Annotated in this window: 53 protein-coding genes and 3 pseudogenes (1 of these 56 running past the window's edge); 31 read left to right on the top strand and 25 right to left on the bottom strand. The window is 60.1% G+C overall.

The genetic code is table 11. From position 1 onward, the window contains the following. Positions 1-752 carry the 5' portion of an MFS transporter gene (locus AC5ZGW_RS30250; RefSeq protein ID WP_245474868.1) on the bottom strand. 754 nt of this gene lie to the left of the window's left edge, so only the first 752 of its 1506 coding nucleotides appear in the window; it begins with the start codon at positions 750-752; the stop codon falls past the left edge of the window. Between the two features lie 333 nt (positions 753-1085). On the opposite strand from AC5ZGW_RS30250, the gene AC5ZGW_RS30245 reads away from it, so the two are divergent. From AC5ZGW_RS30245 to AC5ZGW_RS30235, 3 genes are all read left to right on the top strand, one after another. Next, the gene (locus AC5ZGW_RS30245; RefSeq protein WP_245474867.1) at positions 1086-1805 is read left to right on the top strand and encodes a cytochrome P460 family protein; all 720 of its coding nucleotides are present in this window, start codon (positions 1086-1088) and stop codon (positions 1803-1805) included. Between the two features lie 17 nt (positions 1806-1822). After that, positions 1823-2740 carry an NADP-dependent oxidoreductase gene (locus AC5ZGW_RS30240; protein WP_130227771.1) on the top strand — a complete coding sequence of 306 codons (918 nt, stop codon included), beginning with the start codon at positions 1823-1825 and terminating at the stop codon, positions 2738-2740. Positions 2741-4263: 1523 nt separating this feature from the next. Continuing rightward, the gene (locus tag AC5ZGW_RS30235; protein WP_130227769.1) at positions 4264-5508 is read left to right on the top strand and encodes a tyrosine-type recombinase/integrase; all 1245 of its coding nucleotides are present in this window, start codon (positions 4264-4266) and stop codon (positions 5506-5508) included. A gap of 91 nt (positions 5509-5599) precedes the next feature. Here the strand turns inward: AC5ZGW_RS30235 and AC5ZGW_RS30230 are convergent, their stop codons facing one another. Next, the gene (locus AC5ZGW_RS30230) at positions 5600-5956 is read right to left on the bottom strand and encodes a hypothetical protein (protein WP_130227768.1); all 357 of its coding nucleotides are present in this window, start codon (positions 5954-5956) and stop codon (positions 5600-5602) included. 370 nt (positions 5957-6326) lie between these two features. Between AC5ZGW_RS30230 and AC5ZGW_RS30225 the strand changes: the two genes are divergently transcribed. From AC5ZGW_RS30225 to AC5ZGW_RS30165, 13 genes and pseudogenes are all read left to right on the top strand, one after another. Continuing rightward, the gene (locus AC5ZGW_RS30225; protein ID WP_130227767.1) at positions 6327-6674 is read left to right on the top strand and encodes a hypothetical protein; all 348 of its coding nucleotides are present in this window, start codon (positions 6327-6329) and stop codon (positions 6672-6674) included. Between the two features lie 574 nt (positions 6675-7248). Further along, on the top strand, positions 7249-8925 hold the full coding sequence (locus AC5ZGW_RS30220) for a SulP family inorganic anion transporter (protein ID WP_245474866.1): 1677 nt from the start codon (positions 7249-7251) through the stop codon (positions 8923-8925). 217 nt (positions 8926-9142) lie between these two features. Further along, complete coding sequence (locus AC5ZGW_RS30215; protein WP_130227765.1) at positions 9143-9379, top strand: hypothetical protein; 237 nt, start codon at positions 9143-9145, stop codon at positions 9377-9379. Beyond that, positions 9370-9564: pseudogene (locus AC5ZGW_RS30210) on the top strand (SOS response-associated peptidase); the annotation flags it as partial. The gene AC5ZGW_RS30215 and the pseudogene AC5ZGW_RS30210, both read left to right, overlap by 10 nt. A gap of 685 nt (positions 9565-10249) precedes the next feature. Next, positions 10250-10378, top strand: coding sequence for a hypothetical protein (locus AC5ZGW_RS30205; RefSeq protein ID WP_283813287.1), 129 nt, complete (start codon positions 10250-10252; stop codon positions 10376-10378). Positions 10379-10413: 35 nt separating this feature from the next. Beyond that, positions 10414-10851 carry a SpoIIAA family protein gene (locus tag AC5ZGW_RS30200; RefSeq protein ID WP_130227763.1) on the top strand — a complete coding sequence of 146 codons (438 nt, stop codon included), beginning with the start codon at positions 10414-10416 and terminating at the stop codon, positions 10849-10851. A gap of 1231 nt (positions 10852-12082) precedes the next feature. Continuing rightward, positions 12083-12286, top strand: coding sequence for a PRC-barrel domain-containing protein (locus tag AC5ZGW_RS30195; RefSeq protein WP_130227778.1), 204 nt, complete (start codon positions 12083-12085; stop codon positions 12284-12286). A gap of 213 nt (positions 12287-12499) precedes the next feature. Then, positions 12500-12985: a hypothetical protein gene (locus tag AC5ZGW_RS30190; RefSeq protein ID WP_130227761.1), complete on the top strand. Its 486-nt coding sequence runs from the start codon at positions 12500-12502 to the stop codon at positions 12983-12985. Positions 12986-14171: 1186 nt separating this feature from the next. Next, positions 14172-14390, top strand: coding sequence for a hypothetical protein (locus tag AC5ZGW_RS30185; RefSeq protein ID WP_165435362.1), 219 nt, complete (start codon positions 14172-14174; stop codon positions 14388-14390). A 150-nt stretch (positions 14391-14540) separates the two neighbouring features. Beyond that, on the top strand, positions 14541-14729 hold the full coding sequence (locus AC5ZGW_RS30180; RefSeq protein ID WP_165435361.1) for a hypothetical protein: 189 nt from the start codon (positions 14541-14543) through the stop codon (positions 14727-14729). Positions 14730-14809: 80 nt separating this feature from the next. Beyond that, entirely contained in the window at positions 14810-15112 is a 303-nt protein-coding gene (locus AC5ZGW_RS30175; protein ID WP_496114002.1) for a hypothetical protein, read from the top strand. 127 nt (positions 15113-15239) lie between these two features. Continuing rightward, positions 15240-16193 (top strand): hypothetical protein, encoded by a 954-nt coding sequence (locus tag AC5ZGW_RS30170; RefSeq protein ID WP_130227759.1) that lies wholly within the window; start codon positions 15240-15242, stop codon positions 16191-16193. Further along, positions 16190-16426 carry a hypothetical protein gene (locus tag AC5ZGW_RS30165; RefSeq protein WP_028169047.1) on the top strand — a complete coding sequence of 79 codons (237 nt, stop codon included), beginning with the start codon at positions 16190-16192 and terminating at the stop codon, positions 16424-16426. The genes AC5ZGW_RS30170 and AC5ZGW_RS30165 overlap by 4 nt, the downstream gene beginning before the upstream one ends. A gap of 144 nt (positions 16427-16570) precedes the next feature. Here the strand turns inward: AC5ZGW_RS30165 and AC5ZGW_RS30160 are convergent, their stop codons facing one another. From AC5ZGW_RS30160 to AC5ZGW_RS30120, 9 genes and pseudogenes are all read right to left on the bottom strand, one after another. After that, positions 16571-16819: a type II toxin-antitoxin system HicB family antitoxin gene (locus AC5ZGW_RS30160; protein ID WP_130227758.1), complete on the bottom strand. Its 249-nt coding sequence runs from the start codon at positions 16817-16819 to the stop codon at positions 16571-16573. Beyond that, complete coding sequence (locus AC5ZGW_RS30155) at positions 16816-17079, bottom strand: type II toxin-antitoxin system HicA family toxin (protein WP_130227757.1); 264 nt, start codon at positions 17077-17079, stop codon at positions 16816-16818. The genes AC5ZGW_RS30160 and AC5ZGW_RS30155 overlap by 4 nt, the downstream gene beginning before the upstream one ends. A gap of 702 nt (positions 17080-17781) precedes the next feature. Continuing rightward, the gene (locus tag AC5ZGW_RS30150) at positions 17782-17976 is read right to left on the bottom strand and encodes a hypothetical protein (protein WP_245474865.1); all 195 of its coding nucleotides are present in this window, start codon (positions 17974-17976) and stop codon (positions 17782-17784) included. A 39-nt stretch (positions 17977-18015) separates the two neighbouring features. Beyond that, the gene (locus AC5ZGW_RS30145; RefSeq protein WP_130227755.1) at positions 18016-18273 is read right to left on the bottom strand and encodes a hypothetical protein; all 258 of its coding nucleotides are present in this window, start codon (positions 18271-18273) and stop codon (positions 18016-18018) included. Positions 18274-18710: 437 nt separating this feature from the next. Further along, positions 18711-18917 (bottom strand): hypothetical protein, encoded by a 207-nt coding sequence (locus tag AC5ZGW_RS30140; protein WP_130227754.1) that lies wholly within the window; start codon positions 18915-18917, stop codon positions 18711-18713. A 393-nt stretch (positions 18918-19310) separates the two neighbouring features. Beyond that, positions 19311-19664: a hypothetical protein gene (locus AC5ZGW_RS30135; RefSeq protein WP_165435360.1), complete on the bottom strand. Its 354-nt coding sequence runs from the start codon at positions 19662-19664 to the stop codon at positions 19311-19313. A 236-nt stretch (positions 19665-19900) separates the two neighbouring features. Beyond that, entirely contained in the window at positions 19901-20662 is a 762-nt protein-coding gene (locus AC5ZGW_RS30130) for an autotransporter outer membrane beta-barrel domain-containing protein (protein ID WP_130227753.1), read from the bottom strand. A gap of 645 nt (positions 20663-21307) precedes the next feature. Then, positions 21308-21583 (bottom strand): annotated as a pseudogene (locus tag AC5ZGW_RS30125) (hypothetical protein); the annotation flags it as partial. Positions 21584-22698: 1115 nt separating this feature from the next. After that, positions 22699-23211 carry a phasin family protein gene (locus tag AC5ZGW_RS30120; protein WP_165435359.1) on the bottom strand — a complete coding sequence of 171 codons (513 nt, stop codon included), beginning with the start codon at positions 23209-23211 and terminating at the stop codon, positions 22699-22701. A gap of 382 nt (positions 23212-23593) precedes the next feature. Here AC5ZGW_RS30120 and AC5ZGW_RS30115 point away from each other — a divergent pair, with 382 nt between their 5' ends. Continuing rightward, a complete protein-coding gene (locus AC5ZGW_RS30115; RefSeq protein WP_130227751.1) occupies positions 23594-24379 on the top strand; it encodes a bestrophin-like domain in 786 nt (261 codons plus the stop codon). 65 nt (positions 24380-24444) lie between these two features. Here AC5ZGW_RS30115 and AC5ZGW_RS30110 read toward each other — a convergent pair whose 3' ends face one another. Next, positions 24445-24675, bottom strand: coding sequence for a hypothetical protein (locus AC5ZGW_RS30110; RefSeq protein ID WP_130227750.1), 231 nt, complete (start codon positions 24673-24675; stop codon positions 24445-24447). A 693-nt stretch (positions 24676-25368) separates the two neighbouring features. Here AC5ZGW_RS30110 and AC5ZGW_RS30105 point away from each other — a divergent pair. After that, positions 25369-25545, top strand: coding sequence for a hypothetical protein (locus AC5ZGW_RS30105; RefSeq protein ID WP_165435358.1), 177 nt, complete (start codon positions 25369-25371; stop codon positions 25543-25545). 95 nt (positions 25546-25640) lie between these two features. After that, entirely contained in the window at positions 25641-25820 is a 180-nt protein-coding gene (locus AC5ZGW_RS30100; protein WP_130227749.1) for a helix-turn-helix domain-containing protein, read from the top strand. Positions 25821-26209: 389 nt separating this feature from the next. Here AC5ZGW_RS30100 and AC5ZGW_RS30095 read toward each other — a convergent pair whose 3' ends face one another. Then, a complete protein-coding gene (locus AC5ZGW_RS30095; RefSeq protein ID WP_474418536.1) occupies positions 26210-26662 on the bottom strand; it encodes a phage terminase small subunit P27 family in 453 nt (150 codons plus the stop codon). 390 nt (positions 26663-27052) lie between these two features. Here AC5ZGW_RS30095 and AC5ZGW_RS30090 point away from each other — a divergent pair, with 390 nt between their 5' ends. Next, entirely contained in the window at positions 27053-28024 is a 972-nt protein-coding gene (locus AC5ZGW_RS30090) for a pentapeptide repeat-containing protein (RefSeq protein WP_496114001.1), read from the top strand. A 422-nt stretch (positions 28025-28446) separates the two neighbouring features. On the opposite strand, the gene AC5ZGW_RS30085 is transcribed toward AC5ZGW_RS30090, so the two are convergent. Continuing rightward, the gene (locus AC5ZGW_RS30085; protein WP_130228086.1) at positions 28447-28728 is read right to left on the bottom strand and encodes a hypothetical protein; all 282 of its coding nucleotides are present in this window, start codon (positions 28726-28728) and stop codon (positions 28447-28449) included. 274 nt (positions 28729-29002) lie between these two features. On the opposite strand from AC5ZGW_RS30085, the gene AC5ZGW_RS30080 reads away from it, so the two are divergent. The 3 genes from AC5ZGW_RS30080 (at position 29003) to AC5ZGW_RS30070 (ending at position 32685) form a co-directional block, all read left to right on the top strand. After that, the gene (locus AC5ZGW_RS30080; RefSeq protein WP_130228087.1) at positions 29003-29422 is read left to right on the top strand and encodes a CopG family transcriptional regulator; all 420 of its coding nucleotides are present in this window, start codon (positions 29003-29005) and stop codon (positions 29420-29422) included. A 5-nt stretch (positions 29423-29427) separates the two neighbouring features. Further along, on the top strand, positions 29428-30618 hold the full coding sequence (locus AC5ZGW_RS30075) for an extracellular catalytic domain type 1 short-chain-length polyhydroxyalkanoate depolymerase (protein WP_130228088.1): 1191 nt from the start codon (positions 29428-29430) through the stop codon (positions 30616-30618). Positions 30619-30897: 279 nt separating this feature from the next. After that, complete coding sequence (locus AC5ZGW_RS30070; RefSeq protein WP_165435394.1) at positions 30898-32685, top strand: adenylate/guanylate cyclase domain-containing protein; 1788 nt, start codon at positions 30898-30900, stop codon at positions 32683-32685. A gap of 284 nt (positions 32686-32969) precedes the next feature. On the opposite strand, the gene AC5ZGW_RS30065 is transcribed toward AC5ZGW_RS30070, so the two are convergent. From AC5ZGW_RS30065 to AC5ZGW_RS30040, 6 genes and pseudogenes are all read right to left on the bottom strand, one after another. Next, complete coding sequence (locus AC5ZGW_RS30065) at positions 32970-33248, bottom strand: hypothetical protein (RefSeq protein ID WP_130228090.1); 279 nt, start codon at positions 33246-33248, stop codon at positions 32970-32972. 909 nt (positions 33249-34157) lie between these two features. Then, positions 34158-34337 carry a hypothetical protein gene (locus tag AC5ZGW_RS30060; protein WP_130228091.1) on the bottom strand — a complete coding sequence of 60 codons (180 nt, stop codon included), beginning with the start codon at positions 34335-34337 and terminating at the stop codon, positions 34158-34160. Positions 34338-34773: 436 nt separating this feature from the next. Beyond that, positions 34774-37419 (bottom strand): DUF5906 domain-containing protein, encoded by a 2646-nt coding sequence (locus AC5ZGW_RS30055; protein WP_130228092.1) that lies wholly within the window; start codon positions 37417-37419, stop codon positions 34774-34776. Positions 37420-37521: 102 nt separating this feature from the next. Continuing rightward, positions 37522-37794, bottom strand: a complete 273-nt coding sequence (locus tag AC5ZGW_RS30050) for a hypothetical protein (RefSeq protein WP_130228093.1) — start codon at positions 37792-37794, stop codon at positions 37522-37524. A gap of 249 nt (positions 37795-38043) precedes the next feature. Beyond that, positions 38044-38328: a helix-turn-helix transcriptional regulator gene (locus tag AC5ZGW_RS30045; protein WP_130228094.1), complete on the bottom strand. Its 285-nt coding sequence runs from the start codon at positions 38326-38328 to the stop codon at positions 38044-38046. Positions 38329-38663: 335 nt separating this feature from the next. Then, positions 38664-39407 (bottom strand): annotated as a pseudogene (locus tag AC5ZGW_RS30040) (IS5 family transposase). A 207-nt stretch (positions 39408-39614) separates the two neighbouring features. Between AC5ZGW_RS30040 and AC5ZGW_RS30035 the strand changes: the two are divergent. Both AC5ZGW_RS30035 and AC5ZGW_RS30030 read left to right on the top strand, forming a co-directional pair. Next, positions 39615-40034 carry a cupin domain-containing protein gene (locus AC5ZGW_RS30035; RefSeq protein WP_130228095.1) on the top strand — a complete coding sequence of 140 codons (420 nt, stop codon included), beginning with the start codon at positions 39615-39617 and terminating at the stop codon, positions 40032-40034. 288 nt (positions 40035-40322) lie between these two features. Further along, on the top strand, positions 40323-40604 hold the full coding sequence (locus tag AC5ZGW_RS30030; RefSeq protein WP_130228096.1) for an L-histidine N(alpha)-methyltransferase: 282 nt from the start codon (positions 40323-40325) through the stop codon (positions 40602-40604). Between the two features lie 266 nt (positions 40605-40870). Here the strand turns inward: AC5ZGW_RS30030 and AC5ZGW_RS30025 are convergent, their stop codons facing one another. The 4 genes from AC5ZGW_RS30025 to AC5ZGW_RS30010 form a co-directional block, all read right to left on the bottom strand. Continuing rightward, on the bottom strand, positions 40871-41416 hold the full coding sequence (locus AC5ZGW_RS30025; RefSeq protein ID WP_130228097.1) for a carboxymuconolactone decarboxylase family protein: 546 nt from the start codon (positions 41414-41416) through the stop codon (positions 40871-40873). A 34-nt stretch (positions 41417-41450) separates the two neighbouring features. Continuing rightward, on the bottom strand, positions 41451-42086 hold the full coding sequence (locus AC5ZGW_RS30020; protein WP_130228106.1) for a nitroreductase family protein: 636 nt from the start codon (positions 42084-42086) through the stop codon (positions 41451-41453). A gap of 180 nt (positions 42087-42266) precedes the next feature. Further along, complete coding sequence (locus AC5ZGW_RS30015; protein ID WP_130228098.1) at positions 42267-43184, bottom strand: NADP-dependent oxidoreductase; 918 nt, start codon at positions 43182-43184, stop codon at positions 42267-42269. Positions 43185-43740: 556 nt separating this feature from the next. Beyond that, a complete protein-coding gene (locus AC5ZGW_RS30010) occupies positions 43741-44232 on the bottom strand; it encodes an OsmC family protein (RefSeq protein WP_130228099.1) in 492 nt (163 codons plus the stop codon). Between the two features lie 774 nt (positions 44233-45006). Here AC5ZGW_RS30010 and AC5ZGW_RS30005 point away from each other — a divergent pair. From AC5ZGW_RS30005 to AC5ZGW_RS29995, 3 genes are all read left to right on the top strand, one after another. After that, positions 45007-46212, top strand: a complete 1206-nt coding sequence (locus AC5ZGW_RS30005; RefSeq protein WP_165435395.1) for an efflux RND transporter periplasmic adaptor subunit — start codon at positions 45007-45009, stop codon at positions 46210-46212. Further along, the gene (locus AC5ZGW_RS30000) at positions 46209-49382 is read left to right on the top strand and encodes an efflux RND transporter permease subunit (protein ID WP_130228101.1); all 3174 of its coding nucleotides are present in this window, start codon (positions 46209-46211) and stop codon (positions 49380-49382) included. Before AC5ZGW_RS30005 ends, AC5ZGW_RS30000 begins: the two co-directional genes overlap by 4 nt. Positions 49383-49779: 397 nt before the next feature. Further along, positions 49780-55665 (top strand): AAA family ATPase, encoded by a 5886-nt coding sequence (locus AC5ZGW_RS29995; protein ID WP_130228102.1) that lies wholly within the window; start codon positions 49780-49782, stop codon positions 55663-55665. Here the strand turns inward: AC5ZGW_RS29995 and AC5ZGW_RS29990 are convergent. Beyond that, positions 55660-56052, bottom strand: coding sequence for a response regulator transcription factor (locus AC5ZGW_RS29990; protein ID WP_130228103.1), 393 nt, complete (start codon positions 56050-56052; stop codon positions 55660-55662). The genes AC5ZGW_RS29995 and AC5ZGW_RS29990 overlap by 6 nt on opposite strands. 234 nt (positions 56053-56286) lie before the next feature. Between AC5ZGW_RS29990 and AC5ZGW_RS29985 the strand changes: the two genes are divergently transcribed. From AC5ZGW_RS29985 to AC5ZGW_RS29975, 3 genes are all read left to right on the top strand, one after another. After that, a complete protein-coding gene (locus tag AC5ZGW_RS29985) occupies positions 56287-56922 on the top strand; it encodes a response regulator transcription factor (RefSeq protein ID WP_130228104.1) in 636 nt (211 codons plus the stop codon). Between the two features lie 281 nt (positions 56923-57203). Next, positions 57204-57566, top strand: coding sequence for a winged helix-turn-helix domain-containing protein (locus tag AC5ZGW_RS29980; RefSeq protein WP_130228105.1), 363 nt, complete (start codon positions 57204-57206; stop codon positions 57564-57566). A 13-nt stretch (positions 57567-57579) separates the two neighbouring features. Continuing rightward, positions 57580-57671, top strand: a 92-nt coding sequence (locus AC5ZGW_RS29975; RefSeq protein ID WP_496114004.1) for a LysR family transcriptional regulator, incomplete at its 3' end; no start/stop codon positions are given.

Below are 57671 nucleotides of genomic sequence, written 5' to 3'. Positions count from 1 at the left end.
GCCCAGGCAAGCGCGCCGAGCGCCGAAGCGAGGATCGCGGCACCGATCACGTCGAACGGGCGCTGGATGCGGCCATCTTTGGGCGCGAAGACCAGCAGTACTCCCACTGCTACGAGCGCGAGCGGCGGGTTGATCCAGAACACGGATGGCCAGCCAAAGGTCTCGGTCAGCCAGCCGCCCAGGACAGGACCTCCGGCGGTGGTGAGAGCCGATGCCGCGGCCCATATGCCGATCGCCCGGTTCCGCTCCGCGCGCCGGTAGGTGGCGCCGATCAGGGCGAGGCTGGCGGGGGTAACAATCGCCGCGGCCGCTCCCTGCGCGCCGCGGGCAGCGATCAGCCAGGCCGGCGAAGGCGCCAGCGCGCAAGCCGCGGATGCCAGACCAAACAGGACGCAACCGGACGCGAGCATGCGCGCCTTGCCATAAACGTCCGCGAGCGCGCCGCCGATCAATGTCAGCGAGGCGAGCGCCAGCATATACCCGTTGAGAATCCATTGAACGGAGGCGAGGTCCGCTCCGAGGTCAGCGCGCAATCTCGGTAACGCAACGGGCAGCGCTGTCGCATCGATGAATGCCATCGAGGACGCGATCACACAGGCCGTGAGCACCATGCGCCGGCCCCAAGGTGCCGTTTCCTGCCCGGGCTCTCGCGGGCAGGGTTCTGCATCGATAACGCCGCGGCCGCACTGCTCTATAAACGGCTGCGCCTCGTGGTGACAAGCTCGCCAACTCTGGTTTGCAGGAGTGGTCATTCGCGGTCTCGTATTGCGTTGTAGGTGCTTCTGACAGCGTGGCGGTCGCCACCCGGCGAGGGAAATCGCCTCTCGCCATAGAATCGATAGACGATAGTTATTGCCTCGCCGCGCGGCGTGAGGCCGCCGCGGTCTGCGCAACTTGCCTTGATTTATGAATGGCAGAGAGGACCGTCGCAGCAGCATTCTCGGCTGCTATGGAAACTATACATGCCGGCTATTGGAAAATTTCGTCCCGCGCTGCGATCAATGGTTAGCACTGTCGCAGATTTCATCGAGTAACGCGCGGGACAATCTCGGACGGAGATTACTCAATTGCGTGGGAGAAAAAGTATGGTCGGGGAGAAAAAAGGTAGGCGCCTTACCCTACTGATCGCCGGAGCGGTTTCCAGCGCAGTTGGCAGGACAGCTGTATTCGCGCAATCCGAATCCAATAACATCGGCGCACCGACGAGGAAGCGCTGTCTCCCCGAATATACCGCATCCGGCGACTTGATACTGCCGGAGAATTTCAATGAGTGGGTGTTCGTCGGCTCACCTGTCACTCCGAACGCGCTCAACGGCGGGAAGGCCAATTTTCCTGAATTTCACAACGTTTATATCAAACCGGGTTCATACGAGATCTACAAGAAGACAGGTGAGTTTCCGGAGGGAACGATCTTCTTCAAGGAGCTACAGCTGACGCTCCCAGCCGAGAACCCGGATGGCTCCCGCACCGAGGCCTCCCGGCGAGGCTTCTTCCCCGGAAAGCTAAACGGCGCGGACGTTTCCGTCAGGATAGCAAGCGCTACGACGACACTGGAGGCTGGGGTTACTATAACATCGATCACCACGAGCCGAAGGCTCCGACAGCCTAGCTGCGGCCGAAGTCCGAATGCGCGTTCTGCCACATGGCTAGCGCTAAGAAAGACGACGTCTGGACCCAATTCTATCCGTTGCTGGACAAATGAAATCGTCAACGAACGCTACCGGTTCGCCAACACAGGGTGCCGCTGGCATGAGATGTCGAACGGGCTCTCATCGCTGGAACATATCCAGCAAAGAGACAAGTAACCGAGGAGACAATTCATATGAAGGCGATCATCGTAACGGACCGGGCCGCGGGAACGGCGGGAATGAAGCTGGGGGAGCAGTCCGAGCCGCAGGCAGCGATCAACGACGTCGTTGTTCAGGTTCATGCGTCGGGATTCACCTGGGATGAGCTGACGTGGCCTTCGACCTGGACCGATCGCTTCGGCCGTGACCGGGCGCCGGTGATTCCCGGGCAAGAGCTGGCCGGAGTGGTCACCGCCCTTGGCTATGGCACGAGGGGACTGTCGGTCGGGCAGCGGGTGTTCGGAGTCACGGACTCGTATCGCGGCGGCACGCTGGCCGAGTATGTGGCCGTCGAGGCACGCAACCTCGCGCCGCTGCCGGGCGATGTCGAGTTCGCGGTGGGCGCGAGCGTGGCTATGCCGGGCCTGACCGCGTGGCAGGGACTGTTCGTGCACGGCCGCCTTCAGGCAGGGCAGAGCATCCTCGTGCACGGCGCGGCCGGCGCGGTCGGTTCGATGGTCACCCAGCTCGCACGTGAGGCCGGCGCCTACGTGATCGGCACCGGACGCGCCGCCCACCGTCAGACCGCGCTCGACTTCGGCGCGCAGGAGTTCGTCGCTCTCGAGAACGACGCCCTAGAAGACGTCGGCACAGTAGATCTGGTTTTCGATATGTTCGGCGGCGACATCGCGAAGCGGTCCGCAGGCCTGATTGGAGCCGGAGGAACGCTGGTGACCATCGCCGGCCCGACCGAGGCACGGCCTGCCGACGGCCTGACGATCGACTTTGTTCTCGTGTCCGATCGCGCCCAACTGGGTGAGATCGTCCAGCGGGTGCGGGACGGACGACTGCGGACGAACATCGGCAACATCGCGACCCTCGATGATGCTGTCGCCGCTTTCAATCCGAGCAAGCGGACGAGCGGGAAAACGATCATCCGCGTTCGTCCGTGAGGACTCGGGGACGGCGAGCGGTTCTGCGCTCCTCGTGGATCATCGTCGCCTTTTGGATCGTAGCGTAGCAACACAAGGAGACTGGTTGGATGCAAAATTACGTCTTGGGGCATTCGAGCCGGGAACGGCACCGCGGAAAGTGTCTCGACAGGTGGAGGCGGTCGGCCGGGCCGCCTTCGTCACGGGCGCGTCGTCCGGATCGACCGCAGCGCTGTCGCGATCACTACGGCCCGCGAGCGCGCGCGCCGCTGGTCACGCCAATATCGAATTCGAAATGACCGGCTCCGGAAACTGCGATCTGGCTATCGGTCGCTATGTCTTGGTCCACCAGAGCGACCCTGTCGCACTGATCCGCAGCGGCCACTCACGTCCAGCGAGGCGGCGCAGTTGCCTTCCACGAGGTATTCCTCCTCGGAACATGGTGGTCCTTTCCCCTGGTCCCGCTATGGGAGGATACCTCCGATCTCATCAATACGACGTTTCGCTCAGTCGTTACGTGCCCTGATGCCGGAGCGCGGATGGTGGAGCATTTCTACAATGCGGGGGGGAGTTGCCTCGCCTGTTTTCGGAGACTCCGGTGGACGGCGGCCCCGACTCGTCTCTTACGCATGGGCCGCGGAAACTCTTCCGTTCGCTGTTGCCAAGAGCCGAGGAAATCGGCCTTGTGGCACGCGGCGAGATCGATATCGACAGGCTTGAGGACCACCTGCGCCAAGCGGTGACGGCGGTCCATGCTCAGATCGGCTTTGCCCATCAACATTGCGGCTGGGCGCGAGTCCTATGACACTTTTTGAGAAGAGTACACGGGGAGGACCGACGAAGTTCATATGTCCTCCCCCAACGGAGGCGAATCGTCCTCGGTGCCTGACAAGGGGTGGCCCGGTAGAGCCTCTAAGCAAGGGGCGCGTGTCATGTGCGATGATAGCGTGGCTTACGTAGCCGTGAGCCGGAGATCCGGTCGGTTTCGCTGAGGTAAGGGGGGATTGAAGTTCATCCTCAATCTTGAAGGGATTCCCAGACAAGTTCTCAGCTGAAAACAACTTCGTCAGCCGATCCATGATAGGTGATAAACCCGTTCAGTGCTGTATCGGCAATCAGCCCCGTCGCGGCCTTTCCCGCCGACAAGAAAGCCCGTGCGGTCGGTATCTGATCCGCCATCGCGGTTGTCGCCAGTGGCGTCGCGCCCGCGATCGCCGGCGCGATCCTCGATGACAAGTCCTGGCGGATGATCTTTCTGATGCTCCCGCCTGCTATCGCCAGCGCGCTGGCCGTCGGCGCCCTTAGGATACCCAACGACAGCCCGACTAGGTCGTGGACTCAATTGAGCGAAGCTAAATATTTTTCAGTCTCGCGATGAGATCACGCGAGACTGCTTGAAACAAGATGAAACAGGTAAGTGCCTGACGGTACAGGCTAACTTCCGTTTCGTGCCTCGTTTCTGCCGTCTCTCTTGGTCTCACTGCGAAGCACAGTATTTCGCACTTTTGTTAGCAGAGCTAACAGCAACCCGAGAGACGACATCCATGAGAACGAAGCTCACCGACGCGGCCATCCGGTCGTTCGCGCCGCGCGAGGCCCCTTACCCGGTCGGCGATTCCACCTGTCCCGGCCTCTGCATCAGGATCACGCCGAAGGGGGTAAAGACCTTCGCCTTCGCGTACCGCAACAAAACCACCCGCAAGGTCGAGTGGCTGACCCTCGGCCGCTACCCGGACCTGTCCCTGACGCGGGCGCGCGAACAGGCCAACGACGCGCGCAAGGTCGTCGCCAATGGCGGTTCGCCCCAGGCGGCCAAGGTCGAGCGCCTCGACGCTGAAAAAAAAACTAAGACCTATGCCGAGGTCGTCGCGCTCTATCACGACGCCAAGCTGGTCCTGCTCCGTTCCGGGAAAAAGACGCTCAATACGCTCAATCGCATCGGGCGCGTCTACGACTGGAACGACCGCCCGCTGTCCTCGATCACCGACGACGATGCCGCCGAAATGCTCCAGGACATCGCCGACGAGCGCGGCAAGAAAGCAGCGGCAAACCAGACCCGATTTATCCTTGGCGCGATGTTCAAGTGGGCGAAACAGCCCGGCCGCAAGTTCACGGCTATCAACCCTTTTGCGGACCTTCCCGCGCCCGGTGGGGCCTCCGTTCCGCGCGACCGCTTCCTGAGTACCGTCGAAATCAAACAGGTCTGGCGGGCTCTGGAGGAGCCGGAACGGTTCAAGGTGTCGCGCGATGCCGCAACCGCGCTGCGGCTGATCCTCGTGACGGCGGCACGGCCGGGGATGGTAGCGGGCATGGTTGGCAGCGAGCTTCGCGACCTCAGTGGGCCGAGCGAGCACGGTCCCCACTGGTCACTGCCCGCAGAGCGCATGAAGGCCGGTAGCCCGTTCATCACGCCGCTCACCGGCCTGGCGCTCGAACTGCTACGGCCGCACCTCAAGAGCGATGCGGATGTGCGGCTGTTCAAGCTAGCCGGGCGGCAGCAGTTGTACGAAGCGGCCCAGCGCATCGTCGAAGGCCTCGGGATGCAGCCGTGGCGGCCGCACGATCTTCGCCGATCCGCCGCGACGATCCTCGACAAGTCGGGCTACTCGCTCGAACAGATCGGCGCGATCCTCGCGCATACCCGCAAGGGCGTGACGGCGGTCTATGCTCGCTGGGACAAGTTCGACCTGCGGCGCGAGATGGCGACGGTCATCGAACGGTCATTGCGCGAAACGTTGACCGAGACGCCCCAAGTTGCACAACTCAACCGGGACCTGCTCGCGGCGTGAGATATAAAAGCGACGCCAGCGCCGGTCTGCACCCGGTCAGCACATCGCTGGCCGGGTTTTTCTCATTCCGGCCAGCGCGAGAGGGGCCGCGTCAATCGGTCAGGTTGAGCGTCTTATCGGCGCAGACGTTGATGCCGGACGCATCCATCGACTCGCCGTCGTTGAACATCCCGCGCAAATCGAAGCGGCAATCACTGGCCTGCGGCAGTTTAGCCGACGCTTGCTTGCCGGATTTCACCGGGCCGACCACTTTCTTCCAGTCTGAAGAGCCGGACTGGGCCGCCTCCAGTTGGACTAGATCCGCTTTGCGCGAGTTCGTCACCGTCACTGTGACGGTGACTGCCGGCTTCGCCTTGTGCTTGGGCGTCGGCGCGGCCTGCGCGGTAAGGCCGAACAGAGTCGCTCCCGCGAGCGCCGCAGCAAGTGTCCGAGTGATCATCAGGTTCACTCCTAGCTCAGGTTCACCCCCTAGCATCACCACGACGCGCGACCCTTACGCCCACTGCGTTAAGCATCTGTTAAAACGAATTGGGTCCGGCCCGACGATTTCGCGGCCTGCTTGCGGCATCGGGTTGGTGTCGGGAGCGGATTTTGTGCTGATCGATCAACGCACCGCGTGCGAAAGCCGCTGATGCGCGCTTGCCTCGCCCGGTGTCGGTAGCGGCCACCTCGAAATAACGCACCGGCGAGGCTGGCTGCGAGGCGGGCGAATTCGACAGTTGTCGGATTTGAACGGCGATGTGCCGCTCGGTTTCTTTGATCCATGTCAACGGGCGGTTCGGTTGGCTGCCTTTCCTTTTTCCAAAAGGAATAAGCCAATGAAACGCCTGATCCTCACCGCTGCCATTATCCTTGCCACATCAACACCAGCGTTCACCCAGAACACCGAGCAGGAGAACAGTGCGGCGATAGCTGCCGTCATCTACATGATTGCGCAGAAGCGCTGCAATCTGACCACGGGGGAAGATGGCAAGCTTCGCGGAATGACCATCTCCGTGATCGAGGGCAACGGCTTCACTTGGGAGCAAGTTGTCTACGGTGAGAAGCCGATGATCGGTGACTTCCTGAAAGACAATCCGGTCTATGAGAAGGCTACCAAAAATGATCCTGCTGCCGTCAGGACCATCTGCAATGAGGCGCGCGCCATGCTTGCCAAAAAGAAATAGACCTAGCTGAACGTACCGTGACTGGCCGTTTCCCGGCAGACGAGGCGGTCACCGGCACCGGCCTCGGCACGATGACTTCGCGGGCTGATTGTTCGCACGCTCGGCTTCGATCCGGCCGCATTCGCGGGCCGGATCATCTGGATGCCAGCGCGAAGACGCCGCACCGCCGCATGCGCTGCAGCAGCGCGATCAGCATTCCCGACCCTGACACTGGAGAACGGCGCAGATGCGAGCGAGGAGGATGACAGCCCCCAACGATGGCACCATCCGCATCGATCACCGGGTCCTACAGACCACGGAGGACCCGCGGGGACCGCGCGACCGCGCTTATTGAGGATATCCGGTGCGAGAAAATCCGTGGTTGCAGTTACAGGGGAAGCGGCCCGTCCTACTCAATGCCGCTATGCCGCGATAGCGACCAAATTCGGCAGCGCAGCAAAACGACGCGATGTGGCAATAGATTGCGGACTCGATGTGTTGCTTTCGGTACAATGTACAAATGGGTTCTAAGATACCGGCAGCGGGTCCCGCATCCGCTAACACGATTAAACGTCTAACACGCATCGCACCAGGCGTGCAGGCGCTTTCGCGCTATCAATTTGCCGAAGACTTCCGGTACGACCTCGTTGCAGGTATTTCGGTTGCGGCGGTCGCGTTGCCTGTGTCGATAGCGTACGCCCAACTCGCCGGGTTCAACCCTATCGTGGGCCTTTATTCGAGCGTCTTGCCGCTAGTCGCTTACGCAATATTTGGTACGTCGCGCCAACTGATCGTGAACCCCGATGCAGCGGTCTGCGCGATGATCGCGTCCGCAATCGGACCGCTCGCTGCTGGCGATGCTGAAATCTACCTCTCGCTCTCGATCGCGCTGACGTTTCTCACCGGCCTGTTGTGCATTGGCGCGAGCTTCTTTCGCCTCGGGGCATTGGCAGATTTTCTATCCAAGCCAATCCTTGTAGGCTTCCTAAACGGCATCGCGATCAGCATTTTTCTCGGGCAAGTCGGTAAACTGCTTGGATTTTCAATCGAGTCGCATGGCATCGTTCCTCGGCTACTCGAAGTCTTCTCTAAGCTTCCGCAAACCCATTTGCCGACGCTCGCGGTAGGAGCCAGCAGCTTTGTCGTACTCTTCATCTCACTACGGTTCTTGCCGCGCATACCGGCGGCGCTGGTTGTGCTGATCGTTGCGGGCGCCGCGGCTGCCATATTGAAAGTTGACGCACAGGGCGTCGCAATTCTGGGCACAGTTCCTGCCGGGCTGCCACCATTGCGCTGGCCGACGTTTCCACTCGAACACTTGCCGTCACTGGTAGCCGACGCGGCCGGGTTAGCCCTCGTACTCTTTACCAGCGGCACATTGACGGCCCGCAGCTTTGCCTCGAAGGGTCACTACGAAATCGACGTCGATCGCGAACTAGCGGCCTATGGTGCAGCCAACATCGCTTCGGCCCTGTCGCAAGGCTTTGCCGTCACCGGAGCCGACTCGCGCACTGCAATGGGCGCCGCTGCGGGAGGCCGTGCGCAAGTGACTGGGCTAGTCGCCGCGGCCGCGATAGCGATCGTGCTTTTGTTTTTGACCGGGCCGCTGCAATACGTGCCGATCGCGGCCCTCGGAGCGGTACTGGTGTTTGCGGCTTTCTCGCTCTTTGACGTGAAAGCGCTTACAGAAATCTGGAAGATCGACCGTCTCGAATTCGGACTGGCGATGATCACTACGCTCTGCGTCGTGGCGGTGGGGGCGATCAACGGCATTCTCATCGCAGTGGCGTTCGCGCTGGCGCGCTTCGTAAAGCAAACCGCGCGCCCGCGCGCCGAGGTGCTGGGCAAGGTAGTTGGCTTACCCGGTTTTCATTCGATCGAGCGGCATCGGTCTGCGAGGACATTCCCCGGCCTCACGCTCTTTCGCTTCAATGCGCCTCTGACGTTCTTCAACGCCGACTATTTCAAGCAGCGAGCACTGGCTGCGGCCGATGCAGCAAGCCCCGGCCTGCAGTGGTTTGTCATCGACGCAATTCCAATTAGCGACGTCGATATCAACGGCCTGTATGCTTTCCGCGACCTGCGCAAGGCGCTGGAGGCGCGCGGCGCCACCCTCATCATTGCGGGCCGCAAGACTGAGTTTCTTATGTGGCTACGGGAGATCGACCTCTACCGAGCGGAACACGAGCAACGCATCTTTCCGACTTTGCGTCAGGCGATGAAGGCATACAGCAAGGCGCATCCGGCCGAATTGCCGCCGGACGAGGAATAACTTGGCAGCCGTTCCCTTTGACCGCGACTTTAAAAGAGTTCTTTCACGAACCGCCGGCCCTTCAACCTTGCCGGGTCATTCGCGACCGAGCCGAGCCAGCAACGAGTCCGGTCATGTCCGCAGTACCGCCGAAAGCGGAAGTGGGGCTGCGGTAGAGACCGCCTTCACGCTGACGCTGCAATCGGAGTATCCTACCGACGCAACAGGAATGACGCTGATGACCGAGACCGTCACCATTGATCGCCCGCCCGTCGCCAAGCCGGTCTCTCGACGGCAATCCGCCAAGCCCGCGACCGTCAGCGCGTCCGCACTGGCACTGCATCTCGATTGCAGCCGCACCTACATCGGCAAGCTCGAAGCCGAAGGCGTGATCCAGCGGCAAGGTGACGGCTTCCCGCTTGATCAGAGCCGCGTAGCTTACCTCCGATACTTGCGGCGCGAGCGACCGAGGTGAACGCGGCTGTGAAGCCTATTCACCCGAAAGCCATGCCGGTGATCTTGACGACCGACTTGGAGCGCGACGTCTGGATGCGCGCGCCATGGGACGAAGCCAAGGCGCTGCAGCGGCCATTGCCGGACGATGCGCTCAGGATCGTCATGCGCGGGGCCGACAAAGAGGATCGAGCGACGGCCGCATGACCGCATGCGGCGGCCCCCCGGCTACAGCGAACCCTGCCAGCCGACGAAGGTGACCCGGCCACCGTCCGGCCCATTGTGGGTCCATGAAATCAAGCACGACGGCTACCGGCTGATGGTGCAGCGCAACGGTGCATGGGTTCGGCCATCGATGCTGACCTAGATTGATCGGTCAAAGTTAATCCAGATCAATGCTGCGCTCAGTAAGGCCGCAGACGGTGATCATCCCACTACGGCCTTGGAGGTCGCCATGACCAACGCTGTACAAGCTTTTGTTCTCTGCGCAGGAGTTTTTCTGCTTTCGTTTGCCGCCATTGTTGCATTCTGGTTCGCTGAAAGGTGGCGACCTGGCAGCGGACCACAGTGGACAACCACGCCGAAGAGAAAGGACTAGCTAACCTAAGCCGTTCGCCAAATCCAGCGGCGGCTTTTAGCTCAACGAACGCATGCAGGGCGAGATCGGCGCGGCCATGTTCGAACACACGCCTGCAAGCTCCGCCTGAGGGCATCGTCTCCAAGCACCGGGACGGGGCGGTCGTCGCACTGGCTACGTGCAAGACGGCTCGGCTAACTAACCACGCGCCAAGTTACAGCAGTCTAAGTGTGAACGGCCCCACACACGGCTACTTTTTTGGGGTCTAACGTTATCCTCCATGCAAGGAATTTATTCTAGTTAGGGAGTTCGACCATGGAAACTTCCAAACAACGCACACTCGTCTTTGCGGGTTTCGCAGTTTTGATCGCTGCAGTACTCTACCTGGCATTTGAAGGGGCGGGTGCCGATGCGCTTCTAGTAATTGCAACGTTGGTGCAGTGACATAGCGCCGACCCAAAGCGGCGTGAGGTCTAGGCTTGGAAGACGCCGCGCTGCTGGCGGTCTGGTTCTTCTTGCGCGCGGCGGAGCCACCGCTGCATGGGAGAGCTGCAATGATCCAAACAGAGCTGATCTTTGATCGTGTGCTGAAAATAACCGTGCCTGAGAAGTTGAAGGCCGGGGACTTTCGGCAGCTTGCACCGCAGATCGATTCCCTCTTGCAGCAGCAGGGCAACATAAGCTTGCTGGTTGACGCCTCGAAGTTTGGCGGCTGGGAAGATATCGCTGCGTTCGAGAAGCACATCGGCTTTGTGAAAAATCACCACCAGAAGGTGGAGCGCATAGCCGTTATCGTCGGGCATAACTGGCAGTATTGGGTCATAGGCACCATGCGGCTGTTCCTGCATCCTGAAGTGCGGACCTTTGACAAAGGCGAAGAACGTGAAGCTTTAGAGTGGATCACCGGGCAAGCCTGAGCGAGCCAGCTGGCTAGAAATCACGGGTGTCTAGTTCCCAGCGGGGGGGCAATTCATTGATATTCTCGCGGCCGATCATCAAGGCAGCTACGTCGTGTTCGAGCTAAAGGTCTCGCGCGGTTATGATCGAGAAATCACAATTGATCTCAAGCCAGATCGCGCATCCCCAGCGTTCGCTTGATTGAATACGAAATCGATTTCAAGTTGCGTCCCCTCGCGCAGATGCGGCTATCGATGTGCCGACGGCGACACGCTTAAAATCCACGGCCAGCGTATTCGGCTCTGGGGCATTCGATGCGCCCGAGAGCAGCCATCTTTGCCGTGGGCGAGAACAGCCTGCAAATATCGTCAGCCGCGCCCCGCCATGACTCGGGCAGCGCCGCCAATGCCGGCTGTTAGCCACTAGCCGCATCGAAAAACGGGTCAAAGGACTGAGCCAATCGGTCCGCCATTTGCGTAGCGGTCGGCGTGGACTGCTTTTCGGGGGGCAGCGGGCCGAGAGAAATGACGGCCAGCCCAGTACAAGCGGCAAGAACGGCTATCGCAATCGCAGCGAGATATTTGATCCTCATAGCGACGGTCCCCTTTATCGTCCCATAAACTAACCGGGCACTCTCTGAAATGGTTCCGAGTGCTATCCGTGTGTCCGTTGGGCCATCGTCTAAGACCCAGCCGACCGAGTCCGGGTTCTCCGAATGGAACATCGGGTTGCAATCAAAGGATCAAGGAACGAAAGAGCCTGCTAGGCTTTAGAAAAAACATGAGACCGTCGCTCGCCGGTACTAACACGGCGCATGTCGCGGATAGCCAAAGGTCGCTAATAGAAGACCCGCTGTTCTCAAACCAGCGCTCGCGCAGATAGCCAAAAGCGGCGGTCTCCGGTTCCATTCGGAACGGCCAGCCGTGCTCGCAAGCAGGAGAGCTAGGGGGCGTAGGTCTTCGCTGCTGGGCGCATTCTTGCCCCGAACGAGGCTTCGTTATGCCCAACCGGATTGACATAGACCACAAACACAGCCGCGCCATTGTTCGAGAGATCGGCGAGAGATTGCGTGCGTCGCTGAAACCGGAGCCGGAATTGCCAGCGAGCATTAGAACGCAAATCCACCGGCTCCGCGAATTGGAAGAGCAGTCACCATCGATCATTCCGGCGGCTGAGCGCTGGGACAGGCCTCGCCGCTGAACCGCTGTGGGACAGCACAGACGGCTCGGCCGAACATGGACGAGCAATGCCATCGGTGAAACGCCGTGCGTCAAGATTTTGCGTGAGTACGGTGAGGCGCAATCCGAATTGATCGGCAAAACCGTCGTCCTTACCGATGGAAAGGCAGGCACTGTTGAGAACGTATGGCTGGATGAATTGCACGGGCTTCGGATTTCGATCAAAGGTCATGATGGACGGTGGCCGGTCTCAACCATCAAGCTCGTGGAGAATTAGACCATCGGCTGCGCGCCGCCCAGCGCGCGCCCTGCTTTCCAGATCATTCCAGAAGGCGTGAAATACGAGCGGCGCGGTGCCAGTTCCCGAGCCCCAGGGAGCATCCCCTGAGAGCGCGCGGGATTCCCCATGGAACCGCCAAGCGGCAACCCGACGGCAGGGACGAATGAAACTATTTGAACTGTCGGGCTTTGGGTTTGCGGAGGGAAGATCGTGAACAGAATCCTGAAATTCCTCACTTACCTCATCGCCGTGGTGTACTTCGTGGTGGACGTGGTCTTCATGGCCGTGGCGAAGCCGGTGTCCGACTGGATTGCCAGACACGTGATGTTGCGCAGATTGCGGGCTTGGATCAGGTCGCTACCGCCATATTCCTCGCTGGCGTTGTTTTCCGTGCCTGTGATTATCCTGGAGCCGGTTAAACCTGTGGCGGCTTACCTCGCCGCAACTGGCCAAATCCTGGGCAGCGCCGTGACATTGATTGTCGGCGAGCTTCTCAAGCTCATACTTGTGGAGCGCCTGTTCAGGCTCACGCGCGACAAGCTGATGAAGATCCCCACATTCGCGTGGGCCTATGGCAAATTCCGACAACTCAAAGCATGGCTTGAGGCCACGGAGGCCTGGAAGACCATGCGGGCATTGAGCCGGGCGGCGCGCGATTACGTCGCGCATCTCAGACCGCGCGCTTTCGCCGACTGACCGGGGACGGTTTCTAGCCATGCTGCGTGAGATATAGCCGGGAACGCGAGGCGACGAGGCGACCAAACGGCTCTGTCGCTCATGGCGCAAAGGTATCGGTGCTTGCTCACCTATCGTTCAGCTCACCGTTGGCACCGGACTCGCAAGTTCAAAGCTCATTGTCCCATGGCTTCGGTCCATCTAAATCCGGGGCGCGACGGCCGACCGTTGGATCAGTCCTGCTTTTGTGGCGACAGTCGCAATCTCGCTGACAATGACACCATCGCCCGCATCGCCTTTTCCTGGACGACGATCCAGGGGCTCGGCTTGCCGTCCACGACGGCGCCGCGGGGCAGTTCAAACGATAGCTTTCTCGCCGAGAGTTGCCGCCTCGACATATCGGCAAAGCAGCGGCAGATCGGATTGAACGAAGTGTGTCGTATCGCGCGGCTTGACGATAGCAACGAAGGCGTTGCGCTCGGGCCGCTGAACGTTGATGGCGGCTCGAGCCGCTTAGGCTTGCCGTCGACTGCTATCGTCGCAAGTGCGGCGACCCGATTTCTTGCCGCGTTGGCGCATCCGAATGGACCTTCCTAAGGTCGGGCGACGAAAAGCCCGGTGAAGCCTGCGGGCCGGTCGCGGCGCGAAGCTATGCATTTCCTCTCATTTCCCCGGCCGCTTGCACTCCACAATCGAGCAGCCTCCGCGCTCGGTCCAATTCGTTCTAATGCCGCGATAAGGTCTGACGTTGACGTCCATGTCTGGTTTCGTCCGTCACGCCAATGACTCCGGCTTGCTGCCAGGACGTTCAATAAGTTCATATATGGGGACGTGGGTGCATTCTGTCCACGATTCTAGCGCAGCTCCGCAGACCGCGCAGATCGCGTCACCCGTATGCGGCACCAAGAACTTCTCTTCAGTGCGTCTGTACTCGGCGCCGCAATCGCATTGAACAATTGTCGCCATGCCTGAAGTATGCGCTTGGAAATGTGCATTTGCTATCGGGACCGCCAACAAAATGGGGCCGCCCAGCATCTGTGGGATGCCTAGCGGTTGGTGGCCATCCTTACTTCGATGCCGATTCAAGTGACGAAAGCAGCACAATTCGTGAAGGGTCAGTGCTCCTTCCATGGTTCTCCCGACCGCCAGGGAAAATCCAGTGCTATAAGAAAGGCTGCTTTTGTTTGCGTTGGCTGAGGGCGGGGCAATGCCAATCAATCGGTTGTTGAAAGACAAGCGCACGCCGCAAGAAATCGAGCTTTTGAATATGGCCTTCAATCAAGCTCTAAACTTGCTGGGCGTGGTTGATCGTAACGACCCGTTCTGCGATATGGTCGCTCGCAAGGTTATCGAGGCCCGCGCGACAGGCATAAACGGGTCGCGAGAGATCGCGGAAATTGCTGTGCAGCGCATGGGCCTCCGGTAAGGCCGCTCGGTTCGCCTAAGCCGAACAACGCTCTGAACAAGTTGGCTAACTGAGCCAGACCGGACGCGCTTTGGCGTTTTGATTGCCGCCGGTTCTGACCCTATTGAAAAGGGGTAAAATGCCCCAGGGTCACTTCCAAGGAGCAACAACATGACCCTACAAATCCCCAAGCTAGTTTCCGTCAGGATCGACTGGCGTGCCTTCGCGATCATAGGTGCAACGATGCCGCCCCGCGATCCCGACGACGACGAGGATGAAGACGAGGACGAAGAGGAAGAAGACGACGATGAGAATCGAACCGACGATCCGCCGGTCGTGCGAGAGCCGGACGAAGGCTGATACTTTGGGATTGGCATCGGCTGAGCTTCTGAGGACGTGATCCGCGCGGCCCGCGTGTCGTGCTCTACTAAAAGCATCCGATGGCGTCCAGGATCGATCTTCTAATCTGGAGCGACCGGCCAGACGTCGAATGGAAGACGGTGCAGGAGGCCAGCATGACCCTTATATGGCTTGGTGTGCTCCTTGTTTTCGGCGGCGTGCTCCAGATGGCGTATCAGCCAATCTGGCGAGGCAGATTAAGCGGTGGAAGACGGCTTCGCTCCGGTCGCGACACGCTGGAACCGGAAAGACCGGGTAGCGGTTTCGAAATCAAATCCAGTTGGCCCGGACTCGTGCTGGTCGCGCTCGGCGGCGCTTTCTTGCTGGCCGGAGCCGCCGTCTGAGTCGAAACAACTGACCGCTAATTCACCGTCATTTGGCTGTCGGATCAGTTCGCCCGAGAGAGGATTGCCTCCCTGGCGAATTGCTTTGGTGCTATACTTTAGGCGGTTTGCACTGAGGGAGGCATCGATGTCTGGCAAATCGCGATACGGCAGCTTCGGGAGCGTTAACAGACATGACGCGACCAACATCGCGACCGAGAAATCCATCCGCGCAGCGGCAAACACCGCGGCCGCCAGTGACGTAGCCGTTCAGGCCTCGTGGGCGCAGTACGTTCAGAACCTTGTAAGCGAGCAGATCGCAGAGATCCGTGACGGCGTCATTGAGGGATTGCGCGAGGGCATCAACGAACAGGTCGGTCGCCTTCGACGCGAGTCGGATTGCAATTCAGCGAAATTGGAACGGGCGCTGGCCGATATCCGCGCGGCCAAGGCGGAAATGCGGGAAGCGATTCGAACCGAGCTTCGCGCCGAAATGCGCGCTGAGATCGCAGAGCGGACGGCGCTGATCAAGCAGCCTGCCGATGGCGTACCGGGTCCGCGCGGCGAAAAGGGCGAGCCGGGTTCGATGCCGGTGGTCGAGCCGTACATCGCAGGCCGCATCTATTATCGCGGCAACGTGGTGGCCGATCAGACCGGCAGCTATCAGGCCAAGCGCGATACCGCAAAAGCGCCTTGTCTGGAGAGCGAAGATTGGACCTGCCTGGCGCGATCCGGTGCAGACGGCAAGGATGGTTGTACAATCCGGTCCCGCGGTACCTATGATCCCGCAAAAACCTACGAACGGCTCGACATAGTTATGCTGAACGGGTCCAGCTTTGTCGCGCACCGTCACGATCCTGGGCCGTGCCCTGGCGAGCACTGGCAACTGTTCGCTTCCGCGGGCAAGCGCGGCCAGCAGGGTCAGAAGGGCGAGCGCGGTGAGCGTGGTCCCGCAGGTCCGCTCGCGATTGCACCGCGGATCACGCGTTCTGAAATCGATGCCGAGTACAATCTCCATCTCGACTACACCGACGGCTCTCACGACACCATTCCGCTTCGCCCGGCGTTCGAGCAGTTCGAGATGGAGACCGGACGAACATGAAACACGATGCAATCGAGCCTTTCCACCGCGATGACCTGAAGCGCGCCAGAGAACTAACTTATCTCCGCGCATCCGCAGAAGCCTATTTCCTCATGGGCATCAAAGGCTGGAAGTTCGACCACGATACGTTTCGCCTGACGCCGGTCCTGCTCGACGGCAGCGACGGGCCGGTCGCGGAATTGCGGGAGATGTACGCGCACTTTCTCAGAGAGCACGCGCGCAAAGGTAGTTAAGGTACACCCAGGAGCGAGATGTTGCTGCGCGAGCATTCGCGCATCGCCTGACGCGCTGGTACGGGGCAGGCCTCTGTAAGCACTGGGTCAAAGGAAAAACGGCGCACACTCCGCCCATTTGCGGGTTCAGGATCAGCTTTGAGGTCAGTAAATCGCTTTTCGGAACAGACTATCCAGCCGCGTGCTTAACGTCGGCGATGGAATCGGCCGCCCCAACTCGCTCGCCGCTTCGATCCACACCGTGATGGCGTTCTGCGCATTGGCAAAAGCCTCGGCCGGACTTTCACCGTCCGACATGCACCCGGGCAGATCCGGCACCAGCGCGATGAAGCCGCCGCCATCCACCGCTGGCAACGGGCGGATCAGCACGGGATATTCGGTCAGCTGATTCATGAAAGATGCCAAATAAGCTCGAGGAAACGGACAAGGTCAAGGAAACGTACCACACGCCGGATATGTATCGGTTTGACCGATCGTCCGGAAGGAACGGTCATGATGTGATCCAGGCGCTTACCGAATAGCCTGTAGTGCGATCCACTGCCGCGCGCAGCTTCGCACGAGACGTTATACTGTTGGCAAAGCTTCTCCACGTCCTCAATAGTCCAACCGGCTTGCGGGTTTCGCCGCATCCGGTCCAGAAGATCGTCGACCAATGGCTGCTCCCAAAGGAAGGCGGCCAGATCTAAACAAGCACTGGCGCAAAAGCCATTTTAATTGCCGGATTTTCCCGCTTTCCGTCAAGAAGCTGCTTTCGCGGTGCAGCATCAGTTTCTGAAGCGTCCGGGACGGCGCGGGCCGCTGCAACCGCTGGAGATGAAGAATCGGGCCTAACCCGCCTATTCGCAGGAGCAAGATTGATTCTGAACTTTCTGGCCGCCCATAGGCATAAATTGCACTGACGCGGCTTAGCAAAAATCGTCGTTTTCTTCGTCGCTCCAAGCTCCGGCTTGGATGGCAGATGCTGATGACGGCGGCGAGAAGGGTTTGCCCTGCGTATCCCGGAAAGGGCCTATACCACGGCGTGATCGTCGCTGGCGGCCTTGCGCGGTGATGGTGGCGTTCGTGGCCGAGCCATCGGAGAGCCGGCAATGATCCAAACAGCCCCGCCTTCCGAATCGACATAAAAACTCACCCCCCGTATTCCTGATCTTCGCTTTTCTATCTCTAAAGAACCCGATCCGCATCGTCAGTTTCAACACCGCCGAAGGCTGGTCGCGCGACGCCTCGGAGGAGATCGCCACCGAACTGAGCCAGCGCTGCGCCGAGCGCGGCGAGGTGCCACCGGCACTGGACGGCTTTCTGGCGCGGCATGGGCATCGCGTCGATATCCAGCTTTCGCTGTTATAAAGAAGGGTTCAACCAACCCTACTCGCGGACAGGGGCCAGCTTCTGCGCACGAGCCGGACCCGCTCGATGCGCCCGCATTCCTCGCAGCGATATTGAATGAGGTCCTTGCCGTCGTCGCCCGGGCTGCTCCGCTCAAGCCGCATCGTCTTCTTGCAGATGATGCAGGAGATCAGCGTGAGCAGGGGGTTGCGATCGTCATTCACGGCTTTCTCTCGACCCAGCCTGAAAGCACGAGCTGCCGTTCATAGCGACTGCGGTGTTTGCGGCTGTGATGTTTTGTATCGCCAACGCGCCGAACGACCTTTGCCTTCGCGCGCGACGATGCCGGCTTTTTCCAGCCTCCACAGACTTATGAGAAGCGAAGAGGTTTTGCCGGGTAGCGTTTCGTGAACGGACACGTCATGGCCGAGTTTCAGCATTTCCCGGACCATGGCTTCTGCTGTCATCGGCCCGTGCTCGGCTAAGATTTTGCGCATCACTATCAGCCGCGTGCTGCTCAATTCATCCTCGCGGGGTTTGACCGCCCCGGCGCCGAGGAGTCACCGGATCAGCGCCGGGGCGTCGCTACCTTTCGGCCGACCCTTCGGAGGCTCCCAGGGATCGGCGCGAGAGATCGCCCACCGAGGCAGGCACACTCGAGGCCGCCTGTCTGTGCACTATGTAACCAAAGGGGCTCAGAATTCGAGTTGGTTACGGCACAAACTGCACTGACATCCGCGCTGCAGTTGTGCTTTTCTGTTCACGCGACCTCTCGCTGATCACCCCAGCCCCCTTCTACCCCGGTCGGCCGAGAGGGAGCGCCCCGGCGTCGATCCGCTCAATGATCGCGCCGGGGCCTGCTACTTAGAGGGCTAGCGTCATGCAGGACCGTCTGTTTACCGCGCTCGTCGTCATGGCGGGCATTGCCTCGACGATCATGACAGTGATTGCGGTTCTCTCAGTTCAGTGACTTGCTGGCCGCCTCGATCGGCCGCGCGCCGAGCCGGTAGAAGGTCTGCCTGGCCGGATGCCAGGTGTCGGGATCGAGCGCATGGCACAGCGCTTGCTGCGCGCCATGGTCTTCATCTTTGAGATCGGTTTCGGCGAGGATGGCTTCGATCTCGAGCAGCTCTGCCTCGATGGCGTCACGGTTCACGGCGGTCAATCAGCGATCCTCCTCGCTCGGGTGCACCCATTATAGGGTGAGATCTGACGCTGTTCGGTGAGTTTGATCATGTGCACGGGCGGCGCGGTGTGGCCCTTCCGGCAGTGGCGACACTTCAGCGAGGCTTCCAGTTTCCAGATTGGGGTGGCTTGGTGCTCACGGGCGCAATCGTCGGTTGGGCCATTGTGCAATGAACGGCTGACCGGCGTTCAGCACATCATTTGAAGGAGCTGGGGTACAGTTGGAATCTGACCACGATCGATGCCCTAACGAACACGTATGACATAACTTTGAAGAAGCAGGGATCATCATTCCCAGACTGGCCCCGTCATCCCGCCCGGATGGCGCGGCTTTTTTTGCGTCTGGGAGAATTGGCGCTCGGCGGCGCTTCCTTCAGGCGGAGCGGCGCATCGGGATTTGCTGGACGGAAGCCGCCTCGCCGGCCGCGCGCTGCCGGACGCCATGCCCCTGCTGCGGCACGCTGACGCGCTCGCGATCATCTCCCTCGGTAATCCAGGGGGATTCCGGACGAGGCAAGCTCGTAGACGCGCGGATCCGGTAGATCACGTCACTGGCCAGAAAGCCCTCCCTCACGATGCAATCGAGCGCTTGTCGTACCTCATCCAGGTCCAGCGGTCGATGATCCAGAAAGTGCCGAGCGGCCTGAGCGTAAGTCACTATCGTCGCAATGCGTTGCGTCACGTCAGCCAAATTTTCTGATGCGGCGCCCACATGTTCAGTGTCCATTACAGTGCTCTCCATTGCATGTTCGGAGTGGAGCACAAGACCGCAAAGGTCTGTCCCACGGCTGAGTATCTAACAACTGATCTAGCCTCTCTTTCAATTTCGACCGATTCAGCGGGGGTTGTCGGCTGGTCGATGTCCGCTTCTCCCGTACTCAGCCATCGCCGAGCAAACGCGAGCCGGAACAGTAAGAAGCCCCGGACGAATGCCGGGGCTGAGTTGGCTGGAGTTCGGAAAAATCAGTAACTGGTACCAACCGGTGGGGCGGAGGCGCCCCAGTTGAAGCGGTAATTGACGCGCAACGTGACCATGTCCACGTCCTGGCTGATCCGATTGAGCGCGGCGGCAACGATGGGATTGACCACCGAGAACGAATTGTTCGCGTGGCCCATGAACAGGTGGTCGTACTCGACACCGAAAGACCAGTTCGGTGCGAAGCCGTACTCGTATCCGACACCCACGCTACCGCCCCAGCGGGTCGAATTAAAAGAGGCGAATTCAATGCCGGTAAGCGTATCGAGAATGCTGAAGCGGTTGCTCGTCACCGCCGCGCCGCCCTTGAAGTACAGCAGCGACGTGTTCCAGGCATAGCCAACCTGGCCCGTGAAAAGGCCGATGCCATCGGTTCTCGCGCGGGTCGAGAACGTCGGGTCGATGAAGCTGGCGCGCGTGCTTTCGATACTAGTCCAATCCCCTTGGGCCTCCAGGCCGAACACCCAGCCACCGCCCCACTGCCACCGATACCCGATCTGCCCACCAACCACGGCGCCGGACTGGTCATGACACCCGTCCCTGAACGCGTTACCGAAAGCGTCGACAAAATCCACGCAATTGCGGCTCTGGCCCCAGCCGGCATTGGCGCCGACGTAGAAGCCGCTCCAGTCGTAGATCACCGGAAGCGGGGGCGGTGGCGGTGCCTTGACGGCCATATCCGCGGCCAGCGCCGGAGCGGACATGCCGAGGGCAATCAACCCAACAGTGCCCAGCAAAAACTTCTTCATGTCGTTCCCCCTTTTCGGCGTCGCTCAGGATCGGCGGCCGATGAATTTAATTGCGGCGGTTGTGTCTAAGTCCCAATGCGGCCTAACGAGCATAGGTGAATTGACGCCCAAAGGCCGTGCCGCAAGCGCAACACTCGGATTTTGTTTCGAGAAGAAATGGCAGCTAAGTTGACACTATGGTTATGCAAGTCTGTGCCAACCGGCGTCTCATAAGCGCGGCGGCTTTCCAAGGCCCATCTCTTTGGTCAACCGACCGCCTGCGGAAACTTCGACCGTTCGCGGGCCATTTCGGGCGGCTGCTCGATCATTTGGTCAGCCCATCATCGTCTAAGCAATCCCCTGAAAAATCCCAGAACAAACCACGCCGCCGTCAGCGTTATCAGAACAAGACGAAGCGGCGGCTGTCACAACAGATTGAGCGCGCAGTGATCGAAGGCGGGAAGCGCTGAGAGCCTTCCGCGACAACCAACCAATGAACTAAACGACCTACAGGTGAAACAATGACGGAAGCGATCGTGCTATCCGTGCTCTATGCAGCCAGCGTGTTGCTTGGCGCACTCGCCATCATGTTTGTGTGGAAGACAATCCAAATCACAGCTCAGAGCGTCGCCGCGTGCGTGCGGGGCAATGCAGCCGTCTTCTTTAGTCGCGCGGCCGGCGGATGCAATCCAGCGGAATGCTCGCGCGGGTCTTGCAGCGGTGGCACGCGACCTCCAGCCAGCTTAAGCCGCCGTTGAGGCATTGCGTTGGCGACGGCTGCGCCGGGCCGCCGTAACCTTCCATGCGAACGGACCAGGCCTCGGCCTCGGCGCGATCGGCGGCCTTGACCGCTTTGATCGCCTCCTCGCGGGCGTGCTTAGCGCGGAGGGCGGCGCCCATGATCTGGCCGCCCCAAATGACCTCGCGTGACTTCGTACCCATGCCGGCAATTACAGCGAGTCACGGCGCGCGATTCAATCCACTAGGACTAGCGTCGGTCGGTTGGTCGAGCCCAATGCCTCGGTCAATGGTGCTGCTGCTGGTCGACAAAAAAAGAGCCCCCGGCTTCCATCGGGGGCTCCGCAGGGGTCGTCTTCAGTAGGCGCCAAATGTGAAAAGGGCATCTCCACATTCAGCACGAGCAAGTGTGCCATGCCGAGGCCTGAGATCAAATAACTGGGTTAGGGTGTGGCGGCGATGGGGCTGGTGATCGCGCTTCGCCATGTCGTGGCGGTAGGGCCCCACCGAGGCGGCTCTTAACCTAGGTGGTTGATGGTGCCGGTTGGCATGGGGGACCCTTAGGCGCGCTGGTGAGCTGGGCGCGCCTACTTGCTGGCAAACAAATGGGACCAGATGAACTCGAAAAATTCGGAAGGTGCCATTCAGATGTTGGTTTGGGCCATCGAGGAGATTGCGAAGACTGGCAACAAAAAGGCCGAGCACCACGCGCGTCTGGCGTTGAAACACCTTCGGCCATCAGACGACGAACGCTCGACATCTAGTCGAGGTGCTTGACGCGGCGCTGGTCGCGTTCGCGTCGGCCGCTTCGCGTCCCTCAGCTTCGATATGACCTACGCGCTACCGCCAGAACACAGCAAACGCGGCCATCATGACCGCCGCCACACAGGCGAGCCCGACAATATAGGGCATGTCGCGTTTCTCGCGCGGCGTCATGCTCATTTCCTCTCGTTGTCTTAACCCGAACCAGCGCTTGCTCATCCGTTTCCGTCGATAGGCTAGAGCGCTGCCCGGGCGCGACTTTCGGGGGGAGCACGCCGGAGCTGCGCTCCTCTTCTGCCGATTATGGGCAAGGTAGATGATCGGCCAGAGGGTACGCCACTGAGCCAAGCGCCGCTTGGGCGGGAAGTCTGTGCACTTGTGCACCGGACGGCTTCGATTCGATTCCGCACCTGCGAATGTTTCGGTGCGCTGATGGTCTTATCCATAAAAAAAGAGAGCCCCTGTTGGGGTCCATCACCAAACGTGCAAGTCGAGATGTGCGGCGGCCGATGTGTCCGCTCGCGCGCGCCCCCTTGCCGCAGCGTGCGGCTTTGCTGTCATCGTCCCGGCAGAACAGTGAACTCTCGGGACGCGTCGATTCTCCAAAACGGATATGCAGCCATTTCTCTCGAATACTTCCCGATCATGTCGATCCGCCTGCTTGTAAATTCTGCAATGAGCGCGAAAAACTCGAGTGGTGACCTAATCGTCGCAAGCCTCTGGCTGAATTCAAAAGCAAATTGCGTGTTGGCATGTGCCATTTCCAGAAACTTCGCATGATAAGCCTGCATGTTTCGCGCCGCTAAAGAAACATCAAACCCTTCCTTTGGATTGTTATCCCTCGTCATCTGACTGATGGCTAAGTCAGCCACTCGATTGTCAAGGATGGGAGCCGCTTGTTTTGAATTGTCATGAACCTCACGAGGCGGTTCGGTCGAGCCTGCGGCGACAGCGTGCAAAGGGTTGCTTTTCGGGCTTCTAACAACAGTTTGCTTGTTCAGTTGGGCCCGCGCAGCTATTTTCCTGTCGCGGGCGCGCTTTAACGCTATGGCTGGTTTACGCTTACTCATCTGACGCTCCAAAGGAATGGTAGGTCGACCAAGACGGTCCTTTCTGAAAAGAACAACTGGCCTTGCGATGTAGCGTTCCAAACGCGCTTATGGGACGTTTGCGGATTTTAGGTAGCAACCGAGCGAACGAACGTCGTGCTAGAGAGGTCCTAAAAAAGGTGCTCATCCGCACAAGTGGCACAGCCGCCACTCGTTCTGCTTCCTACAGGATAGCGCTTTTAGTTGCAGCGACTACGCGGGTCTTTTCGAGCGGGACTTCCTTCGGAGCGAGGGAATGAGAAAACACCCATCGCTTCGAGCCACGAGCGCGAGTAGCCCGGAGAATAGGGAACGATCAGCTCCGTCGGTTATAGAGTCGGCGAAACAGCAGCTGGAAGCCGGCATGAACAATCCGCTGATCGTGGGGGTCGTCGCCTTTGCCGTAATCTTGGCCGGGGCATTTGCCGGCTGGAAGGTCAGAGACTACCTGCCAAATGATCACCTGACAGAGGAGACCAAGAGCCTCGTCACCCTATCGATGACCGTGGTTGCCACGATTTCGGCACTGGTGCTTGGACTTTTGATCTCGAACGCCAACACATCGTTCAATCGGCTCGCAGGAGAAGTAACCACCTTGTCAGCAGAAATCCTTCGGCTCGATCATATACTGCGAAGATACGGCACGGAGACAGACCCCGCTCGGAGAACGCTACGTCAGTATGCCGAACAGAAGGCTGCCGACCTGTTCCCCGAAGATGGAAACGTACGCCTCGGCAAGCCGTCGACCTACGAACTCCTCCAGCGCGTCGAGGACATGCTGCTTGCGTTGAAACCATCAAACGCCCGCGACAAATGGTGGCTGGATCAGGCGATGACGCTTGCGGGCAAGATCGGTGACGTTCGCTGGTTGCTCGCCCAGCAGTTGGGCGAAGGTACTCCCAGGGCCTTCGTCGCTCTCCTGATATTCTGGCTGACCTTGCTATTTGCCAGTTTTGGCCTGTTCGCGCCTCGCAATTGGACTTCCGCCGTCATTCTAACCTTGGCTGCGCTAGCCGTAGCTGGCGCTGTTGCAATGTTCCTCGAACTGGAGCAGGGCTTAGGGAGCATCATCCGCATCTCCCCGGGGCCGATGCATGAGGCCGTAAAAATCTTACAAGCCGGACAATTCCAGGCCGCTCCCCAGCCCTAGTTCAAGACCGCCCAACTTCCGCAAGCGATGGCAGAGTTCGGCTGGGGGACCGTTGACGTGACGCCTTACTGGGCTGCTTTGTCTGGCGGATTAACAAGTTCCCAGTGAATTTCGCGGCCTGTTTCGTTGAGGACCGAAATTAAAAGGCCTGCTTCGTTGTTGAAGCGTCGTTGCCGAAGCCGCGCGGCCAAGTCCCTGCAGTGTTGGATGGCTTCATCGTCCGACGTGAACCGCACTTCGAACCGGGCAAGGTCGGAAACAGCGCCTTTCACATCAAAGTAAAATGTTTTTAGCAAAAACCTCTCCGGTCTTGTAATTTGCCGGTTTCCAAGCATCCCCGCTCATTCTTTCGCTCGGCTCCACGCCCTATCTCATCGGGCTCGCTGGTTTGGCGGCGGCCCTGATCGTCGGGCTGGCCATGTTCTGGCGATAGCGTGCAGCCCCGAGCCGAGCGAAAGAATGATCGCGCGTCTCGCGTGGCGTCATCAGTTCCCTAGTGTCTTTTTGGCCAAAAGAAAGCCCTCGGAAGAACGACATCTCTTCGGGGGCAGCTGCAATCAGTCTTCAGGTAGTAAGGGGCGATGAAAGAGAAACGGGAATATCTCCTCCTTGGAGGGGGTGCCATGCCGACCGGTGATAACTTAGGTTAAGGCAGGCGGAGTTTGACCGCCCCGGCGCCGAGGAGCCGCCGGTTTGCGCCGGGGCCTCGCTTCCTCTCGGTTGACCCTTGGGAGGCCCTGGTGATCAACGTGAGATCGCCCGCCGAGACGGCGGCACACTCAATGCCAGGCGGCAGTGCACTATGTACCCAAGGACTCAGGAAATCGACTGCGCCGCGCGGCTGAAAAGCCGAGGCGGCGTCACAATGAAGCGGACTTTAGCGCGCGCGGAATAGGCAGCGGCTCTGCCGTACATGCCCGTGAGGCAGTGGCATCCGGCAAAAATCTCTGGTCTAATGCAAACACTGTGCTTCAAGTGAGGCGGTGACCATGGCTGAAACCACCAAGCTCTCGGTTGAGAAAGCGCTCGAAAAACTGCGCGGTACCGAGCCGCCGAAATCGAAAAACGAGCGGCTAGATGAGAAGATCAGCGAGCTTGACGAGGATATAAAGCGCATGAAAGCACAGAGGCTGCGTTTGGACCGGCATCAAGGCCGTCGGGATTAACGATTGTTGTCCGCGCCGACATCTTCGCGACGTGAGCCAGGAATCGAGCGTGTTTTAGAATTGAGCGCGCGCGAAAAGAGGCTTTTGAGGCGCGCTTGGCCAAAGGAATGACGGATCGCGCAATCGCAGCGCAAATCGGCGGCACCGAACGGCAGATCAATGAGCAACGCCAAAGGCTCGTCAACAAACTCGGAACTCAATCGCAAGCGCAGCTTGTCGCGGCGGCGATCGAACGGGTACCTTGGGCTTCAAGGGCGAAACCGCATCACACCTGACACAGCCACCCATGCCCCGTGGACCCAGCTGCGCGTCTTTCATGGGTGTCGGAAGGGCCTGCTTCTGAACGCACCATATTCAAGCCTTTCCTCGAACTTCGGCGGCATCGTCGAGCATGCGGGAACGCCTCGTCCTCGCGGCTAGACATCCGCTGGTCCGTTACTGGCCATGGCGATCGGGAATTTCTGGTCGAATGCTGGAAGCAGTGTTAGCCGAAACGACAGCAGATGTTGAGCCCGCAAGGCTCCGCCCGAGAGCTATCTCTTGACGGTGATCATGGAGGCGGCTGCGAGGGCGCTGCCGTCAATCTCCGTCCGCTCTTCGAGCAGTCCAGGTGCGAGCGCGATGGATAAGCCCAGCGAGCCCGGCAGCTCGATCCCCGACAGTTTCAGCCGAGCAGTCCATCGAATTTCGACGGCGGTGGCGGCGGCGTAATGCCGCTAAGCCGTAGCCGCCCGGACGGCGTCAAGCCGAACTGAGCGCCGATGCGCTGCATATCGTTCATCGCTTGGCTCGCGATGCGCAGCAGCGGGTTCGTGACCTGACTGCCAGCGCTGCCCGTGATCGTCAGCGCATGGCCACGCTCATCCTCCTTCGCCATTCGCTGGATCGCCTCCTCGGCCTGTCTGAACTGGGCGGCGGCGGTGCAGTAGGCGGCAAGCGGGCCGACGTCGAGGATGGTAAGTAAACCGAGTCGAAACAATTCGGGCGCCAGCTGATGCCACGTTTCCCTTGCGTAGCCGTTCAGATGCTCGGGCGGTGGAGGGCATTCGTCGGCGCGCGCAGGCTCCGGCGGAACGCGGACGGGGCGCTTCGAACGGTTACCCTTGAGCAGGCGCAAATGCGGACCTTGAGGCGGCGGACCGGGCATAAAATTTCTCCGTGAATTCGTGATGACGGACAGACTACCACGGTTAGCGTCGCGCGGAGATCGCAATCAGGCCGAGCCGAGTCCGCTTATGAGGTCACAGCGGACGTCGCTGCTCGCTTCAAATGATTCCGATTCTGACCCATAGCAGTCCTTCACACGCCAAGTCACGAACTCGCGCAGACATGCCATGACCGCGCAGGTTTGACCCGGAGCAGACCCTCTTTGATATGGCAGTTGCTGTCGCGCGCTGCGCCGCGAGACGCAAGACGCATCTTTTGCGATGATCGATTGCGCGAGCTTATTGGGGAGCAGTCGCCGAGACGTCGACGGGCCCATACAACTGGCTAAGAAGGAGATCTCATGGCGAACGACGACCACATCGCTCGGCTGAAGAATGGGGTGGATGCCTGGAACGCCTGGCGTGACGAGAACCCGGACATCCGTCCGGACCTGTATCAGGCGAACCTCCGTGGGGCGAACCTCAGCGGGGCGAACCTTAACGAGGCGAACCTCGGTGGAGCGAACCTCAGCGAGGCGGACTTCATCCGGGCGAGCCTCTTCAGGGCGAACCTCTGTGGGGCGGACCTCAGTGGGGCGGACCTCGGCGAGGTGAATTGCGCTTGGGCGATCCTCATCGGGGCGAACCTCGTCAGGGCAAACCTCAGCAGGGCAACCTTCATGGACGCGAACCTCTGCTTGGCGAAGCTCGGTGGGGCGAACCTCATCGAGGCGAACCTCCGAGGAGCGATCCTCCGCGATGCAGTCCTCAGCGGGGCGGACCTCAGCCGGGCGGTCCTCGAGGCTGCCACTCTGGTGAACGCGGACCTTACGGGCGCTGACCTCAGCGGCTCTCGCGTCCATGGTGTATCCGCGTGGTGTCTGAAACTGGACGGCAGGACCAAGCAGCAGAACTTAGTCATCACAGACGACCACGAACCCGCGATCACCGTGGACAATATCGAGGTCGCGAAGTTCGTCTACCTGATGCTTCATAACCAGAAAATCCGTGACGTGATCGACACCATCACTTCCAAGGCGGTGCTGGTCCTGGGTCGCTTCACGACTGAGCGCAAGCCAGTCCTCGACGCCATACGTGAGGAACTGCGCAGGCGTGACTACCTTCCGATCCTCTTCGACTTCGCCGTTCCAGCCACGCGGGACATTACCGAGACCGTCTCACTGTTGGCTCGCATGACCCGTTTCATCATTGCCGACCTAACTGACCCGAGCAGCATTCCTAAGGAGTTGGAAGCCATAGTTCCTAGCCTTGCTGTGCCGGTTCAGCTGCTCGAAGGTTCGTCTCGGCCCTATGCGATGTTCAAGGACTATTAAAAGTATGAATGGGTTCTTCCGGTCTACCGATACGAGGGGCTTGAACCACTGCTCGCAACGCTCGCGGAGAGGGTCATCGCTCCTGCGGAAGGAAAGGTGAAAGCTTTGGAAGAGCGGCGCATGATCGAGGCGGAATTGACCAAGCCTCAATAGCGCTGTCGCAAAGAGTAGCGACGAGTCCAATCAGCGGCTTCATCTTCACTTCTTTTTTGCCTTGGGCTTTGCTTTCGTGGGCGGTGGAGCCGCGGCCTCTCGTGCGAGCCGCTCGGCTTTCAGACGCTCGCGGTTCTTCGCAAATGCTCTTTGCGCGATCTCGTACTCGCTCATTGCCGTTGCCGCGTCTACTTGGCGAAACGCCTTGCGCGCTTCCCGCTCGGCCCTGGTGATTTGCTTCGGTAGTTCAATTCCGCCCGGTGCCTTCGTCATTTTTTTGCCTTCGGCCGATCGACGCGCGCCTCTCTGAATTCTTCAGGTCCCTTCAGCAGCCGGCTTTTGCGGCTGGCCCGATCATCAGCACTCGCCGCACCGTCAGGCAGGTTGTCGATTACGTTGGCAGCCAATTCCTTGGCTCGCGTCGCGTTTAGCTGTGCTGGCTTTACCCCCGCCGCCAGCCCCAGTTCTACCAGCCGGTGGAGAGCGTCGGAGCGGGTAGCATCGTTGGCGGTCGCCCAGGCGTCCACCTGAGCCAGCAGCGGTGCGGGCAACGTTGTTGCGGGCGGATCCCGTTCGGTAGAGGGCGCATCCCTTTCGGTGAACTGTTTTCATTGGAATCTCACGCGCGGAGCCGCGATTAGTTCCGTGGTCCGGGGTGTAATCCGGCGGCAATTGTGCCTGCCGAGCCTCGCGCCGACATATTGACCCCTGCCGGAGGCACGCTTCCGCACGTCCTCGTCAGGGGGCGGATCGTCATCACCCTTGAAATGATGGCAGGGACATCCATTTACCATCCATCCAGATGGTGAATGGAAGGTGATAACGATGACTAGTAATATCCGGGAACTCCGACCCAGGCCGCCTGAAACAGAAAAAATCACGATCAATCTTGGTTATGTCGACCTTGGTCATGTCGATCTCATGGTTCAGGACGGGTTCTACTCGAACCGCACCGATTTCATCCGAACGGCGATCCGTAACCAGCTCGAACGTCACGCCGACGTCGTAAAACAGTCAACGGCCCGAAAAAGCCTGGACCTCGGTCTGCGGAACTACAGCCGCGAGGATCTCGAAGCCGTGCAGCGCGCCGGCGAGATGCTGCACATCAATGTTCTGGGGCTTGCCAGCATCTCCCAGGACGTCACGCCCGAGCTTGCGCGCGCCACCATTGCCTCAGTCTCCGTGCTAGGCGCATTGCACGCCAGTCCGGCGGTCAAGGCCGCGCTCGCCGACAGGACACGGTGAACGCGATGCTGAACCAGGACATCATTCGGGAGGCGACACGCCTCACGCGCGCGGGCCAACTCGTCGAGGCCACCGCGCTCCTGCAGCGCATGCTTCGCGGGGATGGCGCGCCGGACGCGCCATCGCGCACCGGCGGCCGCATCGCTCTTGCCGCGCCGCTCATTATTGATGCGGAGGCCAATGTTATTGAGGAGACGGATCGTCAGCCGCAACCAGAGCCAGTCGCATCCGCACAACCGCGCATGCGCCGGACGTTGCTGGATCGGAAAAAGGGGCGCTCCGGGATCGGACTGCGAGGTGTTAAGCGCGCCCCGCTGTCCACACCGGACATCGTGCCGGAGGGCGCTCGGTTCATCGAAGGCACCTACAGCAGTCGCGCGGGAAGCCGCGCCTACAGGCTTTTCATCCCGAGCAGTTATCAGGAGCGGCCGCTTCCTTTGGTCGTCATGCTTCACGGCTGTACCCAGTCGCCGGATGATTTCGCCGCCGGCACGAGGATGAACTTTATCGCCGAGGAACAAGGTTGCTTCGTGGCCTATCCTGCTCAGCCCAGGCAGGCAAACCAGGCGAAATGCTGGAACTGGTTTCGCACAGCCGACCAGCAGCGAGGCAGAGGTGAACCCTCGCTTATCGCGGGCGTCACTCGCCAAATCATGGATGATTATTTGGTTGATCGAAGGCGCGTCTACGTTGGTGGGCTGTCAGCCGGAGCGGCCGCCGCGGCCATCATGGGAGAAACGTACAACGATCTGTACGCGGCAATCGGAATACATTCTGGCCTCGCGTGCGGGGTTGCTACGGATCTTCCCTCCGCGCTTCTCGCGATGCGACAGGGCGGGTCCGATCACAAGATAATTTCAGGTGACCGCACACCTGTCCCGACCATTGTTTTTCACGGCGATCACGACACGACCGTGCATCCAAACAACGGCGATCAAATTCTTGAGCAGTCTGTGAGAGGGACGAGCACGCAAAAGAAGGTGCAGCGCGGGCAAGTACCCGGAGGGCATGCCTATACCCGAACGATCCTGAGTGATGCGAGTGGACGCGGGATGTTGGAGCACTGGAATATCCACGGAGCCGGACATGCATGGTCCGGAGGCAGCCCTGTGGGCACCTACACCGACCCGCGAGGACCGGACGCAACAAGGGAAATGCTTCGTTTTTTCCTCGAGCATTCGCTCCCAGAGAACTAGGGCACGCGTTTTGTTCGGCAGCATGGTTTGATGGCGGTCCATTCATAATCGCTGACGGAGCTTGAATCATGTTTCGGGCAGCGCCATCGACCCGCGCTGGCTCGTCGCTATCTCGCTAATGGTCTGGATTTACTTCCGCTTTCGGCAGCACAGCGGACATGACCGGACCCGCTGCTGGCTCGACCTGGTCGCGATTGACCCATAGCAGGCCTTCAGAACCCTATGGACTCGCCGCGATTTTACCTCGTAGTCTTGTTTTTTATAAAGCGGAGCCTACACATGGAGGAGGCGCGGGTCGGACGCAGGTTGGCGGCCATAGTCGCGGCTGACGTTGCAGGCTACTCGCGGCTCATGAGCTTCGACGAGGTCGGCACCGCCCACACGCTCCGCGAGCACCGAGCGGTGATTGACGCACTTGTGGCCAAACGCGGCGGCCGCATCGTCAAGGCTACCGGAGACGGTGTGCTGCTTGAGTTTCCCTCGGTAGTTGATGCAGTCGAGTGCGCGGCCGCTATGCAAGTGGTGATGGTCCAGCGGAACAATGGGATTCCCGAGGCGCGGCGCATGCTGTTTCGGATCGGGATCAACCTCGGCGACATTCTGATCGAGGGGGATGACATTCTTGGCGATGGCGTCAATGTCGCGGCCCGACTTGAGGGCATCGCCGAACCGGGCGGCATCTGTATCTCAGCTTCCGTGTACGATCAGGTTCGCGGCAAGGTCACGGTCGAATTCATTGATCGTGGCGAGCAAAGGCTGAAGAACATCAATCGCCTGGTGCGCGTCTACGCGACAAAGTCGATTGGTAATTTCGGGACGGTTGCGCCTGACATGCCGCCTCCGCACCCTCAGATCCATGAGTCACTTCCGCTTCCCGACAAGCCGTCGATCGCGGTGTTGCCGTTCCAAAACATGAGCGGCGATCCGGAACAGGAATATTTTGCCTGCGGCATAGTCGAGGATATCATTACAGCGCTCTCGCGTATCCGCTGGCTTTTTGTGATCGCTCACAATTCGAGCTTTACCTACAGCGGGCATGCCGTCGATGTGAAGCAGGCTGGGCGCGAGCTAGGCGTTCGCTATGTGCTCGAGGGTTCAGTGCGCAAAGGCGGCAACAGGATACGCATCACCGGACAATTGATCGATGGGCTTACAGGCGTGCATCTGTGGGCCGAGCGCTACGACCGCGATCTTGGCGACATCTTTGCGGTTCAGGATGAGATCGCCGCGAGCGTCGCCGCAGTTATCGAGCCGGCATTGGCTGCCGCCGAGCAAGAGCGCGTGCTGCGCAAACCGCCTGAGCGACTTGACGCGTGGGAAGCCTATCAGCGCGGCCTTTGGCACCTCCACAAATACCGACCGCAGGAGAACAAAGCCGCGCTCGCCTTCTTCAGCCAAGCTATCGCGCTCGATCCGAATTTCGCTCCCGGCCACTATGGATATGCGCTGGCTCTCCAATGGGACATCTGGCACTTCTCGAGTCGCCCCTTCTTGGAGGTTCAAGAAACCGCTCGCGAAGAAGCGCAAATCGCGGTATCGCTCGATGACAAGGATGCGGTGGCGCATGCTGTGCTGGCACACATGCTGATGTGGGGTAGCGAATGGGAGGCGGCGATCGCCGAAGCGCGCACCGCAATTGCCCTCAATCCAAACAGTGCCTTTGTCATCAGCATGCTTGGTTGTGTGCTCGGGTTCGGCGGTTATCGAGAGGAAGCACTCGAAAGGCTGCAGCAGGCAATGCGTGCCAGTCCACACGATCCGCTGATTTGGCTTTGGTTGATCTGGCGTGGGCTTTTGCAGTTCTTTTCACGCGATTTCATCGCTGCGCTGCAGACATTGCGCCAAGTTGCTCGCCTGCGTCCGGGTTATGCCGTCACTTCCCAGTACCTCGCGGCGTCGCTTGCTTATCTCGGGCGTTCGGACGAGGCGCGCGAAACACTCGAACGTATCCCCCCTCAATCGGCGGATCAGCTTCAGCGTTGGCAGCAAAGGCCGCCCTGGATGCGGCCCGAGGATTATGCGCTTCTCGTCGAAGGTTTTGGCCTTGCAGCAGGAGAGCGGCGTTGAGTGACGCCGCGATCTCTATCATCTCCACGACTTTCAGACGGCAAGCTCGCTGTTCTGCAGCGAGCGAGGACATCAAACTGGGCCGACTTCCGTTGTTGGCCCTTCTGAGACATGCCGATCGCTATGATGAATGTCCGCATTCGAGGGCAAAGCGGAAAACATGAGCTTACTCTAAGTTCTTCTCGGTTTGACCGTTAGCGGACGTGCCGCGGCATTTTAAACTTGGTCAATTGACCCCTCATTCGACCGCACGTCGATGCGCGTCCATTGCTCGCGCTCGGCCTCTATTTCTTGGGAGGTGCTTGTCCAGTGGTGTGGTCTTCGACCTTACCTTCGCTCTTGAGCTTTGCGACCCTGTCCTCGTTCTTCTTTGCAGAGTCTTCCTTATCGCGTGGAGTGGCGCACTCCGAGCCGGCCTTGAGGTCGCCCCTGACCTGAGCCTCATCGGCTGAGTTCTGCTGGGGTTTGTCCTGCTGGAGCTTGTCCTCGCATTGCTCGGCCGACGCGGTGGCGGCGAAGCAGCCCACGGTCAGCCCGAATGCGATCGCGATCAATCGATGCATGGACGTGCTCCTTGAATATTGGGCCCACTGGACGCCGCAGAAAGCTCTCGGGCCCGGCGTGGATTGAACTAAAAAACTCCGGAAGGTTCCGGTTTAGCTGGTTGCCGTCTCTAATCGGCCTATGCTCCATCTTTTGGAATTACGAGTTCGTGCCGCAAGTGATCCGACACTACGTGCGAAGTGCCTTCAAGATGATCGGCGGTCAATTCCGTCGTGGCCCTAAGCGACGGTTCCGCGACGACCGCAATCCTTCAGCTCTCGGGGCCAAGCGGACATGCCTGCTGGGAAAGTTTCTTCCAACCTGCGGCCGCTAACGTTCGAGCGCCGCCGCGCTGGAAGTCGAAGGACCTTCGGATTTTCAGCACCTCCCCCCGCCCCTTGAACGCTTGCCGCGACTAAAATTCCCGGGCTCGAAACTTTTGCGTACCGGATGGTTGCTCTGGCGCCGTCGGCGGACAAATCAGAAGTTGCAAGGTCACCGAGGCGCCGGCACATGCGGCGAGCTGCTCACGACGAGCGGGCTATCGTCGGGATAGTCGCGGTTTCTGAGCAGGGCTTTCAGCACCAGGAAGAACTTCTCTGCGAGCATGGGCATGCCCTCGCGGTTCGTATTGGAGCCATCTAAACAGCCAGGCGTCGAGCGCCTTCTCGGCGCCGATGTGATCGCGAAAACCAAGCACGGCTGCGGTGCAGGCCCGGACCAGCGAGCGGCGATGGGCGCGCTGCAGCTCGGAGGGATCGGGTCTCAGCGGAACGGGGCGATCGATGGCTCGGTCGGTGTAGTTCATGGAGGCGCCTCCCTGATCAATCGGGCTGATCATGGTACGGCACGAGACGACCAGCCGTAGTGCGCTCTCCAAGAATGTAAGCGACATCACTCGCGCGCCGACGAGGCTAATATCTCGCAGATCATTTGCCGACAGCGTCCAGGTCTTCCATGCTCACATTGGGGTGCTGGTGGCGATAATGCCGCTCCAGCCAATTCAGGATCACGGCGTCGACGGGCACCGGAACGATCCGCTTGCCCTCGCGCTCGCGTTTCATCCGCTGGCGCTTGAGCAAGCGCTTCCGCGTGCGCCGCGAGGTCATCAGCGCCTGGCGTCGGCGGTACGCATGGTGCTGGGATATGTGGCTGATAAGTGGCCGGATCGAGCCGCCGACATGGTCCGGCGGCGCCGCTCCCCCGACGCCGATCCGACGCTGCGGTGACCGTGTGACCTTTCCGACTGTGAGAATCGCCGCTTTTCCCTAGAACATGCATTTCCATGTACTTCCTTCTTCCTTTTCTCTCTTATGTGGTTCTACGGCTAATAGGGAAGAGAACGGTCATCACGGTCACCGCTTTTAAGTTACCCCTGCGGCGCAGGCACTTCTGTCGATGACCGTTGTGGTGACCGTTCTGGTGACCGTTCTTGGCGCGGCCTGTAGAATGGTCATCAAAGGAGGTTCCAAGGGTGACCGTTCTCTGCGGGTGACCGTTCGCACTTTGCGGCTTTGAGAACGGTCATCGGTAACGGTCACCGGCTCAAAGCTCCGTAGGGTCGCTTTCGTTCTTGATCACGTTGACCGCCTTGGCGGCGTCTACAAGCGCCGGGAAAGGCATGCCGGTCGGGTCGTAACCCTGTGCCTTTCGCATCGCCGACACCGACGCTTTTTGCTCCCATTCAAGCGGGATCGACGTGTTGACGACGTCGTCGGACGCGGTGGTGTTGGTGGTCTTTCCTTCAAACCGGTCTGCGGTTGTCGCTCTGTTCCAGAACGCCATTCCGGCATCGTTGAGGGCGATCCCGACATAGTACCGGCGATGCTTGTCACGCAGCTCCTTGCGATCCATACCAATGCGGGGGTCGCTCATCGCCGCCAGTGCTCGACCGATGCTCTCGTTACTCGGGGTGCCGCGATCCTCGCCCTTGTTCTCGGTGAACCAGACGGCGAACGCCGCGCAAAAATCCGGCGCTGAGACGCGACAGTGCGGGTCGTATTCGATGCATTCGTCAAGGAAGCCCGCGACAAGGTTGCTGTCGCGGTGAATGTCTTCAGATGTTTCCTTGATCTGATCGGTCGTAGCGATCCGGCCACGCTCCGCCGCGCGCTGCAAACCTTTGATAGCCCAATTCAATAGCCCCGGCAGTTCGGTTTGCAGGATCAGCGATGACGGTTTGTCGAAGCCGCGACGCCGCGCTTCCGCCGCTGCGCCAATCAACTCGGCGTCAGGATCAAAGTAGCGCAGGCACTCGATGACGATGATCCGATTGACGATTGCGCGGGTCGCTTCTTTGAACTGTGGTGGATGGTTGGTCGCCCAAAAGAGCGGACCGCGAAAGATGGTGGTAAACACCGGGCCGTTCTTGATATTGATCGGTACCGGTTCGTGCGTGATGATCGCTTTCACGATCGATGAGAAGTGCCACTTTCCAGATTGAAAGGCTTCGTGCAGCACCCAGGGCGCCCGCTGCGTGAACTGCATTAACCCGTGTGTCCCATCGAGTTGATCCAGCGCGGTGCTGATTTGCGCTGCTCCGAACAACCCTGCCAGTACTTCGAGCATGACGGATTTACCGAAGTTGCTGCCGCCCTGCATGATCAGAGCTTTCGACATCTCGCGAGGTTTGACATCGATCAGTGCGCTGCCGAGCACTTCCTGAATGACCCGGATATGTTCGGCGGCAACATCGGGTTCGCGATCAGAAAAGAAATCCGCGATCATGGTTTCCCACCACGGGCAAGCAGCGTTCGGATCGTAGTCGCACTCAATCCGCCACGAACAAAAGTCGGTGGCCTTTGCTGGTGTCAACTCCAGGGTGATGGGATCGATCAAGCCGGAGCGCGTCGGGATTTTGCCGTGCGCGTCCCAAGGAATATCCCGGAGCCGATAGACCTTGGGGTGCCTCGTAATCCAGCTGCGCGTTTCGGCAATTAATCTGTTCGTGCTCTTGTAGTTCAAGCCACGACAGGCAATTTCGATCAGTGCATCGAGCCAGAGAGTGTCGGTTCGCAGTTGCCAGATGCCTTCGCAATAGTACCAAAGTCCTTTCGACACGCTGATGATGTCCTCGCCATCGTGACGCAGTTTGGCGATCACCATATCGCCGATAATGTGATGCAGCGGGACCAGTGGCGCGCTGTCGTCGGGTGCGGTGTTGGTCTTTTGGTCGCTTTGCGGTGCCGGGACCGGCTTGGATTTCTGTGGATGTTTCGCCACCCAGGTTTCGCACATGCCGCGAATGTTGCGCTCTTCGCGCCGCCAATTCCAGCGCGCGCCGTAGTCGCCAGCAGCAGCCTTGGTGGCGGCCAACACGATCTCGACCACTTCATCAATCGGTGTACCGGAGCTGAGCAGCGATGCGGAGACGGTGAGTTGCGTGGGATGAATTGCAGCGTCACCACCGGCCATGAACATCATGGCGTCCAATCGCGCCTTGACATCGACGCGCGGCTTGAAATTGCGCGCCTTGGCATACTCACTGAAATAATCGGTCTCGCCCGCCGTCACTTCCCGCGGTCGTGTCTTCCGCAGCAGCACTGGTGACGCCTCCGCGAGCCATTCCTCCAGGTCATCCAATTCATAGCGGCGGCCGTTCTGCTCGACGATCTCCACCTCGGTCCATTCGCCGTCCTTGGTGTTGTGGGTGCCGGGCAACCGCATCAGCCGCGCGACCTCACGGCATTGCAAGTCACCACCGACCAGGTCGGCAAGCTGACGCAGCGCGGTTTCAATCCGCTCGATATTCTCTTGGGTGTCCACCGCTTCCTTGAACAGCCAGTAGCAATGCAGCCCGTGACCGGAGAACACGATGATGCTCGGTGGATACCTCAGGCGCGCGAGCTGGCGCAGAACTTCAGCGCGATCAGGATCACCATCGAGATTGCTGAAATCAATATCCGTATGCAGGCAGGCGGTTTGGACGATGTTCTCTTTGGCGCGCCGCGCGCCTTGCTTGACGATGCCGGTGCAGAAAAACAGCCCGCGCTTCGGACGGTCCCACTTCGCGACAAATCCCGCGATGTGCGACGGCACGCGGGTGGCCACGTGACGTTCAGGAGGTTCGGTTTCATCTCCACGTTCATTGGGCAGTGATGAAATATATACCGGCGGCTCGGTGGTCGTGCCGAACACAATTTTGGTGAAGTCGGCAGCGACGGTGTTGCTGTTGATGTTGGTCGCGTCCATGGCGGTGCGTCCTGCGATGATCGGTCATGACAGCGCGCCTTTCTGTTTGCGTTTTGCTGTTCAGCTTCGCCTGAGTGCCGGCGGAGCCGGATTGCGTGCGCGTTAGCGGCCAGTCTGCCGCGCTTCCAGCTGGCGCTGATGCTCGGCGCGGCGCTCGGCGGCGCGCAGTTCCATCGCCTGCTCAATCTGATCGGCGGCGGTGCGCAAGGCATCGACCAAGGTCTTCAATAGGAAGTCGGTGTAGATGCTCGGCGGCCCCTCTATCGCCAGCGCGGCGACGGCGATGCACTGCACCTTCCAGATCGCGGTGTTGATGAACTTGTAGAGCGGGATTGGCCGAGGCGGTTGCTTTGGAGGAACGATAAAGAAGGTCATGGCCGGTGACCTTCGCGGTAAGAGCGCGGCTTGATCGCCGGAATCGGGGAGATTATCTTCGCGTGATCCATAGTTCGGCACCTCCATGCCGGAAGTGGTGTGATCATCGCCTGCCGCGCCCCCAAGTCCCAGCGCGGCAGGCATTCTGTTGTTGTCGGTCTCGCTTACGCGCTCTCACCACCCGGCGCGGTTACGTTTGTGTTGCTGGGTGTCAATAAAACTGACACCCAAAAAAGAAGGCCCGGGGTTTTAGGCCGGGGCGGGTTTCGGTATCGATTTGTTTGCTGCGCCTGGCGCAGGCGGTGATGGTCGCGGCTCGATCTTGGGCGAATCCCGTTGCGCCGCGCGTGCCGCGATCCAGGCAAGTATGTCGGTTTCGAGCCAGCCTACGGCCGCCGACGAAGACAATCTGAAAGGCTTGGGGAACTGATCGCGCTGCACCAGCCGCCACAGCGTCGGGCGCGACAATCCGATCAGGCGGCAAACCTCGCGAGCGCGAACGACGCGCGCAAGGTCAGATGATTGTTCGGGCATGATCCGGCTCCTTCGGCGGTAAGGTCAAAACGAGTGACCGGTTATGATGCTGGTTGAATACGCGCGAGCGCGCCGTCTGTCTTCAGACGGGGGCTGAGTTATCGTTGAGAAAATGCACGTGGCGTGATTTTGTTAACGATAACTCTGTTGCAGTGCGCCTTACGCGTAGCGGCTGCGATCATGAGGCCGGTCCGGTTGTTCCGTGGCCGTTTCGACCGGCTTTTCTGCGCGGCCAGACACTCCCGCGCGAGACCTTGTTAGCTTGGCGTTAGCGCGCTCGGCGCGGCTTTTTGGTATGTGTTTGACAACTCATGCCGAAATAGTGGTTGACAGGATTAGCGAAGCGAAATTCGCACGGCGGCGAGCTGGATAAACGCCAGGAAGCTCGCGCCGAGCTTGTCATAACGGGTGGCGATGCGACGGAACTGCTTGAGCTTGTTGAAGAAGCGTTCGACGTGATTGCGCTCGCGATAGAGAGCTTTGGTCCACCGGAAGCGCTTTTTGCGCCGGATCATGTTGGGAATGTTGGCGGTGGCGCCGCGGGCCTTGAAGAGGGCTCGCAGGCGATCGGCGTCATAAGCCTTGTCGGCGATAATGATGGTGTCTTGGCCGAGGCTGGCCAGAAGAGGTTCGGCGCCGGTCAGATCGTGGGCTTGGCCAGGTGTGATCAGGATCTGGATCGGCCGGCCTTGGTGGTCGACGCGCGCATGGATTTTGGTCGAGAGCCCACCGCGGCTTCGCCCCACACAACGATCTCCACTTTTTTTGACCCCTGAGGCATGCTGATGCACCCGCACGATCGAGCTGTCGATCATCTGAACCTTGCCCTCATGGGCCTTGGTAACTGCCCCCATCAGCCTGTCCCAGATGCCAGCCTTGCGCCAACGATCAAACCGATTGTAGACGGTCGTCTAAGGTCCATACCGCTCGGGCAAATCCCGCCACGGCGCTCCCGTCCTCAGCACCCAAAAGATGCCATTCACGACCTGCCGGTTGTTCTGCGGCTGCCGGCCGCGGCGTCCCTTCGGCAGCACTGGTTCAATAACGCTCCACTCGAAATCCGTCAGATCGTAGCGCATGATCAAGCCCCCAATGGAGGACTTGAATCACTCCTCGCTGATTTGCGCTAGAGTTAATTGAGTATAGAACCTAGTCACGCCCGCGGTGTTCATTATCGAGCTGGGGCCCCACGTCCACTTCATCCCGCGAGATTGACCCGTTCGGTGTTCGTAATCAACAGGGCCGCAAGGCCGAGAAAAAACAATGCAGAACGAAGGAGAAAGCCCATGAAGATCCGAACCATCATTGCGGCCACCTGCGCCTCCTTCGCCTTCTCGATGGCCAGCCCGGTCTACGCCCGCGATGGCGAAGCGGAAACCGTCACGAAGAACTTCGAGTCGGCCATTCCCAATATCCCTGGCAAGTCGCTGATCGCCGTGGAGGTCGAGTACGCGCCGGGCGCGGCCTCTCCGTCCCACACCCACGCGAAGTCGGCCTTCATCTACGCCTACGTGATCTCGGGCGCGATCGAGTCGAAGGTGAATGATGGCGAGACGCGCATCTATCGGGCTGGCGAGAGCTGGTCTGAACCGCCGGGCGCGACCCATTCGATCAGCCGCAACGCGAGCAGGACCGAGCCGGCAAAGCTGCTCGCTGTCTTCGTCCTCGACACCAATGACAAAGCGCTGACCACGCCCGTCAAATAAGCTACTCGCTGCGCCAGCCGAGAATCTACGGTGGTGATATCGGCCGCGAGTTTACCGCGGCCGTCATCCGCCGTGTGCCGAAAGCGGAAAATATGCTTCACGCAAAACAGCATCTGCCCTGTTGAAAATGCATTTGCTCGAGATGTCGTCGGCGGATTATCCGCTGATGTGAAGGCACTGCCGAGCCGTTGGTTACACCACGAGCGGTGCGGGGGGCCGGCGTTAAAACGGAGCTTGTACTGCAAGGACTGCGCGACCCGCGACGCTACGTGCCGATCGATATTGCCGATGGCTTCCTTGCAGAAACGTAAGAGGATCGAGCACGCGGCGCGATGGAACGAGATCGAGAAGGCGGTAGAGATGCACTTGGTCAGCTTATGCGAACAGCGCGTTACACTCTGTGGGCGGACGTTCAATTTCAGAACATCGGAAACCATCCACACTGAGAGCTCCCGAAAATATACCGCGGGGAGCTTCGAGCGGCTGGCCCGTTCCGGCGGATGGAGCGTTGCCGAGGCTTGGCAGGATGCGGACGGGTTATTCGGCCTGTTCGGACTCATTCGCTACTGAACACCCGCCGATCGTCGAATTGCTGCGCATTCATGTGCTGGCTGAATACATCATGTTTGGGCGGGGACATCACACCAGGTGAGCGATTGACGAATGAAGCGCAGCGGCCCGGAGTTCATGCAGTATCCTAACCTTGTCAGCAGATAGCAAAAGCCCGGACGGGTTCCCAAAAATCTTTCCTGGATGCATCCGGGCTCTGGCGTTATGCTTGCATCACATAAAGGCTCCAGCCACCCTGAGAGACGGTCGTTGCGACCGGATAAAGTTCAGATCGAGCCCGCCAGCGCAACGGCGGGAAAGTCCTTCTCGGGATCGAACACGTTATTGAAAAAGTTCGTCAGAGAGTACATGGCCACCAGCGCGACGATCTCGATGACGTTCGCATCCGTGTAGCCGGCATCGCGGACGGCTTTCAGATCGGCATCACTGACCTTGCCGCGGGCTTCAACGACTTTGCGCGCAAACTGGATGGCGGCGTCCCGCTTCGGGTCGCTGGCGTGGCCTTTCCGAGCAAGAATGATTTCATTGGCCGGCAGCTTGGCCATATGATCGGCCGTAAAGCTGTGGACCGTCAGGCAGTAGTCGCAGCCATTCACTTCGGAGACGGCGAGGCCGATGCTGTCCCGCGTCTTCACGTCGAGCGCCTTGCTCAAGGAGCCGAGCAGGGTGGCCCATGAGTTGAACGCGATCGGACTTGCCGCGAAGGTAGCCATCATATTTGGAGTGAACCCGAGGTTTTTGGTGAACATATCGAGGGTCGGTTTCGAATCGGCCGGCACCTGTTCCGGCTTTAGAGCTGCAATTCTTGGCATCATGATCTCCGCAAGTTATCGGTTTCACAAATAATCAAATGAGATCCAGCACATCGACCACCGCGCGGCGCGGCTTCTGCGGCCAGTTTCCCGGACGTTCCGCCCCTACGGACAACAGCATGACCGGTATTTCGTCCTCAGCCAGTCCGAACTCGCGGTGCACCGCTTTGTCATCGAAACCGATCATCGGCGTCGAACCCAGGCCTAGCGATCGGGCCGCATAGATCATCGCCGCCGCGCCGAAGGCGCCGGTGCGCACTGCTTCGTCGCGCTGGCGCTGCGGATAGTCCTTATAGAGATCGCGTGCGGGGATTTCCCAATCCGGTATCAACTTTGCGGGCATAATCCCCGCCTCCACCACCGGCGCCAGGCGGTCCGGAATTACACTGGAATCAGCCAGCTGGCCGCAGACAATGAAGGTAACAGCGGCGTCAGTGATCGCAGGCTGCTTCCAGGCGATCGGACTCAGCCGAGCCTTGGCTTCAGGCGAGCGTACGGCGATGAAGCGCCAGTTCTGCAAATGGAAGGATGTCGGCGCAGTGGTGCCGATTCGCACTAGTTCGCGGATCTGATCGTCGCTCAGAGTGGCGGCAGGGTCATAGTACTTGGTGGAGCTGCGGCTCAGGATACATTCGATGACCGCGTTGGTCATGGTAAATTCGTTAGTCATGGTGATTCCTATGCTTGAAGGGACAGGTTGAGATACAAGAGTGCTTTCGCTCTCTTTGCGGGAAAGGCTGCAGGGATTGAGCCCGTTCGGCATTATGCCAAGGGCCGTGGGTAGTTTCACAGGTTGCGCCGGCGCGTCTGATGAGGACGCGGCCGGCCGCGCGCATCGAAGGCGTGTCGTTTACGGACGAACGCGAATGATCGTCTTCCCCGGGCGGCGCGCGGTTGGCTTGAAGGCGGCGACAGCATCGTCGAGGGGCGCGACGGTGCCGATGTTCGTCCGCAGTCGTCCGTCCCACACCCGCTGCACGATCTCACTCAGTTGGGCGCGATCGGACTCAACAACGAAGTCAACCGCTCGGCCATCGGCGGGCCGCGTCTCGTTCGGCCCGACGATGGACACCAGTGTTCCTCCAGCCCGAGTCAGGCGCGCGGAACGCTTCCCGATGTCGCCTCCGATGACATCGAACACCAGATCGATTCCTCCGACGTCTTCGAGGGCGTCGTTGTCGAGGTCGACAAACTCATTCGCGCCGAAGTCGAGAGCCGTCTGACGATCGGCGGCACGTCCGGTGCCGATGACGTAGGCGCCGGCCTCTCGTGCCAGTTGCGTCACCATCGACCCGACTGCGCCGGCCGCCCCGTGCGCGAGAACGCTCTGCCCCGCATGAAGGCGGCCGTGCACGAACAATCCCTGCCACGCAGTCAGACCCGAGATCGGCAGGCTTGCGCCCACGGTGAAATCGACGTCGCCCGGCAGCGGCGCGAGGTTGCGTGCCTCGATCGCCACATACTCGGCCAGCGTGCCGTCGCGATACCAGTCCGCGAGGCCGAACACCCGCTGGCCCACTGACAGGCCCGTCGTGCCATATCCGAGAGCGGTGACCACTCCGGCCAACTCGTGCCCCGGAATCGACGGTGTTCGGCCACGATCGAGGCGATCGGTCCAGGTCGAGGGCCACGACAGCTCGGTCCCGACGAATCCCGACGCATAAACTTGAACGACGACGTCGTTGATCGCAGACTGCGGCTCGGGCCGCTCCTTGAGCCTCATGCCGGCGTTTCCCGCAGCCTGGTCCGTTACGACGATTGCCCTCATCGTCAACCTCCCCTGTGTGGTATGTCGTCATCTTCCGAATTGCCTTACGGACGAACAAAAATACGATCGCGAAACACGATGGTCCAATGACCTGTGGCTATGGAATCGATGCCATCGACGCGAAAGATCAAAGCGCGTCAGCAGTGAAACGCGGAACGAATGCCCGCCTTGGGTACTGAGGACGCAAGAAAGAGCTGGAATGCGCGGAAGAAAGCCGCTTGTTGGGGCAAGATCAGGAGGCGGCCGGATTGTCGTCAGCGGGCCGCTATTGGTGCCGAGGCCATGCTGGTCGAACAAGCAAGGGCGAGGGAGAACGCGAGAACGTTGGGTTGAGATTCGCGTCGGATCAGTCTTCGCGCGAAACGTTGGCCATCCGAGGTTGGGGATCACGTCTTCCCAATACGACAAGGTTGGGTTCGGCGAGGGCCCGTACGACAGGAGCCGGTAGGCTTTAGCCCGTCGCGGCATCCGGCATCGCGGGTCCACCGAACTGCAGGCCCTGCGGGTATGATAGGCTGCGATGCCCCAGTACAATGATCGACTGCACGAGAGACACTCAATCCGGAGTGATATTCGGGATCGGAAGTTGAGCCAGATCATCCTCGTAGCTGGCCCGAGTGCTTGGGCTGTGGCCGGAAATAGTAGCGTCCAGGCGTGTGTTAATATCCGCACCAATGCCGAGAATTTTGCCAATGGGACAGAGGTTTGCGGCTTCCAGCAGGAATGCGCGCTGCTGAGCGTCGAGTTCTCCCCCCAGCACGAGGGTGCGTGCGAACGAGTCTCTTTCGCCTTGAGCGCCATGGTGGAAGCTGACGCCCACTTCCAACCGCTCCAGCGGAAGTTTTTGGCGTCGAGCCTGAAAACGAATGCTCATAGCCGTGCATGCAGCGAGAGATGCGCTAAGAAGGTCGTAAGGATTGGGACCAGAAGAAATATGACCGACACAATCCGGACCGCCGACAGGAAATTGAGATTCGCCGACATGGCCTACCAGCGCGCCAAGATTAGTAGGGTCGCTTACGACAACAACTTCGCGGGTCTTGGTCATGATTAGGTCCCGATTGTTCGAATGATTGATCCACGAGCATCGACAGTGTGTACGCCAGCAACATCGCAGAGCAGGTCTCAGAGTTGGTGCGAGATTTCAGCGCGGCGTTCGCTCCGGCCGTTGCATTCAGCAACTAAATCCGGCGACCATCCGGGTAAAGCTATCATATCCATAACCGGCAGGAATGCTCCGCGAAGTCAGCGTCGAAGCTCCGCGACGAGGAAATCCGTGGAACGCGCCTCCTGAATGATCTTTGAGTTGTTTGGCGCGGAAATGAACAATCCCTCCAAAACGCGCTAGACAGTAAAAATGCGTTTAAGTCATTCATGCTGGACATGAGTGCGCATTTTGCCGCTCTCGTACGCCGCGTACGAGCTACTCTCGGGCTCACTGCGCGAATCTCGCGGCGCCGGTTGTGCAAGCCGCGACCGCTTTGGGTGCCGATTTAGCCACTGAACGCGGCTTGGAAGTCTCCGCAGAATAACAACGTAGGCTTCGAGCGCCATGCGGCTCGTGGGATTCCTCGCTACGGCATCACGCCGCGGGGCGAGCGGCAATAACGATCGTTTATCGACTCTATGGCGAGAGGTGATTTTCTTCACCGACGTTGCAAGGTCATTGTCGAAAGCACCGTCGTTCCGAGCTTGCGCTTGCCGCGATCGACACGCGGAACACGATGGGAAATTGAAAGGCGGGGGCGATATGCAAAGCAATGACGCAATCGAAATTGTCGCGCCATGGAGTACGACTGATAGAACCGAGCATCCCGCTCCGGTGCCCCGGCTCGATCGCGGTTCGTTTCGGCGCCTTCGACGATGTGGTGGCGGGTCGGTTAGTCTGCTGTTCGCGCTGGCCGTCGTTGGTTGCGACGAGAGGGCGCAATCGCAGCTGGCTGCGCCTCCGCCGCCGCCGGTGACAGTCGCGCAACCGGTCAAGCGTACGGTCACCGACTGGGACGAGTTCACCGGCCGCTTCGAGGCGGTCGAGGAGGTCCAGGTCCGCGCCCGGGTCGGCGGCTTTGTCAACAGCGTCCAGTTCAAGGACGGTGCGATTGTCCATGCGGGCGATCTGCTCTACATCATCGATCCGCGTCCGTTCGAGGCGGTCGCGTCGCAAGCCCAGGGCCAACTCGACGACGCGCGGGCTAAGGCAGAGCTCGCCAAGCGTGAACTCGACCGTGGGCTGAACCTGGTCCAGACCAGCGCAGTTTCCGTACAGGTGGTCGATCAGCGCCGTCAGGCCTTGCAGGCCGCTTATGCGGCTGAGACGCAGGCCGAGGGTGCGCTGAAGGCCGCGCAGCTCAATGTCGAGTTCACCCACGTGCTGGCACCGATCACCGGCCGCGTCAGCCGGCATCTGGTGACGCCGGGCAATCTGGTGCAGGGCGCCGATAGCGGCGCCACGCTCTTGACCTCGATCGTGTCGCTCGATCCGATCTACATCTATTTTGACGTCGACGAGGCGACCTATCAGCGCAACAGCAAGCTGTGGTTTGAAGGCAAGCGGCCGAGCTCGCGCGACACGCCGAACCCGGTGCAGGTGAAGCTGACCGGCGAGACCAAGCCCTCGCGCGAGGGCAAGATGGACTTCCTCGACAACCGCCTGGACGTCTCGACCGCGACGCTGCGCAGCCGCGCGATCGTCCCGAACAAGGATCTCTCGATTCTGCCGGGGCAGTTCGGGCGCGTCAGGATCATCGGCTCCTCGCCCTATGAGGCGCTGCTGATCCCGGACGCCGCCGTCGCCACAGACCAGTCGCGCAAGATCGTGTTCGTGGTCAAGGACGACAACACGGTGGAAGCAAGGCCGGTCACGCTCGGGCCGCTCGACGACGGCCTGCGCGTGATCCGGGAGGGTCTCAAGGCGGAGGATCACGTCATCATCGACGGGCTGCAGCGGGCCCGCGTTGGCGCCAAGGTGACGCCTAATTTGGCGCAGGCGCGGGGAGGGGACGGCACTCCGGCAGGTGTCAAGCCATGAATCTCGGAAAGCTTTCTATCAACCGGCCCATCTTGGCGATGGTGCTGTCGATCGTGCTTGTGATCGTCGGCGCGATCGCCTACCAGACGCTGCCGGTTTCGGAATATCCGCAGGCAGTGCCGCCGACCGTTACAGTCACCACGCAATATCCGGGCGCTTCGGCGCAGACCGTAGCCGATACCGTCGCCGCCCCGATCGAGCAGGAGATCAACGGCGTCGAGGATATGCTGTACATGTACAGCCAGGCCACCTCGAACGGCCAGCTCACCATCACCGTCACCTTCAAGCTCGGCACCGACCTCGACAAGGCTCAGGTGTTGGTACAAAACCGCGTCGCGATCGCACAGCCGCGGTTGCCGGAGGAGGTGCAGCGCAACGGCGTCGTCACCCGCAAGAACTCGCCCGACATCCTGATGGTCGTGTTCATGCTGTCGCCCGACGACACGTTCGACCAGCTCTACCTCTCCAACTACACGCTGCTGCAGGTCCGCGATCAACTTTTGCGGCTCGACGGCGTCGGTGACATCCAGATGTTCGGCGCGCGCGACTATTCGATGCGGTTGTGGCTCGACCCGGACAAGATCGCCAATCTCGGCATGACCTCAAGCGACGTCATCGCGGCGGTCAGGGCCCAGAATCTGCAGATCGCCGGCGGCCAAATCGCGGAGCCTCCGATCGCCGACCGTGCTTTCTCGCCAAACCTCGCCTTTACCGGTCGGCTCAAGGATGTGTCACAATTCGAGAATATCGTCGTCAAGGCCGGCTCCGACGGCCGTACCGTGCGGTTGCGCGACGTCGCGCGGATCGAGCTTGGCGCGCTGGCCTATACCACCAACAGCTTCATACTGCGCAAGTCAGCCGTCGCAATGGTAGTGACGCAACGGCCCGGATCGAACGCGCTCGCCACCGCGAACCATATTTCCGACACGATGGCGCAGCTCAAGACGAGTTTCCCTAAGGGGCTCGACTTCAATATCGGCTACAATCCCACCGAGTTTATCGCCCAATCCGTCCATGAGCTGATTAAGACCGTCTACGAGGCGATGGCGCTCGTCGTCGTCGTTGTGCTGGTGTTCCTTCAAGGTTGGCGGCCTGCGATCATCCCGATCATCGCGATCCCGGTGTCGCTGGTCGGCACCTTTGCGGTGATGGCCGCGCTCGGCTTCGGCATCAACAACCTCACGCTGTTCGGCCTCGTGCTCGCGGTCGGTATCGTGGTCGACGACGCCATCGTGGTTGTCGAGAATGTCGAGCGACATCTCGAACATGGCTTGAGTCGGGGTGAGGCGGCGCTCAAGACCATGGAGGAGGTGGGTGGTGCGCTGGTCTCGATCGCACTTGTGCTCTGCGCGGTGTTCGTGCCAACAGCCTTCCTGGGCGGCATCTCCGGCCAATTCTTCCAGCAATTCGCGGTCACGATTGCGGTGGCTACCGCGATCTCCTGCTTCTGCTCCCTGACGCTGTCGCCGGCGCTGGCCTCGCAGATCCTGGTGCCGCACGAAGAGAAGCGCCAGTCGGCGCCGTGGAACATCGTTGCGCGTGGCTGGAGCGGCTTTACCGCGCTGTTCAACCGCATCTTCGATCGCCTAGCGCAAGGTTATGCTGCCACCGCCGACTTCGTGATCCGGCATACAGCGGTGATGCTTGTGATCTATCTCGCGCTGATCGGCAGCGCGGGCTGGCTGCTCGCCACCACCTCGCAGGGTTTCATTCCGTCGCAGGATCGCGGTTACCTCATCATCTCGGTGCAATTGCCGGGCGCCGCGTCGCTGGCGCGGACCACTACGGTGGTGCGCGAAATCGAGCGGATTGCGCTGGATACGCCAGGCATCGTCCGTGTCGCGGCGTTCAGCGGCTTCTCCGGCGCGACGCGCACGCAAGCCAGCAACGCCGCCGCGTTGTTCCCGGTGTTCGACGAGCCGGAGGCACGGCAGAAGAAGGGATTGTCGGCAAATGCGATCACGGCCGATCTGCGCAAGCGACTGTCGGTGATCCAGGGCGCTTTCATCATCGTCATTCCGCCGCCCGCCGTGCCGGGCATTGGTACCGGCGGCGGCTTCGCCATTCGCATCCAGGATCGACAAGGGCGCGGCCCCGAGTTGCTCGCAGCCGCGAGCAACGAGCTCGTCGCCGCCGCCCGTAAGTCGCCAAACCTGACCTCTGTGTTCTCGCCGTTTACGGCGAATACCCCGTTGCAGTTCGTCGATATCGATCGCGTCAAGGCACAGAAGCTCGGCGTTCCTATCGCTAACGTCACGGACACGATCGAGACATATTTCGGCTCAACCTATGTCAACGACTTCAACCTATTCGGGCGCACCTATCACGTCACCGCGCAGGCCGATCTCCCATTCCGCAAGGAGACCACCGATCTCGCGCGGCTGCGTACCCGCAACGCGGCCGGCGACATGGTGATGCTCGGCAGCATGGTGGACTTCAATGACACCTCGGGACCCGATCGTGTCGCGCGCTACAATCTCTACGCGGCGTCCGAGGTGCAGGGTGAGCCGGCGCCGGGCGTGAGCTCGACGACGGCGCTCAACACCATCAAGCGACTGGCCGACGAAACACTGCCGAGCGGGTTTTCCCTCGAATGGACCGATCTGTCCTATCAACAGGTGACCGGTGGCAATGCCGGCCTCTATGTGTTCCCGATCTGCGTGCTGTTCGTCTATCTGGTCCTGGCGGCGCAATATGGCAGCTGGACGCTGCCGTTCGCGGTGATCCTGATCGTGCCGATGTGCCTGCTCGCGGCTACCATCGGCGTGCGCATTATGGGCCAGGACGTCAACATCCTGACCCAGATCGGCTTCGTGGTGCTGGTCGGACTTGCGGCCAAGAACGCGATCCTGATTGTCGAGTTCGCGCGCGACATTGAACTCGAGGGCAGGTCGCGGCTGGAGGCTGTCATCGAGGCCTGCCGGTTGCGGCTGCGGCCGATCCTGATGACGTCGTTCGCCTTCATCTTCGGCGTGCTGCCGCTGGTGGTATCGACCGGCTCCGGCTCGGAGATGCGCCAGGCCGTCGGCGTTGCCGTGTTCTTCGGCATGCTCGGCGTCACGCTCTTCGGCCTGATCTTCACGCCGATCTTCTACATGATGGTGCGCAACCTCGCGGAAGGCAAGAATGAGGGCAAGCCGACTCAAACGATCGCTGCCGCGGCGGAGTGATTTGCGGGGCCGCCGATGCGCGATACAGCCGGAACACTCTCTCCGTTACACTGAGGAGCGCAGAACGCGCCTGGGCTCGGCGACGTACCGTCTTTGCCGAGGCCAGCATGCACGCCAGCATCGGAAGTATTTCCGTTCCAAGCTCGGTGAGCTGGGTCAGCTGGCGCTCGCGATGGCTGAGTTCCAGCTCGAGCCTCTGCACCCTCAGGGTGGGCAAATCGCTCGAAATTGCTGCTAGGCGAAAGAGGATCCGCGTCCGCCGTACCCGGCAAGACAGAGGGCGGCTGGCATTTCCCGAGTGATGGAGTACGATTTCTCTAGGCTCGAGTGAGGCCGCGTGTGGCGAAGAGCTTGATCAGCCGACTTCAAGCCGAAGCCCGACGCCGGAGTCTGACAGATGGTGCAGCAGTCGCTGAACGTCGCGTACTCGGACGGCAGCTCTCAGGCGTTGTGGGAGGACGGCGAGCGCGTGTTCAGCCGCGGTTGGCGACTGGACGACAATGGCAACCGGGTTTCCGTGCTGCTTGTTGCCCCTGCCGCCGACCACCCGTCGCGGGCGAGACTCGATCGCCTGACCCACGAATACGAGCTGAAAGATGAGCTCGACGGGGCATGGGCGGTCCAGCCATTGGCCCTCACGCGCGACGCCGGTCGGACCATACTGGTGCTCGATGATCCTGGCGGAGAGCCGCTCGATCGTTTGCTCGGTGGGCCCATGGAGGTCGGGCGCTTCTTGCGCGTTGCCGTCGCTGTTACCTCGGCTCTGGGCAAGCTTCATCAGCGCGGGCTCATCCATAAAGACATCAAGCCAGCGAACATTGTGGTGGACTGCGCGGATGGACACGTGCGGCTCACCGGGTTTGGTATTGCCTCGCGCCTGTCCCGCGAGCGGCAGGCGCCCGAGCCGGCCGAGACCATCGCCGGTACGCTTGCCTACATGGCACCCGAACAAACCGGGCGGATGAACCGCTCGGTCGACGCCCGCAGCGATCTCTACTCCCTCGGCGTCACGCTGTACCAAATGCTCACGGGCGTTCTGCCCTTCACGGCGGCCGATCCGATGGAATGGGTGCACTGCCATGTTGCAAGACCGCCGGCGCCGCCCGGTGAGCGGTTAAAAAACCTCCCAGGCTCCGTCTCTGCGATCATTATGAAGCTGCTCGCTAAGCCTGCTGAGGAGCGTTACCAAACGACTGCAGGTGTCGAGAGCGATCTTCGGCGTTGCCTTGTTGAATGGGAAACCCGAGGCGCTATCGACGAATTCCCACCCGGGGAACACGACACTCCGGACCGGCTGCTGATCCCCGAAAAATTGTATGGTCGGACAGCCGAGATCGATACCCTGCTTGCCTCTTTCGACCGTATCGTCGCCGGCGGCAGGCCGGAGTTGGTGCTGGTTTCCGGATACGCCGGCATCGGCAAGTCCGCGGTCGTCAACGAGCTTCATAAGCCCCTTGTTCGGCCCCGCGGTCTTTTTGCATCGGGCAAGTTTGACCAGTACAAGCGCGACATCCCCTACGCCACCCTTGCACAGGCCTTTCAGAGCCTGATCCGCCCGCTTTTGAGCAAGACCGAAGCGGAGCTGCGGCAATGGCGGGAGGCGCTGCTCGAGGCGCTCGAACCGAACGGTCGGCTCATTATCGATCTCGTCCCGGAATTGAAGCACATCATCGGCGAACAGCCACCGGTCCCCGAGCTGCCGGCACGGGATGCGCAGGGCCGTTTTCAGCTGGTGTTCCGGCGATTTATCGGCGTATTCGCGCGGCCTGAACATCCGCTCGCCCTGTTCCTCGACGATCTCCAATGGCTCGATGCAGCAACGCTCGATTTGCTCGAGGATCTGTTGACCCGGCCGGATGTGCAAAACCTGTTGGTGATTGGCGCTTATCGCGACAACGAAGTCGATCCCGTCCACCCGCTGATGCGCAAGCTCGAAGTGATGCGCCAAGCTGGAGCGATATTGCAAGACATCGTATTGGCACCCCTGACCTGTGAAGACCTGGGACAACTAATCGCGGATTCTGTTCACAGCGAACCAGAGAGAATCACTCGGCTGGCACAGCTGATCCACGAGAAGACAACCGGCAATCCGCTTTTCGCTATTCAGTTCATTTCTGCGCTCGCCGACGAAGCATTGCTCACTTTCGATTATGGCGAGGCGCGATGGTGCTGGGACCTGAATCGCATTCACGCCAAAGGTTACACCGACAATGTGGTGGACCTTATGGTGGGGAAGCTGAACCGCCTGTCCGCCGAAACCCGGCACGCATTGCAGAAGCTCGCCTGCCTGGGCAACGTCGCAGGGTTCACCATGTTGTGCATCGTTTACCAGAACTCCGAGGAGGAGATGCATGGCCAGCTTTGGGAAGCGGTGCGAGCAGGGCTGATCTTTCGTTCGGAGGATTCCTACAAGTTTCTCCACGACCATGTCCAGGAAGCCGCCTACTCCTTGATCCCGGAGGAATTGCGTGCCGAAGCCCATCTCCGAATAGGGATGCTGCTCGCAGCGCAGACCCCTCCAGAGAAGCTGGAAGAGGCGATCTTCGAAATCGTCAATCAGCTCAACCGCAGCTCGCATCTCATCACGTCAATTGAGGAGCTTGAGCGGGTCGCAGAGTTGAATTTAATCGCAGGTAGACGCGCTAAGACCTCGACAGCCTATGCCTCGGCGCTGAACTATCTGCTCTCCGGCGCGGCACTGCTGCCAGCGGACTCTTGGGAACGCAAGCACGACCTGATCTTTGAGCTGGAGCTGCACCGGTCCGAATGTGAGTTCCTCACTGGTGCACTGGCGGAAGCCGAGCGGCGCCTGGCGGTGCTGTCGGCCCGCGCCGCAACGACGATCGAACGAGCCCGCGTCACGTGCCTGCAGGTGGATCTTTACACGACCCTGGATCAGGGCAGCCGCGCGATCGCAGTCGGTCTCGACTATCTCCGCCACCTGGGCATTGACTGGTCGCCGCACCCAACCGAAGACGAGGCTCGGCGCGAGTATGAGCGGATCTGGTCCCAACTCGGCTCCCGCACGATAGAAAGCCTCATTGATCTGCCTTTGATGGACAATGCCGTATCGCTTGCGACCCTCGATGTTCTGACGAAGCTCGGGCCGGCTGCCCACTACACGGATGCGAAATTACGTTCGATGGTCATCTGTCGAGCAGTCAATCTCAGCCTCGAAAGCGGCAATTGTGACGGCTCGTGCTACGCCTATGCAGTGCTCGCCAGGCTCGCTGGACCGGAATTCGGCGACTACCAGGCGGGACTTCGATTCGGCCGCCTCGGCTATGAACTGGTCGAACAGCGCGGGCTAAAGCGCTTCCAGGCCAGGACCTATTTGAACTTTGGATATTTACTCATGTTCTGGACGAGACACGCCCGGGAAGGTCGTGATCTGCTGCGACGTGCGTTCGAGACGGCAAACCAGATCGGTGACCTCACTTTTGCGGCGTACTACCACACCCACCTGAACACGTATCTTCTCGCGGCGGGCGATCCGCTCGATGACGTGCAAGTTGAGGTCGAGCATGGTCTCGCGTTTGCACGGGACATACAGTTCGGTTTTGCGAGCGACTCCATCGCCGGCCAGCTTGGGCTGATTCGGACACTCCGCGGCTTGACGCCGATTTTCGGTCGCTTTGACGATGGGCAGTTTGACGAAGGCCTACTGGAGGCTCGTTTCTGCAGGAATCCGGATCTGAAGTTGGCCGAGGGCTCGTATTGGACCCGCAAGCTGCAGGCACGCTTCTTTGCCGGCGACTATGCAGGTGCCCTCGAAGCCTCATTGCGCGCGCATCAGCTGCAGCCGACATCGGCGTCTTTTTTCGAATGTGCGGAATATCACTTTTACAGTGCGCTCTCCAGAGCAGCATCCTGCGAGTCTGCAGCGGCCGGCCCATGGCAGGAGCATGTCACGGCGCTGGCCGCGCACCACCGACAGCTCGAGGTCTGGGCGACGGCTTGCCCGGACAACTTCGAGAACCGCGCCGCACTCGTCGGGGCGGAGATCGCCCGGATCGAAGGCCGCGCGCTCGATGCCGAACATCTTTACGAGCACGCTATCCACTCCGCACACGCGCACGGCTTTGTCCACAACGAGGCGCTCGCCAACGAACTTGCCGCCCGCTTTTATGCCGCACGCGGGTTCAAGAAGATCGCGCATGCTTATCTGCAGGACGCGCGGTACGCATACATCCGTTGGGGAGCCGACGGCAAGGTGCGCCAACTCGACGAACTATATCCGCACCTTAGGGACGAAAAGCCAAGTGCCGGTCCCACAAGCACGATCGGGACACCCGTCGAACGACTGGATTTAGCTACTGTTATCAAAGTCTCGCAAGCCGTGTCGGGCGAGATTGTTCCAGAAAAACTGATCGACACGCTGATGCGCACAGCGATTGAGCACGCGGGGGCTGGGCGAGGTCTGTTGATCCTTGCGGTAGGTGATGGCTATCGGATTGAGGCGGAAGTCACGACCAGCAATAATACGGTGACTGTCGGTCAGCGACGAGCAAGTGTAACGGCCGCAGATCTGCCGGAGTCCATCCTACGCTACGTGATCCGGACGAAAGAGAGCATTCTTCTCCACGATGCCGCAGTCGCGAACCCGTTTTCCGCCGATAAGTACATTCATCGGCATCACGCCCGTTCAATTCTCTGCCTGCCGTTGCTCAAACAGGGCAGATTGGCCGGTGTACTCTATCTCGAAAATAGCCTGGCGGCCCACGTTTTCACACCCGACCGCGTCACAGTGTTGAAGGTGCTTGCGTCGCAGGCCGCAATGTCGCTTGAAAATTCGCGGCTTTATGACGAGCTCGCGGATCGGGAAGGGAAGATCAGGCGTTTGGTCGACGCCAACATCATTGGGATCCTCATTGCCGACCGGGAAGGGCGGATCCTCGAAGCTAATGACGCGTTTCTACGCATCGTGGGATATGACCGTGAAGACTTGGTTTCGGGCCGCGTGCGCTGGACCGAGCTGTCCCCGCCCGAATGGCGTGAGCGCGACATACTGACTCGGGCCGAACTGAACTCAACCGGGAGAGTTGAGCCCTTCGAGAAGGAGTATGTTCGGAAAGACGGTAGTCGCGTTCCTGTGCTTATTGGCGCCGCGTTGTTCAAAGAAGGAGGCGACGAGGGCCTTGCCTTCGTGCTTGATTTGACAGAGCGCAGGCGCGTCGAGGAAGCGCTTAGCCAGGCACAGAGACTCAGCCGCACTGGCAATTGGGTCTATAACGCAACGACGATGCGTTACCTCTATTGGTCGGACGAGAGTTACAGGATCTGGGGGTTTGAGCCGCTGCAGGGCCTTCCAAGCCGACAAAGTATGTGGGAACGCATTCACCCAGAGGATCGCGACAGAGTGTGGGTAGCGATTCAGGAGGCTGTGCGCCAGAAAAGAGATTTCATGGCCGAGTTCAGACTCCTGCTACCTGATGGAACAATCAAATGGGTCGAAGGAACTAGCCATCATGTGTTTTCCCCCCAAGGTGCGCTGGCTGAGGTCATCACCACAACCGTCGATGTGACGGAACGAAGGCGCGCACAGGACGAACGTGAAAAGCTGCGACAGCTCGAGCTGGATTTCGCCCACATGAACCGCGTGAGCATGATGGGAGAATTGGCCGCCTCGCTGTCTCACGAAATTCTGCATCCGATTGCGACCGCTCGTAACAACGCCCGTGCCGGGATGCGTTTTTTGGAAATGAACCCGCCAAATCTGGATGAGACCAGGGAAGCGCTCGCTTGCGTTGTCAGGGACACGGACCGAGCCAAGGATATCGTCGGACGGATGCGCGATCACATCAAGAAGGCGCCTCTTCGAAAAGAGCGTTTTGATCTCAATTCAGCTACCAACGAAGTGATCGTACTGGCGCAAAGCGTGATCCACAGGAATGGCGTCTCGGTCCAGACTCTGCTTGCGGACGGTGTGGTTCCGGTTCTGGGAGATCGCATTCAGCTCCAACAAGTCTTGCTGAACCTGATTCTGAACGCGGCTGAAGCGATGGGCTCGGTTGAGGAAGGGGCAAGAGAGCTGTTGATCAGCACCGAGCAAGACCAGGCGGGCGCCCTCGTAGCCGTACGCGATTCCGGGCCTGGCATTGATCCGCAGCATCTCGATCGAGTCTTCGACGCCTTTTACACCACGAAGTCCAGTGGAACAGGGATGGGGTTGTCGATATGCCGCTCCATCATCCATGCTCATGGGGGCAAGTTGTGGGCGGAAGCGAACGAACCTCGCGGCGCCGTATTTCAGTTCACCCTGCCGGCGGACAACGACTCATGAATTGTCCTCAATCGGCGTACCCGGCTGCAGAGCCGAACGCAGGCACCGCTCGAGATAGTCGTCGTCCACTGGCTTGCTGAGGTAGCAAACAATCCCATCCTTTAGAGCCCGGTCCCTGACGACCTCATCGGGGTAGGCGGTAACGAGGATCGTCGGGATTGCGTACCCTGCATCGACCAAATGCCTGTGCAGTTCGACTCCGGTCATTCCGGGCATGTGAACGTCGGCGATCAAGCAGGTGGTTTCCGGCAAAAAGCGTGAGGCCAGGAAATCGGCTGCTGACGGAAACGCCTCGACAGTGTAGCCCATTAACACTATGAGCTTTCGCATTGACTCACGATAGAGCTGATCATCGTCGACGATGGCTATCAGTGTTCGGTTCAACATTGCCGGTTCCAGGCGCCTTCCTCGCTCCACTACACTGGCGGCATACCTTGCGCCTGCATGCAATCTCTAGTGTCCGGGACATTCCCCAATAATGCAATGACCGCGCCCGTAAGCGATGGCTTAGGCTTCCGGCTATCCGCTTAGGCAAAAGATATCTGTTCATCTCGGCTAATTGTGCGTAGAGTGACGTCGGAATAGAGGAAAATGCGCGCTTCCCCACGGAGGATACCGAGAATGGGTGAGGCAAATCCCTGTGTCTTGGTTATCGATGACGATCCCGAGTTTCGCGACTCGGTCGTGCGGCTGTTGCGGACAGTCGGCTTGCCTGCCCGACAATTTTCCTCTGTTCCCGATTTTCTCAACGCCGATCCGCCGGGCGGTCCCACTTGCCTGGTGCTCGATGTGAGAATGCCGGGGCGAAGCGGTCTGGAGCTCCAGCGCGACCTAGTCGCCGCAAACAGGCAAGTGCCGATCATCTTCATCACAGCGCACGCCGACGTGCCGATGACCGTGCAGGCGATGAAGGGCGGTGCAATAGAGTTCCTTACAAAGCCATTCCGCGATCAGGATCTGCTTGACGCCATCGAGGCCGGCCTCGCTCGCGATCGTGCCCGTCGAGAGAGTGATAGCGCATTGGCTGCGCTCAAGGAGCGATTCGACATGCTCAGCTCCCGTGAGCGTGAAGTTATGCTCGGCGTCGTGGCCGGTCGCCTAAACAAACAGATTGCCAACGATATCGGCATCGCCGAATCCACGGTGAAGGTGCATCGCGTGAACCTGATGCGGAAGATGAAGGCACGTTCGCTTCCCGAACTCAGCCGGATGGCGGACCGCCTCAACATAAGACTACAGCAGCCCCAGAATTTCTGAGCCTAAAGGCATACCTGGGTCTTTCCCCCGAGGGCGCCATCTACTCGCAGTTTGCGTCCACTGCATTCTGTCGCAGCGCTGAGTTCCTCCCTTAGGCGCCCCCATCCGGCTGACGGATTCGAGGCGCGAAGTGCCTGCCCTCACTTCTAAGCGATCGCTTAGCACAGACAGCGACAATCGAACCTTACAGTACCCCCGCGCAATCGACCGCAACGCTCCAAGCCATCAAAATGCGCCCAACGAGACTGTCCACCCGCCGTTCCCAGGCATGCGAGATTATAATGCGCGCAGCTATTGGTCGCTTGACGCATCCCGAACCGGGATTTGACGCAAATTGCGCCTCTCAAACTCCGGATACGGACCGCGGATTCTTTGTTCCACCAACTAAAGTGTCATTCGGACCGTTTCGCCTGCTTCCAATGCAGCTCCTTTTTCTGAAAGGCGAGAAGCCCCTCCCATTCGGATTTCGAGCCTGGGAGATACTACTTGCTTTGCTTGAACGTCGCGGTGAATTGCTCAGCGAGCAGGACCTGATGGCTCGATTGTGGCCCAAAGCCTTTGTTGAGCCCGTACATATGTCCGCGCTGCGTGACGACTGCGCCGGCCATCGGTTGATCGTCAACCCCGGGATCGCATCAACTTGATGGAGAACAACCCATGGAGCTTCATCAGGTTCGCTACTTCCTCGCCGTCGCATCCGCGCTCAACTTCACCCGCGCGGCCGAGCAGTGCAATGTCACGCAGCCCGC

Source organism: Bradyrhizobium sp. Crot121 (genome assembly GCF_059512385.1).
Note: the sequence above shows the minus strand (reverse complement) of the source record. Positions and strands in the feature narration are given on the sequence as shown.

Coding starts and splice junctions, on each gene's coding strand:
- AC5ZGW_RS30245 (WP_245474867.1), top strand. CDS start 1,086: ATGGTCGGGGAGAAAAAAGGTAGGCGCCTTACCCTACTGATCGCCGGA.
- AC5ZGW_RS30240 (WP_130227771.1), top strand. CDS start 1,823: ATGAAGGCGATCATCGTAACGGACCGGGCCGCGGGAACGGCGGGAATG.
- AC5ZGW_RS30235 (WP_130227769.1), top strand. CDS start 4,264: ATGAGAACGAAGCTCACCGACGCGGCCATCCGGTCGTTCGCGCCGCGC.
- AC5ZGW_RS30225 (WP_130227767.1), top strand. CDS start 6,327: ATGAAACGCCTGATCCTCACCGCTGCCATTATCCTTGCCACATCAACA.
- AC5ZGW_RS30215 (WP_130227765.1), top strand. CDS start 9,143: ATGACCGAGACCGTCACCATTGATCGCCCGCCCGTCGCCAAGCCGGTC.
- AC5ZGW_RS30205 (WP_283813287.1), top strand. CDS start 10,250: ATGGAAACTTCCAAACAACGCACACTCGTCTTTGCGGGTTTCGCAGTT.
- AC5ZGW_RS30185 (WP_165435362.1), top strand. CDS start 14,172: ATGCCAATCAATCGGTTGTTGAAAGACAAGCGCACGCCGCAAGAAATC.
- AC5ZGW_RS30180 (WP_165435361.1), top strand. CDS start 14,541: ATGACCCTACAAATCCCCAAGCTAGTTTCCGTCAGGATCGACTGGCGT.
- AC5ZGW_RS30175 (WP_496114002.1), top strand. CDS start 14,810: ATGGCGTCCAGGATCGATCTTCTAATCTGGAGCGACCGGCCAGACGTC.
- AC5ZGW_RS30170 (WP_130227759.1), top strand. CDS start 15,240: ATGTCTGGCAAATCGCGATACGGCAGCTTCGGGAGCGTTAACAGACAT.
- AC5ZGW_RS30165 (WP_028169047.1), top strand. CDS start 16,190: ATGAAACACGATGCAATCGAGCCTTTCCACCGCGATGACCTGAAGCGC.
- AC5ZGW_RS30160 (WP_130227758.1), bottom strand. CDS start 16,819: ATGAATCAGCTGACCGAATATCCCGTGCTGATCCGCCCGTTGCCAGCG.
- AC5ZGW_RS30135 (WP_165435360.1), bottom strand. CDS start 19,664: ATGGACACTGAACATGTGGGCGCCGCATCAGAAAATTTGGCTGACGTG.
- AC5ZGW_RS30130 (WP_130227753.1), bottom strand. CDS start 20,662: ATGAAGAAGTTTTTGCTGGGCACTGTTGGGTTGATTGCCCTCGGCATG.
- AC5ZGW_RS30120 (WP_165435359.1), bottom strand. CDS start 23,211: ATGAGTAAGCGTAAACCAGCCATAGCGTTAAAGCGCGCCCGCGACAGG.
- AC5ZGW_RS30115 (WP_130227751.1), top strand. CDS start 23,594: ATGAACAATCCGCTGATCGTGGGGGTCGTCGCCTTTGCCGTAATCTTG.
- AC5ZGW_RS30105 (WP_165435358.1), top strand. CDS start 25,369: ATGGCTGAAACCACCAAGCTCTCGGTTGAGAAAGCGCTCGAAAAACTG.
- AC5ZGW_RS30090 (WP_496114001.1), top strand. CDS start 27,053: ATGGCGAACGACGACCACATCGCTCGGCTGAAGAATGGGGTGGATGCC.
- AC5ZGW_RS30080 (WP_130228087.1), top strand. CDS start 29,003: ATGACTAGTAATATCCGGGAACTCCGACCCAGGCCGCCTGAAACAGAA.
- AC5ZGW_RS30075 (WP_130228088.1), top strand. CDS start 29,428: ATGCTGAACCAGGACATCATTCGGGAGGCGACACGCCTCACGCGCGCG.
- AC5ZGW_RS30070 (WP_165435394.1), top strand. CDS start 30,898: ATGGAGGAGGCGCGGGTCGGACGCAGGTTGGCGGCCATAGTCGCGGCT.
- AC5ZGW_RS30065 (WP_130228090.1), bottom strand. CDS start 33,248: ATGCATCGATTGATCGCGATCGCATTCGGGCTGACCGTGGGCTGCTTC.
- AC5ZGW_RS30060 (WP_130228091.1), bottom strand. CDS start 34,337: ATGACCTCGCGGCGCACGCGGAAGCGCTTGCTCAAGCGCCAGCGGATG.
- AC5ZGW_RS30055 (WP_130228092.1), bottom strand. CDS start 37,419: ATGGACGCGACCAACATCAACAGCAACACCGTCGCTGCCGACTTCACC.
- AC5ZGW_RS30050 (WP_130228093.1), bottom strand. CDS start 37,794: ATGACCTTCTTTATCGTTCCTCCAAAGCAACCGCCTCGGCCAATCCCG.
- AC5ZGW_RS30045 (WP_130228094.1), bottom strand. CDS start 38,328: ATGCCCGAACAATCATCTGACCTTGCGCGCGTCGTTCGCGCTCGCGAG.
- AC5ZGW_RS30035 (WP_130228095.1), top strand. CDS start 39,615: ATGAAGATCCGAACCATCATTGCGGCCACCTGCGCCTCCTTCGCCTTC.
- AC5ZGW_RS30030 (WP_130228096.1), top strand. CDS start 40,323: ATGGCTTCCTTGCAGAAACGTAAGAGGATCGAGCACGCGGCGCGATGG.
- AC5ZGW_RS30025 (WP_130228097.1), bottom strand. CDS start 41,416: ATGCCAAGAATTGCAGCTCTAAAGCCGGAACAGGTGCCGGCCGATTCG.
- AC5ZGW_RS30020 (WP_130228106.1), bottom strand. CDS start 42,086: ATGACTAACGAATTTACCATGACCAACGCGGTCATCGAATGTATCCTG.
- AC5ZGW_RS30015 (WP_130228098.1), bottom strand. CDS start 43,184: ATGAGGGCAATCGTCGTAACGGACCAGGCTGCGGGAAACGCCGGCATG.
- AC5ZGW_RS30010 (WP_130228099.1), bottom strand. CDS start 44,232: ATGACCAAGACCCGCGAAGTTGTTGTCGTAAGCGACCCTACTAATCTT.
- AC5ZGW_RS30000 (WP_130228101.1), top strand. CDS start 46,209: ATGAATCTCGGAAAGCTTTCTATCAACCGGCCCATCTTGGCGATGGTG.
- AC5ZGW_RS29995 (WP_130228102.1), top strand. CDS start 49,780: ATGGTGCAGCAGTCGCTGAACGTCGCGTACTCGGACGGCAGCTCTCAG.
- AC5ZGW_RS29990 (WP_130228103.1), bottom strand. CDS start 56,052: ATGTTGAACCGAACACTGATAGCCATCGTCGACGATGATCAGCTCTAT.
- AC5ZGW_RS29985 (WP_130228104.1), top strand. CDS start 56,287: ATGGGTGAGGCAAATCCCTGTGTCTTGGTTATCGATGACGATCCCGAG.
- AC5ZGW_RS29980 (WP_130228105.1), top strand. CDS start 57,204: ATGCGCGCAGCTATTGGTCGCTTGACGCATCCCGAACCGGGATTTGAC.